Raw genomic sequence first — 57,671 nt, 5'->3', positions numbered from 1 at the left:
AGGTTGCGCTTCCGTAACCATTTCTGTCGAGCTAGATGCCGGCGTCGCATTTGCTTCTGGTTGAGCCGGTTTCTCAGCCGCTAAGCGAGCAGCCTCTTCTTGCTTCAATTTTGCTTCAAGCTGCTGTTTTTGCTCTGCAGAAAGCTGAGCTAATTTTTCTTGTGATTTTTGGCTATTGTCAGTTAACACTTCACGTGTTTCTAAATCACGAATATAGCTATATACCTCTTCCGGGCGACTCGGTAAGGCAGGGCCTTGAGGCTGCTGAACTGGTTGAGTCGGCTGTGGCACAGGCATTGCTTGTGTCGGTGCATTTTCTTTTAATACCCATAAACCAATCCCTCCCGCTAAAAGCAAGAAGATAATAATCCCTAAAATGAGAAATTTATTGGCGCCCTTTTTTTTGTTCGAGCGGGCTGCATAATCACGTTGTGGCACGATAACACCTTATCTTATTAGACCTAAAAAACTATAAAGGCTATAATCCTACTAAAAAAACAGTGCCTTGCCTAGAAGTTCATAGGACAAGCGGTCTGATTTTCACAAAAATTTACGCAGATTTTAAATGTGAAAGATAAACATCAAAGCGGTGATTTTTCGTGGTTTGAGAAAAATCAGGTTTTTGCTCCGCTAAAAAGGGCGCATAGTCCGGACGTTTTACCACCACTCTTTTACGGGCAAGAGCTTTTGCCGGTAAAATGAAATCATCCGAATCCAAGTCCGCACCAACTAAATGTTGAAACACTCGCATTTCTTTTTTCACTAATGCACTTTTTTGTTTATGCGGGTACATCGGATCTAAATAAACCACATCGGCGGCTTGCTGTTCTACATCTAGCAACGAAATATTACGCACATCGGCTAAAATCATTCGATCCTGCATAAAGCTACCGATTTCCGGATCGGCATAGGCTCTTGCCAAACCGTCTTCTAGAAGTGCAGCGACAATCGGATTACGTTCGACTAATAGCACTTTGCAACCGATAGCAGCTAACACAAAAGCATCTCTGCCCAGTCCAGCGGTAGCATCAATAATCGTAGGTAAATAATCCCCTTTAATTCCAACCGCTTTTGCGACCGCCTCACCTCGACCGCCCCCGAATTTACGGCGGTACGCCATGGTGCCATCGACAAAATTCACGGCAATCGCACCGAGTTTCGGCTCGTCCAGTTTACGCAGTTCTAAACCCTCGTCAGTCAGCACTAAAGCCAGTACAGCGGATCGAGCATGAGAAAGTTGCCATTTGTCACAAATTTGCTGAAATTTCTCGGTATTTGAAGATTCGTTGATGAGTTGAATTGTCATTATATTAATCGCAAAAGATTATTCGGTAATTCGCCACGGAAAACACGGAAGTACACAGAAGAAGAAAAATGATGTTCCATTTTCATGCTGTCAGTGTGTTTCCTGGTAAGAAATATCAGCCAAATAGCTGGTTAAAATGTTTAAGTAAGCAGGCTTTGCCTGCAAGCGGTTCGTTTTGCCAAGATTTTTGCAAAATCTCGTGATTGAACAACTTTTCATATTCGGCAGAAACCGGGCGGTAACTGATATGCCAAGGCTCATAGCCGACTTTCACATTATTCACACCATCGAAAGGAAAATAAAAACCGAAACGTTCAGCATTATGACGAAGCCATTCAGCTAATGGCTCAAAATAACCACCGTTTTGATATTCCCAAGGTTCAAGTTGTAAATGTTGCCCTTCCGGCAGTAAATCAGGATCAAAAATATCAATTTCCGTTCCCCAGTGATGACGACTGGAACCCGGTACCGCAGACCAATGCAGTATTGCCTGAATTTTTTCTAAATCATTCAATTTAGCCATATCAATCGCACAGCCGTTATCATCATGCACCTTGCGCTCGCCGTTAAATTTTGTATTCCAAATCAACATTTGGCGATCGAAATCACGATAAGTGCTGGCGGGTTGTAAATTAAAACCCGCTGTTTTTGCCGCTTGCTGCAATGTCAGAAAGGCATCAACCACCTCAGCTTGCAAAAAGTGTTTATCCGATAATGAATTCGGCAAAGGGACAAGGTGTTCGCGTGTTTTTCCGGTGAGAATATCGGTTAAATTTTGCATTATTGAAAAATCTCCTCTTTATTAAAGGAAAAGTTATGCGCCATTCAGTAAATTTTCCAGAATTTGATAATATACTTCGCCACATTTCCCAAGATCTTCGACACTGACACATTCATCCACTTTATGGATAGTGGCGTTTAACGGTCCGAACTCGACAACTTCAGCCCCCATTAATGCAATAAAACGTCCGTCGGATGTGCCGCCACTGGTGTCTAAACGAGGGGTAATTTTTGTGACATTTTTGACCGCTTGTACTGCTGCTTTGACTAATTCACCATTGCCGGCTAAAAACGGTTTACCGGATAAATTCCAACTAATACGGTGTCTTAACTGATGTTTAGCTAACATTTCCACCACTTTGTTTTTGATCATTTCATCGGTCACTTCAGTACAATAACGCAAATTAAATTGCACGTATAATCCGCTCGGAATCACATTATTGCTACCGGTTCCCGCCTTGATATTGGCAACCTGCAAACTTGTCGGTGGGAAAAATTCGTTACCGTTATCCCATTGATAAGTGGTTAATTCGGTTAAGAAATTCAATGCCATATGCACCGGATTTTCGGCTAAATGCGGATAAGCGACATGACCTTGTACGCCTTCAATATAAAGATCACCAGTGATTGAGCCTCGTCTGCCATTTTTAATCACATCCCCCAATACTTTACCGCTGGACGGCTCGCCCACTACACAATAGTGAATCGGTTCGCCTCTCGCTATTAGTGTTTCGACCACTTTTACCGTGCCGTCTTTTGCTACCGCCTCTTCATCGGAAGTAAGCAACAATGCAATCGTACCGGCGTGATTCGGGTTTGCTTTAACGAATTCTTCCGCTGCAACAACCAAAGCGGAAAGTGGACCTTTCATATCTGCTGCACCACGACCGTAAAGCATATTATCCACAATACGAGCTTCAAACGGAAGATAAGTCCATTGTGCTTCATCACCAACCGGCACCACATCGGTATGTCCGGCAAATGCAACCACAGGATTGCCGCTACCGTGCTTCGCCCATAAATTTAACGTATCACCAAACGGCAACCACTCGAGCGTAAAACCTAACAGCTGCAAACGATCTGCAATCACTTGTTGGCAGCCGTAATCAGCCGGACTAATGGAAGGACGACGAATTAAATCTTGTGCAAGATTGATGATGCTGTTTCTCATATTCTAATTTTCCCAAAATAAATTATTGACAGAACGCTTGTTCGTATTGTTTGACATCAAAGCCAATAAGCGCAATGCCGTCCTGTAGAAGAATCGGGCGTTTAATTAGGGTCGGTTGCTCTAATAACACTTTTAGTGCCATTGTACGATCCAGATTATTTTTAACCGTCTCATCTAAATTGCGCCAAGTGGTCGAGCGCTTATTCACTAACGCTTCCCAACCAAATTGACGTTCAATTTGTTCAAGCCATTTAGCATTTAACCCGTCTACACGGTAGTCATGCAAAATCGGTTGTAACTGATGTTCTTCAAGCCATTTAAGTGATTTTTTTACCGTATTACAATTTTTAATACCATACACACGAACTGTCATGATGAGCCTCTTTAAATTGGTTCGAAAAATTAAATACTCTAGTGCTTTTTGTTATGTGATACAAGGCTATTACAAAATATTCTTCAATAATTTATCGCGATTAATAAGTTAAAGCCAAGCTAATAAAGTTATTCAAATTATAAAATTTGTAATGAAAAATTGAAAATAGTCTGTATAATTTGCAAACTCTTCTAACAAGGTACTACCACTAATGAAAAAACTAACATTCAGGACGCTCACATTATTTATTGTGCTGCTGCTAACTGCTTGCGGAAGTTACACCAATTCGAATTTGTCTAACCCAAGAAAAGCAAAATATCAGATTTCGAATGAAGATGTAAAAAAATGGATCATTGAAAAAAACAAATACGAACAATGTCTCTATCCTAAGAAACAGAACTCTAAGAGTGATAAATTATCCGAAGGTAATCAGATGTTGTATCAAATGGCTGTTTATCAAACGACACTCAGTCAAGTGATTGGGGAAGATAATTATCTGACGCTTATACAAGATCCGGCCTCACAAAGATATTTAGCTAAAAAATTACAACAGTACGAACATTCGCAAAAAGCACAATTTAGCCAAGCTTGGTGTAATACACTAAAAGCGACTTATTTACAGCCGACAAAAGCCAAGAAGGATGTAACTAAGCCGGCTAATGTCAAAAAAGCGACTAACAAAAAATCTAGAAAGGCTAAATCGAGCAGAAAAGCGGCTCCGGTTGCTAAAACTGAACTTGATAATATCAATGATAATCAAGATCAGTTAGATATCGCCCAAGAAGAAGTGATTGAGCCGATTGCAATGCCAGTGCAGCAAGAAGAAAAAGAATCTTCTTTCCAAGAGCCACAAGCACCAAGTGACCGAATTAAAGTCAATTGGGAACCGGTGAAAAACGAAGTGTATTCTTACTAAATACTAAAAAAAGAGATGTGAATATTAAACTCACATCTCTTTTTTTATTTACAGTCAACTACCGCTTGCCATACTTTCAACATATCGGCGGTTTCCGCTACATCATGTACTCGAATAATTTTCGCTCCGCTTTGCACAGCAATTAATGCGCCGACAACCGAAGCCGTCACACGTTGCTCAACCGGTTTACCGGTTACCGCGCCGAGCATTGACTTACGAGACAAACCGGCAAGCACCGGAAAACCGGTATCCGAAAAAGCTTTTAAATTCTTAAGCAGTGTAAAGTTATGCTGTACACTTTTACCAAAACCAAAGCCGGGATCAAGGATAATATATTCTTTCGGAATCCCTGCCGTGATACATTCAAAAATACGTTGATTGAGGAAATCCGCCACCTCTTCCAGTACATCATCGTATTCAGGATTTTGTTGCATATTCTGCGGGTTACCTTGCATATGCATTAAACAAACCGGCAAGCTTAATTCTACAGCAGTATCTATTGCATTCGGTTCAGTTAAGGCTCTAATATCATTGAGAATATCGGCTCCTGCCACCGCTGACTGTTTAAATACTTCTGCTTTTGAACTATCAACGGAAATCAGACAATCGAAACGTTTACGTACCGCTTCCACTAACGGCACGACACGTTCCAACTCTTGCTCAAGTGTCACAAGTTCGGCATTAGGGCGGGTTGATTCGCCACCGATATCTATAATATCCGCTCCCTCATTCAACATTTTTTCCACTTGAAATAAGGCTTTATCCAAACTGAAAAACTTACCCGAATCGGAAAAAGAATCAGGGGTAAAATTTAAAATTCCCATAATTTTCGGCTGAGTTAAATCTAACAAGCGGTCTTTTTTTTGATAATTTTTGAAATGAATTTGCATTACCGTATTCCTTTCGCTTAGCACGGCTGTACCGTACTAGATGATGTATATAAATTAATCCCTAGGCTTGAGATGTTCTCAACTTTGCTAACACACCTTTTAAGGTTTTATCCAACGGAGCGGTAATCAGCATTTCTTCGCCGGTTTTCGGGTGTTCGAAACGGATTGAATACGCGTGTAAAAATAAACGCTGTAAACCGGCCGCTTTCATTTTACTGTCAAATTCCGCTTCGCCGTATTTGTCGTCTAACGCAATCGGATGTCCGGCATATTGAGTATGCACACGAATTTGGTGCGTTCGACCGGTTACCGGCGAGGCTTTTACCAAAGTCGCATTCGCATAACGCTCTTCAATGCTAAAGCGAGTTTCTGAAGGTTTGCCCTCTTCGCTCACTCGCACAATGCGCTCACCACTTGCCAATTCGTTTTTTAGCAACGGAGCTTTAATCACTTTGGTGTGAGCTTGCCACTGACCACGTACTAATGCCAAGTAATCTTTTTGCACCACTTTTTCCCGCAACTGTTCGTGTAGGCTACGCAACGCCGAGCGTTTTTTTGCCACCAATAAAATACCGGAAGTGTCGCGGTCAATACGGTGAACCAGCTCTAAAAAACGGGCTTGTGGACGTAACGCTCTTAACGCTTCAATCACACCAAAACTCAAGCCGCTTCCGCCGTGTACCGCAATGCCAGAGGGCTTGTTGATAACCAACATCACCTCATCTTCATACAGAATTTGATCTTCCAGCTCTGCCACTTTATTCAATTTGGTTGAAATTGGGGCTTCATTCTTCTCCGCTACACGCACCGGTGGTACACGCACCACGTCATCAGGCTGAAGTTTATATTCAGGCTTGATTCGCCCTTTATTTACCCGTACTTCGCCTTTACGCACAATACGGTAAATCAAACTTTTCGGCACACCTTTAAGTTTGGCTAATAAAAAATTATCTAAACGCTGCCCGGCCTCATCTTCACTGATGGTAAAAAATTGAACGCTGGCACTAATTACTTTTTCTGTTGTCATTTTTGCTTTCTTCATAAAAAAATCATACAAATTCTATCATACCCCTGCCAATTAGAAGACTACAAGCGGTTAAATTTCCCTAATAATTTGCAATATTTCATAGAAATTAAATTTCTTACCTATAACCCACTCAAATAACCATAAAAAAATTATTGAATTACTCTGCTTCCACTCTAAAATACCCACCACTAATCCATAATCAAAATAAGGCCTTTACAATGAAATTAACGAAAATATCTCTATCTATGGCTGCCTGCTTGGTCAACACACAACTCTACGCAACTGTCGAACTTGACACTGTTCACGTAAAAGGAAACACGAAATCAGTACTTTCCGGTAAATATGAATTTGATCAAAAAAATTTAACAACCAAATTACAGACTAACTCAAATGTGAGTGATGCCTTAGTTTCGTTACCTTCAGTTCGAGTATCTAATAACAAAAACGGCAATACATTAGGTGAAATTGCTCCGCAAAATATTTCTTTTCACGGTGAGCGTTATTACAACAATAATTTTATGCTCAATGGTATAGGAATTAATGATAATGTTAATCCTATCGGCTTGGGTGAAGATTCATTATTAAAATCTGATATGACTAAAACAATCGATCCTCAATATATGCCTGCAGGGCATCCTCAAGCATTTTGGTTGAGTACCGATCTAGTTGATACGTTAGAGGTTTATGACCGTAATGTGCCTAGCCAATATGGAAACTTTACCGGCGGTGTAGTGAATGCAAAATTAAAAGAACCTGATTTCAAACGTGCATCCGGTTCTGTATCTTACCGAACAACCCGAGATGCTTGGACTAAATTCCACTTGGAAGGGCAGTATAAAAATGAATTTTATCGTGCCAATTCACCTTTATTACAACCTAAATTTACTAAGCACGAATATACGATTCAGCTAAATCAGCCACTTACAGAACGTTCCGGATTGCTATTTGCTTATAGCCGTCAGCAAAGTTCTGTACCTCAGCATCAACAGTATTTGCACAAATGGACTAATCGCTATCGTCGTAACGAAACGTTACTTGCAAGCTATAAAAATGAATTAAATGAGAATAACCGTTTAACGATTAATGGAATTTATTCTACTCATCAAGCAGATGAATATCTGGAAAATGCGGTAGATGGTCGCTTTAGATTAAGTGGCGGTGGTTTTTTAACTAATATTAAATGGGAGAATTACAACGTTCTTGGCTTGCTAACTAGTGAGTTAGCTTATCGAAATAACCGAAATCAAACTAAATACGATTCGGATACGCTTTATCGTTATACCAAAACTAAAAGTATTGACTGGATTTCTGATCCAAATACAGGAGAAGCGACAAAAGGTGGTATCGGTAAACGTTATACTCAGCAACAAAGTTTGCAGCTAAAACAAAATCTGGATTTCAATAAATTTGAAATCGGCAGCACTATTCATGAAATGAGTGCCGGTTGGGAATGGCAACAAAATACATCAAGATTAAAGCAACCTAAACTTGCAAAGCAGTATGCTGGAGCTGCCGACTATTATAAAGGTGAAGTATTTAATATTGAAAATTGTACATATTGTATTCCCAAAGAACAATATTTCAAATATAGGGTTCATTACTTACCGATAGATGGGAAAGTTAAACATAATCGTTTTGCCTCCTATTTACAAGACAAAATCGTTTGGAATAACTTCACTTTTGTGCCGGGCGTACGTTTTGACTACACGCAATTTACCCGTAAATGGAACATTGCTCCAAGAAGTTATATTGATTATAACCTGTTAGGTAAAGACCAAACTCATCTTATCGCTGGTTTCAATCGCTACTACGCAGGAGATTTAGTTGATTATAAATTACGTTCTGCCTTCAATTTTGAAGACCATTATAACAGAGAGTCTTACAACAGTCCTTGGGAGCTAGACAGATCTATCTTACATATTGCCTATAAAGGAAGTAAACTTAAAACACCTTATAGCGATGAAATTAATGCCGGAATCAGTCAAAAAATTTCAAATAGCTTATGGACATTCAAATGGGTACAACGCAACAGCAAAGATCAGTTTATGACCCAAATTGATTCTGATGTAAAACCCCAACAACGTTGGCTATCTAATTCAGGACGAAGTAAACATAATACCTTTAGTTTAGAAATAGAAAGTATCGAACCTATCGATTTGTCTTTTATGGCTCTTAAATGGCAATTCGGTGTTGCTTTTAATAAGAGTAAAACTAATCAAACAAATGATTACACCCAGCGAGATTGGAAAGATTACGGCATAACTAAAATGCTTCATAAAGATAAATTACAATCAATTGAATATCTTCCTGCAAGAAACTTCAATACCCCTTGGAAAGGTTATTTACAGCTGGAAAGTTATTTTCCATCACTTAATTTAAACTGGGCACAGCGTATTAATTATGAATCATCTAGTAAAGATTATACCTTTAAAGGTTTTAGATGTACTTCTGAAAAATCGGTATGTAACAACTATGAGGGATTGGTTGCTCGTGTATATGAAACAGCAAAACCACGCCACATTACGCTTGACTGGTTCTTTAATTGGAAAAAAGAACTAGGGCAACATAAAGCATTTTCAGTTAATGTAAGTGTACTTAATGTGCTTAACCGTAAGTTACTGGCAAATAAAATCACCACCGATGATGAAAACTATTACCAAACATACCGTGCCGGTAGACAATTTTGGCTCGGTGCAAAATATGAGTGGTAATTACCATTCTTGCAAAGTTTTGTAATAAAAGATTTATTTTAGCGCCGTACTAATTATAATTCCATTGTATTAATTCATATTTAATACAATGGAATTATTTCTTTCCAGCCTCAGCTATTACGTTGAGAAAATATCAACTTTTTAAGGAAAATAAAATGTCAGCAGAAAAAGCTACTGAAACTACACCAAATATCAATGTTGTTGCGGAAACGGAAAAAGCGATTAATAAAGTCAGCAATATGGATTTCAACACTATGCTCAATGAGTGGATTATCCCTTACGGTACAAAAATTCTGCTTGCGATTGCGATTTTTGTGATTGGTAAGTTTCTTGCCCGAGTAATTAGCACCTTATTGGGTAAAGCAGCATTGAAATCAACCAAAGATGAAATGCTACAAAGTTTTATTTCCTCTATCAGCTACTTCTTATTGCTCTTAATTGTCGTCATTGCTGCCCTTTCACAACTCGGCATTAATACCAGCTCATTGGTTGCCTTAATCGGTGCGGCAGGTTTAGCCATTGGTCTATCACTGCAAAACTCATTACAAAACTTTGCGGCAGGCGTGATGTTATTAATCTTCAAACCGTTCCGTAAAGGCGATTTAATCGAAACCGGCGGTATGACCGGTACGGTTGAGCAAATGGGCTTATTAGTATTGGAACTGCGTACCGGCGATAACAAAACCGTATTGATTCCAAACGGCAAAGTGTTCTCAGACAGCATCGTTAACTACTCTGCAAACGATGTTCGCCGTATTGATTTTACTTTTGATATTTCGTACGAATCTAACTTAAAAGAGGCGAAAGAAATTGTATCTCACCTCTTAGAAAATAACGCTTTAGTATTAAAAGATCCGGCATTTGTCGTGGCAGTCGGTGCATTATCAGCACATAGCGTACAACTTGTGGTTCGTCCTTGGGTGAAAACAGCTGATTACTGGACAGCTTACTGGGGAATTACCGAAATGGTCAAACTTGAATTTGATAAAGCCGGTATTGAGATTCCATATAATCAAATGAATCTTCACCTTGCAGACAACAAAAGTATTGTGATTGAAAATAAATAATCAATTTTAACAGCTAAACAAACGGTCGGTTTTCTAGCAAATTTTGCAAAGAAACCGACCGCTTTTATTTTCTCTATATTCTCTCGGTTAGTTTCCTATCAGCATCCAAACTCATACTTCACTGATTATTTACTCAAATCAATAAAATGTGAAAATCATTACCCAAACACCTCAAAATCGCTTAGAATCCATACACATATAATATTTTTTAATAAAAATTTGTTTATTTTAGGAACGAAACATATGACAACACAACTCAACTTCGTAATGATTTCGCCACACTTTCCGACCAATTTTGAGACGTTTGCCGTCCGAATGAAGGAAAAAGGTATTAATACGTTAGGGATTGCAGATACGCCGTATGAGCAACTGAGCGATACCTTAAAAGCGCATTTAACCGAATATTATCGTGTGGATAATATGGAAGATTATGATCAAGTTTACCGTGCGGTCGGTTACTTTGCACATAAATATGGACGTATCCACCGCATTGAATCGCATAACGAATATTGGCTTGAATTGGATGCCAAATTACGTACCGATTTCAACGTTTTCGGTTATAAAAATGAGGATATGCTCACCATTAAAACCAAAGCGCAAATGAAAGAAATTTTTCGTAAAGCCGGTTTAAAGGTAGCGAAAGGTCGAGTGTTTAAAGACGAGCAGGACGCACATCAATTGACAAAAGAACTGAAATTCCCGGTAATCATTAAACCAAATTCAGGGGTTGGTGCTTCAGACACTTATAAAGTGCGCAACGAAACGCAGTTAAATGAATTCTTCGCCGTTCAAAATACGCAGGTTGAATATATTATGGAAGAATTTATTGACGGCGATATCGTGACCTTTGACGGTTTAACCGATCACGAAGGTAATATCGTATTCTATTCCAGCCTTGAATATTCCGAAGCGGTATTAGACACCGTAGAAAAAGACAGCGATATGTTCTATTACATACCACGCGAAATCTCACCGAAATTAGTCGAATTAGGCAAAATTTGTGTTGAAGCCTTTAAAGTGCGGGAACGTTTCTTCCACTTTGAGTTTTTCCGTGTAAAAAAAACTAGCGAATTGTTACCGCTTGAAATCAACTGCCGTCCACCGGGTGGTTTAACCATTGATATGTGGAACTATGCGAACGATTTTGACGTGTTCCGCGAATACGCCAATATCGTGACGGAAAACAAATTCTATGCAGACATTACCCACCCGTGGAATGTCGTATATATCTCACGTAAAGCGAACCAAAATTATACGAATAGTATTGAAGACATTTGTCATAAATTTGCTGACAATATTATTGGCGTACAAACCGTACCGGGTGTATTTGCCAAAATTATGGGCGAACACGGCATTTTAGTCCGTACCGAAACGATGGAACAGTTACGTGAAATTGTCCGTTTTGCACAACAAAAACAGTAAAGGAGCTAGCAATGCATTTTGAAAGAAGAAGTCATTGGAGCGGTGAATTAGGTCGTGAAATGCACTTTAATGTGTATGGTCATGCCGGTAAACCTGTTATCGTCTTTCCTTCCTCAGGAGGTAATCAAAACGAATACGGTAATTTCGGTATGATTGAAGCCTGCCGTGCGTTTATTGATCGCGGTTTAGTCAAGTTCTACACACCAGATTCTTACGATAGCGAATCGTGGTTGGTCTTACACAAATCCGGACACGATATGGCATTAGCGCATAATGCTTACGACCGTTATATCGTCCATGAATTAGTGCCGTTAATTCGTCACGAAGCAAATTGGAACGGCACGATGATTGCCACCGGCTGCAGTATGGGAGCATTCCATTCGGTCAATTTTGCACTGCGTCACCCTGATTTATTTGATACCACGATTGCGCTAAGTGGCGTTTATGATGCCCGTTTCTTTACTGGTGAATTTTATGGCGACCCGACCGTGTATTTCAATTCACCTATCGATTCGCTTTGGGGACAAAATGACGATTGGTTCTTAAATCGTTACCGCCAAAATCATTTTATTATTGCGGTCGGACAAGGTGCGTGGGAAGATCAGCACGTAGAAGACACTCGCCACTTACAAGAAGCGTTCAATGCGAAAGCGATTCCAGCATGGTTTGATTATTGGGGATACGATGTCGAACACGATTGGCCGTCATGGCGTAAAATGATGCCATATTTCTTAGGTAAATTGGCGGAGCAACATATTATCTAAACGCTCCTCTGTCCCAAAATACAAGCGGTTAGATTTTGCAAAAAAATTGCAGAATCTAACCGCTTGTTTGCTTTCTTTATCTCGCTTATTTTCCCATTAACGCAAAACTTAAAAATTCCACAAAATGATTTGCCCAATGAACTTCATGGTGGGTTTCATTCGCCATAATCTTTAAGCGAATATTATCAATTGGGTGGAAAGTGCGAAGTAGTGCTTGATAGTAATAAAGTGAACTATTGATATAAGCCTGATTCATATTTGAAATATATTGCGCATCCATCTCATCGCCCTCATTCGTGCCAACCTGAATAAACACTTTACTCGCTTTATTGAGCGGATGACGATGTACAAAATCTAAAAAAGCGGATTCGCTAAACCAAGACGCAGAAGAAAATACGCCCAAATGACCGAAAGTATCCGGATAAGCCGCCCCCATATAAGCGGTAATAATGCCACCCATCGAGCTACCGGCTAATAGCGTATGCTCACGTTGCGGTTTGGTTCGGTAGTGTGAATCAATAAATGGCTTTACCGTATTCACTACCCACTGCCCGTATTCCACGCCCATACCGCCGGCATTGCGTGCCTCGGGCGTATGTCCGACATCGGTACGCCACGGCGCATATTCGTCTAAACGGTGTACTGTAGCATTATCGATCCCGACAATAATCAGTTTTGGAAATTCTTGGTGATTTTTAATAGTCGGGATGATTTTCCACGAATAACCCGAATAGGATTCTTTACTATAAAACACATTTTGCCCGTCGTGCATATAAAGTACAGGATAGGTTTGCCAATTCTCGTTGTGATAATCTTTCGGCAATAGCACACGAATACGGCGGTGATGATTGTAGTAAGGCACATACAGAAAATGCTCTTCCATTTTCAGATAGTATTTATCTAAGCTCATTTGATATCCCAACTTTAATGATTTTTAAACAAGATCGTAGCCTTTTTTATTTCTGAAACACAAGCGGTTTTGTACAAAATTTAGCATGATTCGGAAGGGCTTTTTAGAAAAGAAACAAGCGGTCATTTTTTGGCAAAATTTTGCAGAAAAATAACCACTTGAAATCAGCTTAGATTGAGTAATCATCTTTCAATAAATGCTTATAGGCAAATAGATAAGAAGCACCAACGAACGCCGCTTCACCGGTCACATTACCTAAGAACACTGGAATCATATTAAAGAAGAATTGTCCCCAAGTAACGTTAGCCCCTGCCCAAATACCTGCCGGAATACCGCTAACAACTTTTAAATAAGTGATATAGCCTAAACTGACATAACCGCTACCAAGAAAGCTTAAAATAGCAAGCATTTTTAAGCTACTTTGTGACTTGTCGATAACATCTTGTAGGATTTCGTGTGAGTAAAGATCTGTTGTGCATAATGTAAATTAAAGAATAGTCAAAATGTAACAGATCGCTCAGCTTTAGAGAAAGAATCGGAGGTTATATATCGCGTATTTTAGTTATATGTTTAAAAATGTGAGCTATCTCGCAAAATAAGCGGTCGAAATCGCCAAAAATTTTGTAAATTCGCTATCTGGGGTTATACTCCAAAGCAATATATACTTTTAGAAACAGGAGCACCTCATGCGTATTGATACCTCAGCACTTTGTGATATTTATTCTGATCAAGTTGATGTCGTAGAACCCATTTTCTCAAGCTTTGGCGGCTCATCATCTTTTTATGGCAAGATCACCACAGTAAAATGCTTTGAAAACAATGGGTTAATTGCAGAAGTGCTGGAAGAGGAAGGTAACGGCCGTGTGTTGCTCGTAGACGGCGGCGGTGCAGTCCGCCGTGCGCTTATTGATGCTGAGCTAGCACAATTAGCGGTTGATAACGGCTGGGAAGGTATTATTGTGTACGGTGCAGTGCGCCAACTTGATGTATTAGAAACTTTAGATATCGGTATTCATGCGTTAGCACCAATTCCTGTTAGTGCTGATGATGCGGACATTGGTGAAGTCGATACGCCGGTTAACTTCGGCGGCGTAACATTCTTCCCTGAAGATTATGTTTATGCGGATCTCACTGGTATTATCCTTTCGCCGGAACTTTTAGATCTCACTGAATTAGTAGAATAACACAACGTAAATACATAAAAACCGACCAATTGGTCGGCTTTTTTGTCGATTACATATTTAGATAAAACGCCTTAGTCAGCTGTTTAAACGCTTCGGTATATTGATTATCCGAATTATAAATTACCAACTCTCGTACTTTAAGCGGGAGATTTCGGAGCGAAAAACTCACAATCATACGCTTAGGTTGTTGCCCTTGCTTAGTAATAATTTTGCAAATTTTTGTGCAAAACAGCCCGCTTGTTTGGCTTTGTTCTCGCAATTTTTCCGCCACATCACAGGGTAAAATAAAAGTAATTTCACCCTGTGCCGATAACCATTGTTTTGCTTGTAACAACCAAGCCAAATGACTTTGTGTCGCAGCCCGTGCCAAATCTCGAGCATGCGAGCGTGAAGCCAAACTATCGGTAAAATAAGGCGGATTAGAAACAATCAAATCGAATTTCTTAGCAAAATGATGCTGCAATACATCACCTTGGTAGACTTGTAAGCGGTCAGAAAATGCAGAATTTTGGCAATTTTCGACCGCTTGTTGATAAGCGTTCGGATCTAATTCAAGCGCTGTAATTTGCGTTGTTTCAGCCGTTCGTTGCGCTAACATCACCGCCACTAAACCGGTGCCGGTACCGAGGTCTAAGATCTGTTCAGCCTCGGCAACATCTGCAATTGCGCCCAATAAGACCCCGTCCGTATTCACTTTCATAGCACATTTATCATGTGCGATAAAAAATTGCTTAAATTGAAAACCTTGCGATTTGTTCATCTTGTGCTGTCTTCATCCAAAAATAAAATATCTACTATAATCGCATTGTTCGTTTGCTTCTACAACTGATCAGAACTAGAATAAGTATTGAATTTTTATTCATTATCAATGCCAAATATTTGGTTTCTTGAAGCATCATAAAAATACAAACCAGTAAGGAATGAAGATGAAATTAGTGAAGCAGCTTGGTTGTTCTGCATTTATACTGGCAACGATTGCCGCTTGTGTGAACACCCACCAAATGAATAGCAAAGCAGAACAAGGCTATATGCAAATGAAGCAAAAAAATGCGCAAGCAATCGATAGAACTTCTACGACCGCAAAACGTGTACAAACCATATTTAATCGCATGAAACCTCATGCCGAGCAAGCCAATACAACGGGTGTACCATTCAATTGGGAAATTACCGTATTCCGTTCAAAAGAATTAAATGCATGGGCAATGGCAGGTGGAAAAATGGGTTTTTACACCGGGCTTGTTGAGCGCTTAAATATGACGGATGATGAAATTGCAACCGTTATGGGACATGAAATGGCACACGCATTGCAAGAACATAGTAAATCAGCTTATAACGTCGAAATGACGACTGGTATTTTAGGTGCAGTAGCCGATGCCGCAATGTCTGTTGCACTTGGAGCGGATACCGGTGGCTTACTCAGTACCGGCACGGATTTAATCGTAAATAAACCGTTCTCTCGCAGTCAAGAAACTGAAGCGGATGAAATCGGTTTAATGCTAATGGCTCGTTCAGGTTATAACCCTTCCGCTGCACCCAATGTATGGGTAAAAATGAGTAAAGCGGCTGGTAATTCAGGCATTTCTATCTTCTCAACTCACCCATCTAATGAAGAACGCCAAGCAAACCTTGAGCGTCTTCTTCCAGAAGCAATGAAAGTATATAAAACCAGCAGAAAATAGTTCATTATATTCCTTATCACCAAAAGCAGATCATTAAAAACGATCTGCTTTTATTTTTGATTAAAAAACAACCGCCTTAATTACTCCTCTTTTTCACAGATGTGCATAACCATATAACCTATTGTTTTTATTAAAAAATTTATATTTTTCTTGCTAATCCTAAAAGTTATTCACGATCATTATTCCGATCTATCACAATTTTATCCACAGACAATGGGGATAAATAGATCTTCGATGTGAATAAAACCCAACAACCACGCGTAATCTGGAAAGTTATCCATATGCTTGCTGAATTATTCTCTAAAAACACTGATCCGCTTACAAAAAAAGATCGCATATTGATCTAAAATAAGCATCCACACTCCGACAAATAAAAACAAGAGGTTAATAAAGTTACTCCAGCAAAATACGCACTCATTTGACAACTTATCCACAGAGTTATCTACAAAATTGGCTTTAGAGGTTGTTCTAAGGCGTAAAGTGTGAAACAATCTCATCTATTTTCTCTATTACCTAAAAATAAATAAGGTGGTTCAGTGATTGATTTCAATGGCTACCGCCCAAATGTTGGTATCGTCATTTGTAATAAAGCAGGGCAAGTTCTCTGGGCAAAACGGTTTGGACAAAACTCTTGGCAATTTCCGCAAGGCGGAATTAATGAGGGCGAAAACATTGAAACAGCAATGTACCGTGAGCTCTATGAAGAAGTCGGCTTAACCAAAAAAGATGTGCGATTATTATGGGCGTCTAAATATTGGCTGAAATATAAACTACCGAAACGCTTAGTACGAAATGATGGTTCTCAGCCGGTGTGTATCGGGCAAAAACAACGTTGGTTTTTGCTCCAACTTCTCAGTGATGAAAATACAATTGATTTAAAAACAACTAAAAGTCCTGAATTTGACGGTTGGCGCTGGGTCAGCTTTTGGTATCCGGTACGTCAGGTGGTTTCATTTAAACGCGATGTGTATCGCAAAGTGATGAAAGAATTTGCTGGTGTGTTATTAAATAAATCGAAAAAAGTGGAAACGGTTGAAAAACCACGTATAGAACGTACGGAAAAACGAGAATTTCGCAAACCTACCCGTGCGTGGAACAATCAGCATCAGAAAGGAAAACCGCAATGATCGAAGTATTTTTGAGTTGTCTTGCATTAGGCACAGTTGTTGGCTTTTTAGCCGGATTATTCGGTATTGGTGGCGGTTTAATTATCGTACCAAGCTTAGTTTATTTATTACCGATGGCAGGTATAACACAGGAAAACCTGATGGCGGCCGCATTGGGCACCTCATTTTCAACCATTGTAATTACTGCCTTTTCTTCGGCTCAGCGTCATCACAAATTAGGTAATGTCGATTGGAATATTAGTAAAATTTTTATTCCGTCTATTATGATTTCGGTATTCCTCTCTGGTCTAATGATTAGCAGATTAAATGCGGCACTGATGTCGAAACTGTTTGCGGTGATAGTAATCTATTTAGCCGGTCGTATGATTTTCTCGTTGAAAAAAGAACCGAAAATTAAACCGCTTACCACGCAATCAACTATTATTGCCGGTGGTATTATCGGCGCACTATCCAGTATTGCTGGCATCGGCGGCGGTGCTTTTATCGTACCATTTCTAAATAGTCGCGGGCTTGAGATGAAACGTGCAATCGGTACTTCATCATTTTGCGGTGCATTTTTAGGCTTATCCGGTACATTTAGCTTTATTACAAGCGGTTGGAATGTTGAAATGCCGGATTATTCGCTTGGGTATGTTTATCTACCGGCATTATTCGGCATTACATTAACCTCTTATTTTACTTCCAAACTCGGGGCAAATGCAGCAAATGTTCTACCAGTTGAAACCTTGAAAAAAGCCTTTGCTGTGATGTTAGTTGCGATTGCGATTAATATGTTTTTTAAATAATTCGCTTTTATTTCTTACTCCCCTCTCACTCAGAGGGGAATTTTTTTAAAGGAACAATATGAACGAACAATTTATCCAATTTCCACAAATTGATCCGATTATTTTCAGCCTTGGCCCAATCTCCCTACGTTGGTACGGTTTAATGTATTTAATCGGCTTCGGTTTCGCTTACTGGCTAGGGATGCGCCGAGCAAAAAACTCGAACGGTGTTTGGAGTACCGAACAAGTAGATCAGCTTATTTATACCTGCTTTTGGGGCGTTGTATTAGGCGGACGTATCGGTGACGTATTTTTCTATAATTTTGACCGCTTGTTACAAGATCCGATGTTCTTATTCCGCATTTGGGAAGGAGGAATGTCATTCCACGGTGGTTTAATCGGTGTGATTGTCGCAATGATTTGGGTTTCGTTTCGCCAAAAACGCAGTTTCTGGCAAACATCGGATTTTATTGCACCGTTGATTCCGTTCGGACTTGGTATGGGGCGTATCGGCAACTTTATTAACGATGAACTTTGGGGACGCGTCACCGATGTACCGTGGGCAGTATTATTCCCAAGCGGCGGTTATTTACCTCGTCATCCTTCGCAGCTCTATGAGTTTTTCTTAGAAGGTGTAGTGTTGTTCTTTATTCTCAACGGGTTTATCAAAAAAACTCGTCCGGCAGGTTCAGTAGCAGGACTTTTCTTAATCGGTTATGGCGTGTTCCGCTTCTTAGTTGAATATGTACGTGATATAGACCCGAATGTGAACACTGTAGATGATTTGATTACGCGAGGCCAATTATTATCATTACCAATGATTATCGGCGGATTAGTGATTATGATTTGGGCATATTCTCGTAAAAAAGTATAATGACAAGCGGTTGAATTTGATGGAAATTTTGCAAGTTTTTAATGAAATTCAACCACTTTTTTGTTACCTCAATTCTGCGATCTTGATCGAAAATACACAAAATCGTAATTGAATCCACCGTGAGATTTTGTAGGCTATGCTTCAAAAAGGAGCGAATATGTGGAATCTATTTCAACAACCAGTCGAAAAAGAGTCGTTTGAATCTTGGGGTAAAATGTGTGATGATATTGCGAAAGTCGCATTATTGGCGTTGCCGGTAATCTTATATAGCAAAGAATCATTTGAATTCCGTAGCCTAAACATTTTATTCTTGTGTATTATCGCCTACGCTTGTTTAACTATCGGAAGAATTTTTCGTCGTGCGCTTAAGGAGAAATAAAATGGGTTTAACATTAGGATTGGCTATTCTCGCCATGCTATTCTCTTGCCGCATTAATTTTTGCAAATTATGCTGTAAAACATTCAAAATAACTAAAAAGCCGTAACTTCCCCGATTGTTACGGCTTTTTTATTTGCTAAAATTAGATTCGACTAAATTTAGATAAGGAAAAGTTATGACTAAAAAATATAAAGTAATTGGTTTCGATTTGGATGGGACATTGGTAAATACGCTGCCGGATTTAACCTTAGTAGTAAATTCGATGTTTGCCGAACACGGATTACCAACAACGACGCAAGAAAAAGTTTTAACTTGGATTGGTAAAGGTGCGGATATTTTCTTTCAAAATGCGATTGCCTATACAGGACAAGTATTTGATGCACAAAAATTAGTACAATTACGTACCAGCTTCGATAAATATTATGCCACTTATATTTGTGAAGAAAGCGTGCTATATCCGAATGTGAAATCAACCTTAGAGACGTTAAAAGCACAGGGTTATACGTTAGTCGTGATTACCAATAAACCGACTAAATTAGTTGAACCGGTCTTAAGTGCATTCGGTATTTTTGACTTATTCAGTGAATATTTAGGCGGGCAATCATTACCGAAAATCAAACCGCATCCGGATCCGATGTTACATATCTGTGAAAAATTTGCGATTCAACCAAGCGAAATGTTATTTGTCGGCGATTCGGAAAATGACGTGATTGCCGCCAAAACCGCCGGTTGTGATGTAGTCGGTTTAACTTACGGCTATAACTATAACGTACCAATCAAGCAATCAAACCCGACTTTCGTTACCGGCGAATTTGCTGATGTATTAAAGTTTGTAAATGGTTAATTAAGTAAAACAAGCGGTCAAATTCCTCCAACTTTTTACAAAAAATTTTTGGAATTTGACCGCTTGTGCTTTTATCGAATAGCAATAAAGGCTAAGATAAGCCCATTCGTTTCTAATTTAACAAGAGATTATAAAAAATGACCAAACCTATTGTATTTAGTGGTGTGCAGCCATCGGGTGAATTGACGATCGGAAACTATTTAGGCGCACTGCGTAACTGGGTGAAAATGCAAGACGATTACGATTGCCTTTTCTGTATTGTTGATTTACATGCGATTACCGTGCGTCAAGATCCGGCAGCATTGCGTAAAGCCTCTTTAGACGTATTAGCGCTTTATTTGGCTTGCGGTATCGATCCGAAAAAAAGCACGATTTTTATCCAATCACACGTGCCGGAGCATACTCAATTAGCGTGGGTGCTAAATTGCTACACTTACTTCGGCGAAATGAGCCGTATGACTCAGTTTAAAGATAAATCGGCACGTTATGAAGAAAACGTGAATGTCGGCTTATTTACTTATCCGGTGTTAATGGCAGCAGATATTTTGCTTTATCAAGCAAACCAAGTACCAGTGGGCGATGACCAAAAACAACACTTAGAAATTACTCGTGATATTGCCAACCGTTTTAATGCACTTTACGGAAAAAAAGATGCGGAAGGTAATGTGATTGAGCCGGTTTTCCAAGTACCAGAAGTGTTTATTGCAAAAGCGGGCGCACGTGTAATGTCATTACTTGAACCGACTAAAAAAATGTCGAAATCAGATGACAACCGTAATAATGTCATCAGTTTATTAGAAGACCCGAAAGTGGTCGCGAAGAAAATCAAACGTGCAATGACTGATGGCGATGAGCCGCCTGTAGTGCGTTACGACCGTGAACATAAAGCAGGTGTATCAAACTTATTAGATATTCTGTCTGCAGTAAACGGTAAAACCATTGCAGAATTAGAAGCGGAATTTGAAGGTAAAATGTATGGTCATTTAAAAACTGAAGTGGCGGAACAAGTTTCAGCACTTCTAACTGATCTTCAAGAACGTTATAACCACTTTCGTCAAGATGAAGCGTTACTCGAAAAAATCTTCCGTGAAGGTGCAGAAAAAGCTCAAGCTCGTGCGAGAAAAACACTTGAAAAAGTATATAAATTAGTCGGTTTTGTACAATAAAATATTCTTTAATATTTATTTAAGGCTAAATTGGAAACAATTTAGCCTTTTTATTTGCTCAAAATATGATTATTTTTATTTATCAAATTTAATTATATTCATAATAATGCTCATATTATATTGATTTTACTCTTCCTTTTTGTTTTAATCCTAGCCCCCTTATTTTTTAACTATTTATTAAAAGGATCCATAATAAATATTTAATTTCAGATAGGGGGGATATTTTCGAATGTATTAGAAGGAAACTAAAACATGAGAAGCAAGAGCTTAGTCGTTGCGATGGCAACAATGTTAGCCTTATCAACCGAGGCAGATGCAAGTAAGCTAGCCAGCGAACTTGCAACCACTGCGAGATATTATCCGAATGCAGCGAATAGTTATAATAAATATTCGTCTTGGTTTAATCCAACTCGCTATACGGGTACTATTACCCGAGCGGTAACGACAAAAATAAATGGTGTACTAATTACCAAAATTTACACAACTGTAAATGGTAGAACCGCTGTTCGAGTAATTATCTCAGCTGGAAAACCAATAGTTGTAAATAGACCAATAACACCACCAACAAGGCCTGTCGTAGATACTAAGCCGGCTCGTGAACCTGAACCACCTATCTCTGATACAGGTCCTATCATTATTCGTCCAAGTAAGCCTATCACAACACGATCTCCAATTGTTACATCTGATGTGCCTATTCGAGGCGAACAATGGAATGACCATTCACGCAGTTATAACTTACGCGATCCAAATAACAAGACCAATGTTACCTTGAACAGTAGTGGTGTAATCGTCGGTATCCTAGATAACGGCTTAAAAACTATATGATGGCAAACAATATCAAGAAAAATTCGGTGATCATGCTGAAATCATTGAAACAGGCCGTTCTGCGCCTTCATCGGCAACTCACGATATTATGGTAGCAGGGTACAAAGTGCTTCATTCTATAATGATTTATGGAATAGAAGCGCAAGAATCTTCAACCAGTCATATGGTATTCCAAGCCATTAACTTACTTTAACAATGATAGCCGTTCTATGTACTACTACAAACGCCAATTCTATAGTAGTATCTTGAACTTCTATAAAAATAAAAGACGGCGGTTTATTTATTTGGGCTGCGGGTAACAAAGATCCGAGCGTTCAAGCAGGTTTACCTCACTATATGCCTGAGTAACGTAGTATCAAGTGGTTCATCATTTGCCGTGCCAGCCGCAACTAGTACTGCAGTATTAGTGAAGCAAAAATATCCTTGGATGGATGGTAACTTGATCAAACAATCTATCTTACCCACAACAATCGATATTGGTGCGCTTGGCGTAGATGATGTATATGGTTGGGATTTACTCAATGTTGAAAAAGCTATCAATGGTCCTACACGTTTTGACAAAGGTCTTGTATTTGCAGATAACGTGACTGTTAATATCCCAAATGGACGTTATGAGTTCTCAAATGATATTGACTGTAACGCCGGCTTAGTTAAAAATGGTAGAGGTGAACTTGTCTTATCTGGTGCAAGTACTTTTGAAGGCGTAAATAACGAAGGTACGTTTTTTAACCAAGGTTATTCAACCATTAACAACAACTACACAACTTCAGCGCAAAATTGAGGAAAATAAAAGCACAACAACTGCAACAAACAACTCTTTTGCACAACAAGCGGCTGTTTTACAAAATAGTATTGCAAATGCTAATACGCAAAGCGTAGTCTTTAGATAGCCTATCTAGTCAAATTTATGCATCAGCGCAGGCGCTTACTTTTGAAAACGCGGAGACAGTAAACAAAGACTTATCTAACCGTTTAGTAATGCTTGGCGCATTAGATAATGTCGGTAACACCGCAGGTTTGTAGGCAACCGGTATTACGGAAACGGTACTTTAAAAGAAGCAGGATTCGGTGAAGGTAAAACAAATACCTATGCAGGCCAACTAGGTTTTGATAAACGATTCACTAACGATGTTATTTTAGGTGCAGCACTTAATTACTCAAAAGCGGATGGAATTGGTGCGTCTTTATATGCTCGTGTAGGTAACAAACACAAAACACCTTGGTATGTACGAGGTCGTGTAGGTTATGGCAGCGTTAATTCAGATGTCGAATGTAATATTATTTTGGCGGATAATAACGTAAGTACAGCAAAAATTAACCACCGTGATAAAGTGCTTTCTGCTTATGTTGGGTCAGGCGATGATCTCAAAATGGGTAATCTTGCATTTACACCGTTTGTCGGTTTAAATCACTATGTTGTCAGACGTGGCGCATTTAGTGAGGAAAACAATCAATTCGGTTTAATGCGGATAAAGCAACCTATAGACAAACTAGCGAACTCGTTAGTTTACGTACATCATTAGATGTAAATGTTGCAGGGATGAACATAACCCTTCAAGGTTATGTCAATCACCAAAAGGTGTTTAATGATGAAGATCTTAGCTTTAAAGCAAGCTATACCGGTTTATAAGATGCGAAATTTGATGTGAAAGGTATCAGTCCTACGAAAAGCAAAACGTGGGTTGGAGTTGGTGTAGGTGCATTAACGGAAGTGAATAAAAACACTTCATTATATGTTAACTACGATTTCAAACTGACGAAAAATAAAGGTCATAACAATGTTGTGACAGCTGGTGTGAGAGTAACTTTCTAAGCTAGCATTTACTGATAAGAACACTATGAGCGCTAAACGTAGCGCTCATATTTTTTGCAAAATTTCGGTGAAAAATGACCGCTTACTTCAACAAATCTTTAAGGCTGGACTTCATTTTTTCCATTTGATCCAAATAGATATGCTGATTTTCTAACTCATCAATCAAATGATTGATAGCTTCGGACAACGTCATCTTTCTTTCTTTCGAATACTTCGATAAACGTAACCAACTCGCATATTCTAAATCAATCGATTTTTTCTTTGTTGTGATTTTTTCCGCATTAAAAAAGCGCTTACGTTTAGCACGAATCGACTGGCGCATTTTTTTACGCTGCTCCGCCGTCATCTCCGCTTTAATCCATTGCTCGATTTCTTCCGGCGAATGTTGAAGCGTCGTTAAAAGTTGGACTTTCAACTCAATCAAACTGGTTTCCTCGTGCTTCGTGATATTTTCACCTTCTCGATGCTTTTTGAGCAAATACTTCCATTTCCAATTCGCTTCTTGAATCTCTAACTTTTGATAGCGCATTTTCTTCTCTTCACAGTGCTTAAACTTAGGCAAGTATAACGGAATTCTGTATAATAAACCAAATTTCTATTATGAGGCATTTTCGTGAATTTAACCCCATTAGACTGGCAATCTCTCACCTTACATCATTCATTTCAAGAAACGAGCAATGAAGTAGGGTTCTTTGATTTCCAACCCAATGCAAAACAAGCGATCGACCAATTCAAACGTGGGCAATTTGGCTCGCTATTAGTGATAAAGACGGAAACATTCCCTGAATTTATCCAAGAGATTAAAAATTATCTTGCCGAAAATCTTGCATATCCTCTGGTTACCAAAACCGAATTTAATCGCAACCACTTATTCGGTTATAGCATTTACCTTGAAAAAGAACATAAAGTAGAAAACGTAATGGGGGCGATTCAACAAGCAAACAATGGTATTTTGCTGCTGAATGTGAACTCATTATTATTGGATATCACGCAATGGGACAAATTAAAACAGGCGCTACTGTTCGGCTCATTTGAACAAAATGCAGTGAATAATATCCCTTACCTGCTCCCAACTGTTCAGTCAAATTTCAAACTGGTACTGATTGGTAGCCGGGAAGATATATCTCTATTGGCTGAATATGACGATAGTCTCTATCAAGTTGCACAATATACCGAAGTAGAATCCTATTTAACTCTTAATGACGAAAATCTTGAGCAATGGGGTAATTATATTCAATCAAGCGCTCAAAAATGGGTTAACAAATCGTTTACTAACCAAGCACTAAATCAGCTTTTACAAGCTTATGTGCGAGAAAGTGAAAGCCAAGAATTAGTCTCTATTTCACCGACGTTACTCAAAAAGCATTTGTTAGGTCTTGCAAATTTTTACCCAAATTCAACCACTTTAAGCCAAGTCACAGAATATTTTGATTATTTAGAACAGCAATCCTCCGTTTTAAATAAATATACAACGCAAGATATTCTTACGCACCAGCTATATATCAAGACTGAAGATGAAGAAATCGGACAAATTAATGGCTTATCCGTGATTGAGTTTGACGGCATTCCTCATTCATTCGGTGAGCCGTTACGTATTAGCTGTAACGTACAACACGGCGACGGCGAAATTACCGATATTGAACGTAAAGTTGAATTAGGCGGAAATATTCATTCTAAAGGTATAATTATTGCGCAATCTTGCTTAGCTAATTTATTAGAATTTCCGACACAACTCCCGTTCTCCGCATCACTCGCCTTTGAGCAGTCTTATGGCGAAGTAGATGGCGATAGTTCATCGCTGGCTATTTTCTGCGTATTAATCAGTGCGCTATCCAAACTGGCTTTACCACAATCGATTGCCGTTACCGGTTCAATTGACCAATTTGGTAACGTATTGAGTGTCGGCGGCGTAAATCAAAAAATCGAGGGATTCTTTAATATCTGCCAAGCCCGTGGTTTAACTGAAAAACAAGGTGTAATTATCCCCGCAACCTGTATTTCACATTTGAGTTTAAAAGCAGAAGTGATCGAAGCCGTAAAAGCCGGACAGTTCAAAATTTGGGCAATTGAACACGTTTTCGAAGCGATTCAAATTTTGTTAGATCGCCACTTTTACGATGATGAAAATGTCGCTTCAGCCGATAAACCTTCTGTATTTGGGCTGATTCATCAACATATTGAGCAAGGGCAAGAACGAGAAGAAAGCGGTTCCTTTTTTGCAAAGATTTGCCAATTCTTAGGTAAGCACTGATCCGACAAGCTCAGCTAACAGTTGTACGCCAAATTAAAAGCCTGTACTATCGCTCTCCATACAGAGCCCTGATTGTACGGGCTTTTCTTATATTTATTTTGGAAGAAAAAAATGAACAACTGTACACCAAACATTAAATCAAGCTATACCTATGAAGACTTATTAGCATCAGGTCGTGGTGAATTATTCGGCAAAGAAGGGCCACAGCTACCCGCGCCAACGATGTTAATGATGGATCGTATTAATTTAATGACTGAAAACGGTGGCTTATTCGATAAAGGTTATATCGAAGCCGAATTAGATATTCATCCGAACCTTCCATTCTTTGGCTGCCACTTCATTGGCGATCCAGTAATGCCGGGCTGCTTAGGGTTAGATGCAATGTGGCAATTAGTTGGTTTCTTCCTTGGCTGGGTTGGCGGCAAAGGTAAAGGTCGTGCGCTAGGTGTGGGTGAAGTTAAATTCACCGGTCAAATCCTACCGACAGCTAAAAAAGTAATTTATCGTATTAATATGAAACGTGTGATCAATCGTAAATTGGTCATGGGTTTAGCTGATGGTGAAGTAGAAGTTGACGGTCGCATCATCTATACCGCAACCGATTTAAAAGTAGGGCTTTTCCAAGACACTTCAGCTTTCTAATTTTGCGATCCAGATCGAAAAAATAGATAAACTTCATTTCATTCTCTAATCGAATTAAATAATATCCCTTGCCAGAGGGATATTATTTTATGTTTAAAGCATTTACACTCATCGAAATTCTTATTACCTTTACTATTCTGGTAATTTCAATTTATTTTATTTCTCCGATTGTATTCCATTTAAATGATTTAACCGCATTAAACAGTGAAATAGAATCCCTCCAATCATTTCTTTATCAATTACAAACAAAAGCACGTTACGATAAATCAAATTATACGCTTACCATTTCACAAAATAATAAAGAGAAGAAATGGTGTGTTATTGCAATTAAAAAAACAAATAACAATAAAAAACAAATTATTTGTGATTGTTTAAATACCAAACATTGCACCATAAATGATGAACATCATATTTATATTAATCATCATAAAGGCACCGCAATAAAAAATAAAAGCTTATATCCTCAAGCATTTATTAATATTGATGGTATGACCGGAAGATTAGAATCGAAATGCCTTTCCGTATCTCTGAATAATTCAAATGAAATATTACAATTAGATCAATGGGGAAGAATTTATGTTATGCCGAAGCATAAACGTAGCTATTGTAAAGACTAAATTATCCGCATCCAGTCTAATAGAACTTCTATTCTCACTTTCGTTAGCCGTATTTATCGTACTACTGGCAGCCAAGTCCTATAGTCAATTCACTCAAAATAGTCATAAACAAAAAGAAGATTTATTTCTACAGAAAGAGGCGCATCAGCTTGTTCATTATTTTCAACAACATCTCCAGCATTTAGGATTCCAAGGTGTTAATAGAGAAAACAGTAATTTTTCTTTATTTGAAAAAGATAAAAAACGTTATTCATTAACTAAAGAAAGTTGCTTTATATTTTTTTATGATTTGAATAATGACGGCTGTCTTGGCAAAAGAAAAACGAAAAATGCATCATGTATAAAAAATGATACAAATAATACTCACGATTTAGCAAAAGAGATTTTCGGTTTTAAACTCGAGAATCAAGAGATCTATATTTATGATAAAAATAATTTAACTGATTGTAAAAAAATAGAATGTGAGAAGTTACTAAATGCCTGTCAGGAAAAATGGAAAAAGCTTACTACCATTGATGATTATAAAGTAAATAAACTCTCATTTTCATGGAAAGTCCCCGAAAAACTTCTGCAAGTTAATTTAAAACTCTCATCCGTAAAATATAAAAATATTGAATACGGTACAACCAGTTATATCTATATCCTAAATTAAATATGAAAAAACATACGTTAAACAGTAGCATATTAATTGTTTCCTTACTCACAATATCCTTTGTGATGACAATAATACTATTAACTAAAGAAAAATTCATTCACTCCGAAATAAAAACTCAAAATTATCAAAACAATTATTTATCGGAAAAATTCTCCGTTTTAACCAAACTAAATAAGCAACCAATCAGTTGTAGCCAAATAAAACGCCCTATTATGACTAAAACAACTGAAGTGAAAATTGAAACCGGAAACCAAAAATATGCTATTTATTGTGCCAAAAAAAGCTTATTTGTTGAAAAAACACCTACTAAAGAAAAATATATTCATTTTAAACGGCTAGCTGATGTATTAGATATTACTAATACCGAAATAACTGAAATAGAACATCTAGACGAACTTCCCGCCAGCTCTGAACAAGATCCAAAAATTGTTTTAGCTAAAGGTGATATAGACGAAACGCTTAACCAAGATTTTTATGGCATAATTATTACTGATTATTACTTTGATATTAAAGGCAGTGCCAAATTTTACGGCATATTATATTCATCTTATGATAACAATAGAGAAGAAAGAAATATGACCTTCAAAAAGAAAGTTATATTAAATTTAGAAAATAAATATGCTCGTTGGCAAGAACTCCCCGCATCAAGGAATATGTTAAACAATGAATAAGTTAATTAAATCAGAATCATTTATTTCAATATTAATCGGCATCATGATATTTTCTTTTATATTTATTGTTACTTCACGTTGGGAAAGCTACCAAACAGAAAAAATCAATTATATTTATCAGCAACAACAAGCCCTACAAATTATTGAAAACCAACTCGCACTGAAGTATGCAAAAATACCCTGTGAACATAATATTCAGCAGAATCGCCTAAAATTCCATATTGAATGTAATGAAAATAAAATCAGTGTGAGCTTCCCATTAGGCAAAATAGATATTACTCCATAACTTTTGCAAAAAAACCGTAAAATCTGACCGCTTGTTTATCCGTAAAGTGTCAGCAAAAGTGATTGAATCTCTAAGCTAATTAGTAGAAAATCACCGCCTTACATGAGGTATCAATTATGTTCACGGTTTACCATTCACAAAAGCTATCATCATTAGCAGAAATGCTGATTCATCTACAAAAAGCCAATCCAAATCCAAATCCGTTTAGTACCGAGACCATACTTGTACAAAGTGTCGGTATGGCACAATGGCTACAAATGCAAATCGCCGATTCCATTGGCGTAGCGGGCAATTATGACTTTTTGTTTCCAACCAGCTTTTTATGGCAGCAATACCGCGTGCTATTTCCTTCACTACCGAAAGAAAATATTTTTGAACGTTCTTCCGTGACATGGCGATTAATGCGCCTGATTCCTGCCCATTTAGATATGGCAAAATTCAGTGCGCTAAAATCATATTTACAGCAAGATATTCGCCAGTATCAACTTAAGCTCTATCAGCTCTCAGCTAAAATTGCGGATCTATTTGACCAATATTTGGTTTATCGACCACATTGGTTAGTACATTGGGAAAACAACCAACTTGAAGCGGTACTTTCTGAAATCATGCATTCCAATGCATTTAAAGTTAAAAATGAACAAGAAATCCTAGCTAATCTACAATGGCAAGCTATCTTATGGAATGCGTTAATTAACGATATTAAATTAGATAGTGATGAAAGCCTATTCATCACCTCGCACCGAGCTTATTTACAAGATCAGTATTTCCAAAAATTAGATAATTTAACTGCTCAAGAGAAAGAACAACTTCCGCAGAGAATCTTTATTTTCGGTATTTCATCTCTACCAGCAACTCAGTTAGCAGTGTTAAAAAAACTGAGTATACATTGTGATATTCACTTATTTTTCTTAAACCCAAGCCAAGAATATTGGGGCGATAGTGTTGAAGATAGCGCACTGGAGAAATTAGCTTTGAAGCAGCAATTATCGGAAGCTGATTTAACTGATTTACTGGAAAAGCAAGGTAACCAACTACTTACCATGTGGGGAAAACAGGGGCGAGAATTTTTGGTGCAACTAGTAGAACAAGAGCTCGACTATACCCTAGATGTATTCGATCCGTATATCGGCGAAACCAATCTCATCAAGCTTAAAAATGCCATTCTAGCGTTTAATAATGCACAAACATTTGAATTAGATGAACAAGACCAATCATTGCAATTTCATTCGTGCCATAGCGTAATGCGTGAAGTAGAGGTGTTACATAACTATCTCTTACAGTTATTTGAGCAGAATCCGGCATTAACGCCTAAAGATATTATTGTGATGTCTGCAGATATTGATAAATACGCACCTTACATTAATGCGGTATTTTCTCGCTTTGATCATAAAGATCCGAGAAGAATTCCTTTTACACTTTCAGATCAAAAAGCGACTGCGGTAGATCCGATTATCAGCAGCTTTTTAAGTTTACTTAATTTAAAAGAAAGTAACTTTAACGCAGAAGCACTCTTAGATTTATTAGATGTAAATGCGATCCGAAGCCGTTTTCACATCCAATCTGATGATATTTATACTCTACGACATTGGATAAAAGGAGTAGGTATCCGCGCTGGATTAACTATCAAGCAAAACCAATGGCAAAATTATAACTCATGGCAAAACGGTTTAACTCGTTTGTTACTCGGTACAAGCCTCAAAGAAGAAAATGGTATTTGGCAAGAAGCTATTGGATTTAACGAAAGTTATGGTTTAGCTTCTGAGCTTGTCGGTTACTTATGCCATTATTTAGAAAAGCTTAGTACGTGGCAGCAATTTATCCAAACATCACACAGTATTGGTATTTGGCAACAAAAACTAACCGAATTAATCAGTGATTTTTATCAAGATGGTGGCGAGCATTTCGATTCACTTTCTCTGCTACAAACGACGTTGCAGGCTGTATTGGAAAAAATTGAACAAGCACGCTTTGAGGATGAAATTTCTATTGAAATTCTCGCCTTATTACTTCAGGAGAGCCTCAATACACAACAAAATAGCCTGCAGTTCTTAACTGGAAAAGTGAATTTCTGTACGTTATTACCAATGCGAGCTATTCCATTTAAAGTGGTTTGTTTGCTCGGTATGAATGAAGCTGATTTTCCTCGACAACATTCGATAAATAGCTTCGATTTAATGCAATACGCACCGAAAAAAGGCGATCGCGCACGCAGAGACGATGACCGTTATCTATTTTTAGAGGCTTTACTTTCAGCCCAAGAGATTTTCTACGTGAGCTATGTCGGACAATCGGTAACGGATAATAAAGTTCGCTTACCTTCCGTTTTAGTTGCTCAATTATTAGATTATATCGGAGAACATTTATCTGAATCGGCTCAACAAATTTTAGCTGACAAAGATGCTGCCAATTTTATCGTGAAACGCCATCCTATGACGGTCTTTAGCCCAAGCAACTTTAGTTACCCTCATATTTCTTATGATAAAGAGTGGCTCAAACTATTTGAACAGAATGCAATTCAATCAAATTTCTTAAACGGGCAGCTTACAGCGGATAGCCCAACAGAAATTAATTTAAATGAATTAATTAGTTATATCACAAACCCAATTAAATATTTCTTTAACCGCCAATTAGGTATTTATTTTAATTACGATGAAGAAAGTATTGAAGAATCGGAAAAGTTTACTTTGAATGCGTTGGATAATTACCAGTTAAGAACCAAACTATTAACGATTGATGAGGAACAAAGTCGGAGTTTATTCTATCAAGAACAGTTAAAAGGTAATTTACCTTCATCAAATTTTGCTAAGTTGTACGAAACCGAACTGGAAAACTCAATAAAAGCCATGAGAAATGAAATATCACCCTACTTAAGGCAGAGTGAAATTTTAACGATTGAGCAATATTTTCCGATTAGTTCGAATAAAATAAAACTCTATGGGAATATCCAACAATTATTTGATGATGAAATCGTATTCTGGAAAGTAAGTTCATTAAAAGATAAAGATATTATCCGTTTTTGGATTTATTATTTAGTTACGCTATTACAAAATAATACTATTCGTTTGAAATATATTGTGCGTAATGGTGAAGAAACGCAAATATTTCAATTTAATCCGATTAGTCAACAACAGGCATTTGAACAATTAGCTATTTATATAGAAGATTACCTTAATAGCTTTCAAGCGCTACGCTGGGGGATTTCTGCCGGTTTAGACGATTATTTTGCCAAAATAGAAGACGTTGAAAATATTGAAGAATATTGCTCTCAGAAAATTTTTAAATTATTAGAAGACAATTCGTTTGAAGCCAGTTACCTACAGCGAGTTTTAGTACAAAGTTCCGAATTGGATTACAGTATTATTCATCATACAACGAAACAATGGTTTGCTTTAATGCAAGACAGTAAACCGAATAAGAATAAAAAGGAGAACGAGTGAAAAAAACCGTAATAAGTCGCATGATTCGTCATACGCTTTACTCTGCGATTGCGCTCAGTGTCAGCGCCACAACCATATTTGCAAATATTCCGCAAAATTCGACCGCTAGTACATCCCTATCGGCTGTACAAACGCAAGGTTTTGAGTTTATCAATCAGCAGATCAACAAAAGCCCGAATGATAACGCCATTTATCAGGCTATTCGCTTAAAAAACGGCATGACGGTACTGCTGATTTCGGACAACAAAGCGAATAAATCGTTAATGTCATTAGCACTACCTATCGGTTCTATGGAAGATCCCATTCAGCAACAAGGCTTGGCTCATTACTTGGAACACATGATCTTAATGGGTTCTAAACAGTTTCCGGAGACTAATAGTCTAGATCGCTTTTTAACGGAAAATGGCGGCTATAACAATGCCTCTACCACAGCTGATCGCACAGCTTATTATTTAGAAGTGAATAATAATGCGTTTGATGGAGCGGTCGCTCGTTTAGCAGATGCTTTTGCACAACCGCTCCTGTCAGAAAGTAATGCGAAACGAGAAGTGAATGCCGTAAATGCCGAAATGGTTCGTGCTAAATCAAGCGATGGCCATTTATTGAACAGTGTAAATTTAGCAACTGCTAACCCTGCACACCCTATTACCAAATTTGCGGTTGGCAATAAGGAAACACTTTCGGATAAACCGAACAGTAAATTACAAACGGAGTTAGAACGATTTTACCAACGCTACTATTCGGCAAATTTAGTCAAAGCGGTTTTATATTCGAATCAACCTATTGAGCAACTTGCTGCATTAGCTGATCGTACATTAGGTAAAATGCCAAATAAAAATATTGCTGCCCCTAGTGTAGATGTGCCGTTTTTCCGTGCGGAAGATAAAGGTGTCATGATTCATTATAAACCAGTACAACCGACCAAAATGCTGGCAGTTTCATTTGATGTACCGAATGATGAAGCACAATTTGCCCACAAAACCAGCGATTATTTAGCTTATATTCTTAACAATAATACCAACGGCACTTTATCTGACTACTTAATCAAACAAGGGTTATCAGATAGTGGTATTGCTGCACAAGCAACACCAAATGTCAGTCGTAATCGTGGTAATTTCACCATTTATATTGCTTTAACCGACAAGGGGTTGACCGAAAAAGATAAGATCATTTCCTTGATTTTCCAGCAAATCGAACAAGTGAAACAAATCGGTATTCAAGAAAGTTACTTCAATGAAGTTCGAGAAAGCTTAAAGCAGGATTTTCAACATTTACAGGTGGAAAAAAATGGTACTTACATCGAATCATTAGCTGAACAAATGCTACATTATCCATTGGAACATATTTTAGATGCAGACTTTATTGTTGATACGATGGATAAACAAGCAATCAAAGCCAAACTGGCTGAGATGACATTAGACAATGCCCGTATTTTGCTGGTTGATGAAAAAGCGCATACCGATAAAAAATCACCTTACTTTGAGGCCAATTATTCGATTGCAAAAATCAGTGACGAACAACGGAAAAAATGGTTGGATTTCAGCCATAATCCGGCTTTAAAGCTACCCGAACTGAATCCTTATTTCGCGACTGATTTTTCTCTGATTCAACCAATCAGCGATCGAAAAGTACCTAAGGCGTTAATCAATACGGCAGGCAAAGCGATTTATGCAATGCCGAGCCAATACTTTGCTAATGATCCGAAAGCGATTGTATCGATGAGTTTCTCGATCATGCCGAAAACAGATGATTTAAAAGAAGCGGTAAGTGCGACGCTGTTAGGTTATATGAATAGCCTTGCACAAACGAAATTAGCGTTCCAAACTGCAGTTGCTGGTATGCAAGCAGCAATTACTACTTATCCGAATGGACTTTCACTTGAAGCAGCCGGCTACACACAGCATTTAGCGAAATTAATCCAAGATTCGCTGAATCAATTCAAAACTTTTGAATTAACTGAAGACTTCTTAGTGCAAGCCAAACAACGGGCTTTCGAAGCGCTAGACGGCCAACGCAAAGAAAGTAGCTTAACACAAGCAAATCAGGCTATCGCGAACTTTGCCAGCTATCCTTATTTTGAAGAAGATAAACAACGCAAAGTACTAACCGACACCACTTTGGCAGATGTAAAAGCGATGCGAGATAGATTGTTAACAAAATCAACTGGATTAGGCGTACTGTCAGTGGGTAACCTCAACGATAAACAGGTTGAAGATTTAGTCAGTGACATAAAAAACATTGTTAAAAGCAGTGAAGTAGAGCGAGGAAAGGCACGTTATTTAGATCTTAACGACAGCAACCGCAAACTCAACTATGTACAAACTGTACCGCATGAGGACAATGCACTAAGCATCGCTTATCTTGCAAAAGGCTATGGCGAATTAGAAGGCTCGGCTCGAGCTAATTTATTGCGTGATATTATCGGACGCTGGTATTTCGATGATTTGCGCACCCGAAAACAATTGGGCTACGTAGTCTATGCAACCAATGCTAAAATGGGTAAAACTGCTGGTATGCGTTTTATGGTTCAAAGTCCAAATACGACACCGGCAGACATTATGCAGCATAACCAACGCTTTTTTGCAGAAAGTTTAACAAAATTGACCGCTTTATCGGAGCAGGAATTTGTAAAATATCGTGATAGTTTAATTGAGAAATTACAACGTAAACCGGAATCGTTAAACCAAGAATTTTCACAGTTCGCGTTTGACTTTAATCGCCGCAATGACCAGTTCAACCAACGTGCGAAAATGATCGAAGCGGTAAAACGACTTACTCAACAAGATATTGTGGATTTTTATAAACACACGGTGATTGAGCAGCAAGGCTTTTCATTTATCAGCCAAGCGCTAGGCACGAAAGCGAAAGCCGAAGATGAAGTGAAACTAGCGGGCTACGAGAAAGTGAAGAGTATTGAACAAATCCAAAAACAATTCTCGGTTAAATACTACTAAATTATCATCTACAAACGGTCAAAAAAGTTCTAAATTTTACCATTGTAGAAAAACAAAAGGCTTAGCAAATTCGCTAAGCCTTTTTTAATATTTAGTTTTTACCTAAGTTCGAGAAGAAGTTTTTCACACTATCTAAAAAACCTTCTTGCTGCGGACGATGCTGACTTTTACCCTCTAAACTTTCTTCCAGTTTATGTAATAAGTCTTTTTGCTTGTCATTTAACGCAACCGGTGTCTCTACCACCACTTTGCAAATTAAATCACCTGCATAACCGCCGCGTGGACTTGTTACGCCCTTACCTCTCACACGGAATAATTTGCCGGTTTGGGTTTCCGCCGGAATTTTCAGTTTTAATTTACCGTCAAGTGTCGGTACTTCAATCTCACCGCCTAATGCCGCCATCGTAAAGCTGATTGGCACTTCGCAGTAAAGATTTGAACCGTCACGCTCAAAAATATCGTGTTCACGAACGTGAATCACGACGTATAAATCACCTGCTGGCGCACCATTTTCGCCTGCTGCGCCCTCTCCAGATAAACGAAGTTGGTTACCGGTATCTACACCTGCTGGAATGGTAACAGATAAGTTTTTCGTTTTTTGAACACGTCCATCGCCGTGGCAAGATTTGCAAGGTTTTTCGATTTTCTTACCGCTTCCATGACAGCTAGGACATACGGCTTCCGTCACAAAGAAACCTTGCTGACGGCGGATTCTGCCTGAACCGTGGCAGTGCGAACAGGTTTCCACTTTCGAACCTTTTTCCGCACCCGAACCGTGGCAGGTATCACATTCTGCTAATGTTGAAATGCGAATATCTTTTTTACAGCCTTTAACCGCTTCTTCCAGTGAGATTTCAATGTCGTAACGTAAGTCGTCACCACGAACGACACGGTTACGGCGACCACCGCCGCCAAATCCGCCACCGAACATTTCGCTAAAGATGTCTTCAAAGCCACCGAAACCGCCTCCGCCGAAGCCACCGCCAAATCCGCCAGCACCACCGCCTTGTTCAAAAGCAGCGTGCCCATATTGATCGTATGCGGCACGTTTTTCAGCATCGCCTAACACTTCATAGGCTTCGTTGATTTCTTTAAATTTTTCTTCTGCATTTTTACTGCCTTGGTTTTTGTCTGGATGGTGTTTTGATGCTAAACGTTTATAAGCACGTTTAATATCGTTCTCACTCGCCCCTTTCTGTAAACCAAGGACTTCGTAGTAATCTTTTTTTGCCATAGTGTTTCATTTGTAATCGTACAAAATTGTAATTGATTACCCTCGCCCCTTGTGGGAGAGGGAAAAATTTTCTTCGTTTAGAAGAAAATCAGGGACAGGGGAAAGCGGATGTATTTTGTAAAAAATTTGCGAAATATAACCGCCTGTTTCCCCTCTCTCTGCAAGAAATTGTCTTTCACAATTTCTTGCAGTCTCTCTCCCTCGGGGGGAGAGTGAGTTTTTATATACACCAAAAGGGCGTGTCACCACGCCCTTTGATTTTACGATTTGAGCGTAAAAGATTATTTATTATCTTTCACTTCCTCAAACTCAGCATCCACTACGCCGTCATCTTTTGCAGATTGTTGCGATTGTTCACCTGCTTGCGCTTTAGCTTGAGCCGCTTGCATTAAAGGTTCAGATGCTTTGATTAATGCTTCGGTTTTTGCATCGATTTCAGCTTTATCATCGCCTTTAGCCGCTTTTTCTAAATCAGCGATAGCGGCTTCAATTTTCGCTTTATCGTCTGCATTTAACGCCGAACCCGCTTCTTCGATTTGTTTGCGAGTTGCGTGTGCGATACCGTCTGCTTGGTTACGTGCTTGAACTAACTCTTCGAATTTTTTATCCGCTTCTGCGTTTGCTTCCGCATCACGAACCATTTGTTCGATTTCTTCGTCAGATAAACCTGAAGACGCTTGGATACGAATTTGTTGCTCTTTACCTGTGTTTTTATCTTTCGCAGATACATTAATTACACCGTTCGCATCAATATCGAACGTTACTTCGATTTGCGGCATACCACGTGGTGCCGGGTTAATACCTTCAAGGTTGAATTGACCTAAAGATTTGTTCGAAGACGCTTGTTTACGCTCACCTTGTAATACGTGGATCGTTACTGCTGATTGATTGTCTTCCGCTGTTGAGAACACTTGTGATTTCTTCGTTGGAATCGTAGTGTTTTTCTCGATTAACACAGTCATCACGCCGCCCATGGTTTCGATACCTAAAGATAATGGTGTAACGTCTAATAAAAGAACGTCTTTTACATCACCTTTTAATACACCGCCTTGAACCGCAGCACCGATTGCTACCGCTTCATCCGGGTTCACGTCTTTACGTGCTTCTTTACCGAAGAATTCAGCCACTTTTTGTTGTACTAACGGCATACGTGTTTGACCACCAACGAGGATAATATCGTTGATTTCATTCACTGATTTACCTGCGTCTTTTAATACGGTTTTAAGTGACTCAATTGAGCTTGCGACTAAATCTTCTACTAACGCTTCTAATTTCGCACGAGTTACGTTGATCGCTAAGTGTTTAGGACCTGTTGCATCTGCTGTGATATACGGAAGATTTACTTCGGTAGATTGTGCTGAAGAAAGTTCGATTTTCGCTTTTTCCGCCGCTTCTTTCACACGTTGTAATGCCATTGGGTCGTTGCGTAAATCAACGCCTTGTTCTTTTTTGAACTCGTCAATGATGTAGTCGATTACACGGTTATCGAAGTCTTCACCACCTAAGTGAGTGTTACCACCGGTTGCTAATACTTCGAATGTTTGTTCGCCGTCGAAGTTATCAATTTCGATGATTGAGATATCGAATGTACCGCCACCTAAGTCGTAAACTGCGATCACTTGGTTTTCTTTAGTTGAACCTAAACCGAACGCTAACGCTGCCGCTGTCGGTTCGTTGATGATACGTTTAACATCTAAACCTGCGATACGACCTGCATCGATTGTCGCTTGACGTTGCGCATCGTTAAAGTATGCCGGTACAGTGATAACTGCTTCAGTTACCGCTTCACCAAGGAAATCTTCCGCTGTTTTTTTCATTTTTTTCAACACTTCTGCTGAAATTTGCGGTGGTGCTAATTTGTCACCTTTTACGTTTACCCACGCATCACCGTTGTCAGCACGTGTGATTTCGAAAGGCATGATTTTAATATCACGTTGTACTTCTTCACTTTCAAAACGGCGACCGATTAAACGTTTGATTGCAAATAATGTATTTTTCGGGTTTGTAATCGCCTGACGTTTTGCCGGTTGACCAACTAACGTTTCGTTATCTGTATAAGCAATGATTGACGGAGTTGTACGTGCGCCTTCCGCATTCTCGATTACACGTGCTTTGTCACCGTCCATTACCGCTACACAAGAGTTTGTTGTACCTAAGTCAATACCAATGATTTTACCCATTTTAAAATTCCTCTGAATATAAATTTGTTTAATTACGTTTTCGTAACGTTACCCACAAGATGGTGTTCTTTCACAACTTTTCAAGGCTAAATTTGAAATTTTCTTGCAAGTATTTTTGAAAAAAGAAACGGGAAGTTCAACGTTCCCGTTCAGACGAAACAATAAATAGGGATGAAAATGAAATGATCAAGGGCGTAAAATAAATTTTTGTAAGATTTTTGAATAAAACAGACAAAAAAGCCCGTCTATACTGAACGGGCTGGCTTTCCGAGCATTAAAGACCTTTTAATCTTTGGTAAATTTCAGCAAATTTTGACCGCTTGTCTTGGTACTCGGCAAACTTGCTGCAATTCGGTTGGTAAACCGCTTCAAGCGGTAACGGCTGACAGAAATTGGCAATATCTTCATTCGGATTTAACGCAATTTGAGCAAGTTTTGCTGCGCCTAATGCAGGTCCTACATCACCACCAGTGCGGTATTCGAATGTTTTTCCAGTAATATTGGCGAGAAGCTGTCGCCAATATTCACTTTTCGCTCCTCCTCCGATTAAGGTAATGGTCTGAGCATTGATCCCCGTTTCGTGTAATGCATCAATACTTTCTCCCATTGCAAAACTGATACCTTCAATCACTGCTTTTGCCATTGTAATCGGATTATCGTTATGATTTAATCCCCAAAAAACGCCTTTGGCATAAGGATCATTGTGTGGTGTTCGTTCCCCAGATAAGTAAGGAAGAAAGATCACTTCTGATGTGGTTGGGGTCGCTTCAACTTGTTTAAAGAGCGTTTGAACATCTTTAAATCCTAATACTTTTACAGCCCAATCAATGGCGGATGCGGCACTTAATATGACAGACATTAAGTGCCAACGATTTGGTAAAGCATGACAAAAACTGTGTACGGCTTTTTGAGGGTTCGCGTGGAATTTGTCTGTGACCACAAAGTAAACGCCCGAAGTGCCTAGCGATAACATGGCTTGTCCTGCTTTATGTAAGCCAATACCGATTGCTCCTGCTGCATTATCTCCTCCTCCAGCGACAATCGGCACTTGGCGGATTTGCCATTGTTGTGCAACAGATTGACGCAGGTAGCCTGTGATTTGGTTACCCTCAAATAATTGGGGCATATGATTCAAATCTAGTCCACACGCATTAAGTAAAGATTGATTCCAGTCACGTCTGCCGACATCAAGCCACATTGTGCCAGAAGCATCAGACATATCGGAGGCGTATTCTCCAGTTAGGATTAACCGTAAATAATCTTTTGGCAGTAGTATTTTCTTCGCTTTTTCTATGATTTCAGGGCGATATTTTTTTAGCCAACGTAATTTCGGTGCGGTAAAACCCGGCATGATTAAGTTACCGGTAATTTCACGGCTATTCGGCACTAATGATTCTAATTCGGCACATTCAGCAAAACTACGTCCGTCATTCCATAAAATTGCTGGGGTTAACACCTTATCGTTTTTATCCAGCAAGGTGGCACCGTGCATTTGTCCTGTTAGTCCGATCGCTTTCACTTCAGTTAAATTGTGTTGGCTGGAAAGTTCAAGCATAGCCTGATGAGTTGCATCCCACCAGTCTTGAGGATTTTGTTCAGACCATAAGGGTTGAGGACGAGAAATGGGGAGAGATTTTTGGGTAATTGCAACAATGTGTTGGGCTTCATCAAATAGAACGACTTTAACCCCAGAAGTGCCAAGATCAATTCCAATGTACATAAATACTCCTTAATCTAAAAAACAAGCGGTCATTTTATTCAGGAAATTTGCAAACCATTGATAAAAAACGACCGCTTGTTAGCATTAACGATAAATATAGCTATTTACCAAGTTTTCCAAATATTCTTGCTGACCTGAAACCGGTTTAGGATCTAACGCTTGGTTTTCCACCATTTTGGCTAAATCTTCTAAACTTGCTTTGCCGTTTAGAATTTGCTGACCTAAATCTTTATCCCAACCTGCATAGCGATTATTTACTACTTTCTGCAATGCCTGATCTTCAATCATTTTCGCCGCACGTTTTAGCGAAAGGGCTAATACATCAATCGCCCCGATGTGTGCGTGGAATAGATCATAAGGGTCAGTACTTTGGCGGCGGATTTTCGCATCGAAGTTGAACCCACCTGTGGTGAAACCACCTGCTTTTAAGATTTCATACATCACAAGCGTGTTTTCTTCTACACTGTTCGGGAATTGGTCTGTATCCCAGCCTAATTGTGGATCGCCACGGTTTGCATCAATTGATCCGAAAATATCTAATGCCGTGGCAGTGGCAATTTCGTGTTGGAAAGTGTGTCCTGCAAGTGTTGCGTGGTTCGCTTCAATATTTAGTTTGATCTCTTTTTCTAAACCAAACTGTTTTAAGAAACCGTAAACCGTTGCTACATCATAGTCATATTGATGTTTGATTGGCTCTTGTGGTTTTGGCTCAATAAGTAATGTGCCTTCAAAGCCGATTTTGTGTTTGTGCTCCACGACTAACTGCATAAAGCGACCAATTTGTTCACGTTCTCGTCTTAAGTCTGTATTGAGTAAGGTTTCATAGCCTTCACGACCGCCCCATAACACATAGTTTTCACCAGCTAAACGTTTAGTTGCATTCATTGCAGCACAGACTTGTGCGGCAGCCCACGCAAAAACTTCAGGATTTGGATTCGTAGCGGCTCCAGACATATAACGAGGATTGGTAAAACAGTTTGCTGTTCCCCACAACAATTTCACGCCTGTTTCCGCTTGTTTTTGCTCCAAAATATCAACAATAGTTTGTAAATTGTGTAGATATTCTTTGAAGTTATTACCCTCAGGGGCAATATCCACATCGTGAAAACAATAATAAGGTACGCCTAATTTTTGAAAAAATTCAAAAGCAATTTCTGCTTTCTGTTTTGCTCCTTCAAGCAAATCACCTGTTTTTTGCCAACTTCGATCTAACGAACCCACACCAAACATATCGTTACCCGTCCAGCAAAAAGTATGCCAATAGCACACGGCTAAACGTAGATGCTCTGCCATTGTCTTGCCCAAAATCATTTCATTTGGATTGTAATGTTTAAACGCAAAAGGGTTGGTTGAGTTAGTTCCCTCGTAGGGTACTTTCACGATTTTCTCGAAATAGTTAGACATCATCAATTCTCCTCTGAATTAAATAAAAATAAATACAAAAGGGATCATCGGAAAATTTAGACATAGGTTCAATTATGATATTTCGTTTTGGGATTTCGATTATTCGTTAATGTGCACTAGATCACAAAAATAAAAAAACGTAATAGGAATAACATATTTAGTAATTTTAATTACCTTTCTTGTCAATTATAGTTTTAAAAACGTTGTGGTTGGGAAAGTTATGGCTGAGAATATTTTTGATGCTTTTATTAATAGAGAAAACACGAATAGTGCTAAATGGGAAAATGTTCGACAGTTTGGGGAGAATATAATTCCCATGTCTGTCGCTGATATGGACTTACCCGCCCCCAAAAAAATGATTGAATATCTAGCGCATCAAAATCGTCTTGGTATATACGGTTATACAGTATTACCCGAAGATTATTATGATATTGTTAGAAAATATATATTTCGTCATTATCATTATAAAATAGATAATGAATCTATTTTATTTTGTCCAAGGATAGTTCAGGCTATATCTATTTATATTAAAGAATTTACATCTCCCAATGATAGTATATGTGTGTTGACACCTTCATACATGCCGATTATAGATGCGATTACATTAAATAAACGTAAATTAAGATCATGTGAACTTGTTTATCATAATGGGAATTATTCTATTGATTTTGATGCGTTGGAAAAGTGCTTTAAGGTTGCAAAGGTATTTATTTTAGTTTCTCCACATAATCCTACAGGAATGGTTTGGTCATATAAGGTTTTAAAACAAATAGCAGAATTAGCTCAAAAATATAAAGTGTTTATTATATCTGATGATGTTCATGCGGATTTTGATTTTTCAAATAATAATCATATTATTATTTCTACATTAAATAAATATGTTGAAGAACATTCTATTATCTGCACTTCACCAGCTAAAACTTTTAATATCCCTGGCTTGGAGATATCTAATTTGATTATCTTTAATAAGAGTGTTAGAGAGAAATTTAAAGAATGTATGCAGGCATTAGGTATGCATAATCCAAATTTCTTTTCTGTTCTTGCAATTAATATTGTTTACCAAGACTGCGATGAATGGATTGATGAATTAAAAGATTATATCTACCAGAATAAATTACTTGTGAAAGATTTTTTTCATAAAAATATTCCACAATTAGAAATAGTAAATGGTGAAGGCACTTATCTTATTTGGATTAACTACAGTCGGTTGCACATCAATGAGAAAAAGTTAAAACATTGGTTTCTTGATTTATCGCATATAGAAGTATCGTGGGGAAGTTGTTTTGGTTCAAAAGAACTTCCTTTTTTCAGGATGAACATAGCGATGCCAAGACCGTTATTAAGAGAATGCTTAAGAAAAATTAAAGATGGGTTAAGTTTATTACTACAAGAGGAGGCTTGCTATGAAGCTAAATAATAAAATAAAAACCCCTACGTTACCACAGGCATTATTTCCTATATTAGCTATGCTCATTTTATTAGGCTTAGGGTATGCATTTTTTGATTTATCGCCAGAACCTTTGATGATCATATCTTGTATATTGGCAGGTTTTTTAGTTAAGTATTTAGGCTATAGTTATAGCGATATGTTGAATTCAATTGCGGCTAAAATTGCTAAAACAATGCCAGCACTTTTAATTTTAATTACCGTAGGGTTGTTAATTGGTACTTGGATCGCAGGGGGCACAATTCCAATGATGATCTTCTATGGTTTAAAAATTATTAATCCGCAGTTTTTATATATTACCGCACTTCTTTTGACATCTATTGTTTCTGTTTGCACAGGAACATCTTGGGGGGCTGCTGGAACTGTTGGCGTTGCATTTATGGGGGTTGCGATAGGATTAGATGCCAATTTAGCTGCCACCGCAGGAGCTGTTGTTGCAGGGGCTTATTTTGGCGATAAATTATCTCCGCTATCGGATACCACTAATATCGCTTCTGCTGCAACAGGGGTAGATCTCTACGAGCATATCGCTCATCTACTCTATACAACGGTTCCATCTTTTATTCTTGCTGCTATGGTGTATATCATTTATGGAATGACTGGAGATTTTTATGATGTTGCAACACCAGAAAAAGTATTGACAATGATTTCAGGTTTAGAGCAAGCCTATCATTTTGATGTGATTTTATTACTTATCCCTATTTTCATTATTTTATGGGGATCTATCACAAAAAAGCCAACAATTCCTGTGATGCTACTTTCTGCTTTTGTTGCAGCATTGAATGCCTTGTTTATTCAAGGGTTCTCTTTACAGGATGTTATTAATAGTGCAGTTAATGGATTTAACGTATCAATGTTCCCAAGTAATATTATAGTGAATGCTGATTTAGCTCGCCTTTTAAATAGAGGAGGAATGAATTCAATGATGGGGACATTGTTAATTTGTTTTTGTGCACTCTCTTTTGCGGGTATCTTATCACTCAGTGGGGCCTTGGATGTTATTATCAAGCATTTATTAAGATTAGTAAGATCCACGGCATCCTTAATATTTACGACAATAGTTTGTGGATTAACAATGATAGGAGTTACTTGTAACGGGCAAATCTCGGTTTTAATTCCTGGTGAAATGCTGAAAGAAGCCTATATTGAACGAGGATTACATCCGAAAAACCTAAGTCGAACAGTTGAAGATTCAGCAACAATCATTGAACCCATTTTGCCTTGGACGGCAGCAGGAGCTTATATGGCCGGTACATTAGGTGTTGCGACTATTTCGTATTTACCTTGGGCGATTCTATGCTGGAGTGGCATCGTGTTTGCTATGTTATGGGGAATGACTGGATTTGGTATCGCAAAATTAAAATAAAGCTTTCCAATAATTATTAATATTATAGGTGATTGCAATAAGTAATTTAAAAAATAGAAATCATTTAGCATATTTAAATGCCTATAGCGAAGAGATTACAGAGACATTCTGTAATCTCTTTTATTTTTACTTTAGTATGATTTTAATTTTATTCAATGAAGTTGCACTTACCCATCTTCGATAAACACAATGAGCTGTTAATCGCATTTATTTATGTGCTGTAGATCACAAAAATGAAAAAACATAATCCCATTAATAAATCTGGTAATTGAAGTTAGGGCAAAATCTTCGCACACTCTATCCGGAGCAACTTAGCTCATCTATCATTTCTATGACTAACAAGTGAGGTGCTTTATGAAAATGAAATTTAAGTTATTCACCGTTGTAGCTGCAGCATTGATGGCTTTTGGTTACCCGGCAATAGCCAAAGATCTTAAGATTGGTCTGTCGATTGATGATTTACGTTTGGAAAGATGGCAAAAAGATAGAGATATTTTTGTCAATAAAGCGGAAAGTCTAGGGGCAAAAGTATTTGTTCAGTCAGCAAATGGCGATGCTGCTGCTCAAATTTCTCAAATTGAGAATATGCTAAATAAAGATATCGATGTGTTAGTGATTATCCCGTTTAACGGCGAAGTGTTATCAAACGTGATTGCTGAAGCAAAAAAAGAGGGCGTAAAAGTGCTTGCTTATGACCGTTTAATCAACAATGCCGATATTGATTTCTATGTGTCGTTCGATAATGAAAAAGTCGGTGAATTACAAGCACAAAGTATTATTGAGAAAAAACCGGAAGGGAATTATTTTTTAATGGGCGGTTCGCCGGTGGATAACAATGCGAAGTTATTCCGTCAGGGACAGATGAAAATATTACAACCGCATATTGATAGCGGCAAAATTAAAGTGGTGGGCGATCAATGGGTAGATTCTTGGTTAGCCGAGAAAGCATTACAAATTATGGAAAATGCTTTAACTGCTAATAAAAACAACATTGATGCCGTTGTTGCTTCAAACGATGCTACTGCAGGCGGTGCGATTCAAGCGTTAAGTGCACAAGGTTTATCAGGCAAAGTGGCAATTTCAGGCCAAGATGCGGACTTAGCAGCAATCAAACGTATTATTGCCGGTACACAAACAATGACTGTGTATAAACCAATTACTAACCTTGCAGATAAAGCCGCTGAAATTGCAGTAGCACTGGGTAAAGAAGAAAAAATTGAAAGCAATGCGAAATTAAATAATGGTAGCAAAGATGTTGAAGCTTACTTATTAGAGCCAGTGGTAGTGACCAAAGAAAATATTGATGACACCGTGATTAAAGACGGCTTCCATACCCAAGATGCAGTATATAAATAAATCACTTTAATTTATCGAGATGGCGAGGCTTCCTCGCCATTTTTGAAAATAAGGGGCTAAGTATGGCGAAATTATTAGAAATGAAGAACATCACTAAAAAATTTGGTGAAGTTGTGGCATTAAATAATATTTCAATTTCCCTTGAAACCGGTGAAATACTTTCTTTGTGTGGCGAAAATGGCTCAGGAAAATCAACCTTAATGAAAGTATTGTGTGGCATTTATCCTGCTGGTGAGTATGAAGGGGAAATCTATTTTTCCGGCGAAAAATTGATTGCCAAAAATATTAAAGATACCGAAGAAAAAGGCATTTCCATTATTCACCAAGAATTGACCCTAGTAAAAAATATGTCGATTTTGGAGAATATGTTTTTAGGTAATGAAATTACCAAATCTGGCATTACAGATGACAATGAAATGTATCTTAAGTGCAAAACTTTGCTAGGACAAGTGCAACTGGATATTGACCCCAATACCAAAGTAGGCGAGTTAGGCTTAGGGCAACAACAATTGGTTGAAATTGCTAAAGCCCTAAATAAACAGGTGCGTTTATTAATTTTAGACGAACCAACCGCTTCTCTCACTGAAAAAGAAACGGACGTTTTGCTTAATTTAATTAAAGACTTACAAGCTCATAATATTGCTTGTGTTTATATTTCCCATAAATTAAATGAAGTTAAAGCCATTTCTGACAATATTTGCGTGATTCGGGATGGCGAGCATATTGGCACTCGTTCGGCACTTGGTATGAGCGAAGACGACATTATTACGATGATGGTCGGGCGTGAAATTACCTCGCTTTATCCACACGAACCGCATGAGATTGGTGAAGAAATTCTGCGTGTTGAAAATATTACCGCTTGGCACCCGACTAATACGCATATCAAGCGGGTAGATAATGCCAATTTTGTGTTACATAAAGGCGAGATTTTAGGAATAGCAGGCTTAGTCGGTTCAGGACGAACTGAAATGGCACAATGTATTTTCGGCTCTTATCAAGGCAAATATCAGGCAGATATTTATCTCAATCATCAAAAAACAAACATCAAAAATTGTGCCCAAGCGATTGAAAATCATATTGTTATGGTGCCGGAAGATCGCAAAAAACACGGCATTATTCCGATTATGGGCGTGGGAAAAAATATCACGCTTTCTGCATTGCCTCAATTCTGCTTTGCAAAAAAAGTAATAAATGAACCGCTTGAAGAAACAATTATCAACCAATCCATTACCAAATTAAAAGTGAAAACCTCTTCGCCTGACTTAGCTATTGGGCGGTTAAGTGGCGGTAATCAACAAAAGGCGATATTAGCAAAATGCTTACTACTCAATCCGAAAATCTTAATTTTAGATGAGCCGACACGTGGAATTGACGTTGGAGCAAAATATGAAATTTATAAACTTATTAATCAACTAGCCCAAGAAGGAATGGCAATCATTGTGATCTCTTCCGAATTGCCAGAAGTATTAGGGATTAGCGACCGTGTGTTAGTGATGCACGAAGGAAAAATTAAAGCGGATCTCATCAACCAGAATCTAACCCAAGAAGAAGTAATGGAAGCGGCACTTAAGGAGTAATTTATGAACAAGTTAAAATCCATTAATTTGCAAGTTTATATTATGCTGATTGCAATCATTGTAATTATGAGCTTTTTCTCTATTGCGACTGATGGTGCTTATTTAAGTGCCAGAAACATTTCGAATCTTTTACGCCAAACCTCCATTACGGGTATTCTTGCTATTGGTATGGTATTTGTGATTATTTCGGCAGAAATTGATCTCTCTGTTGGCTCATTAATGGGCTTGCTTGGCGGATTTGCCGCAATCAGTAATGTTTGGTGGGGCTGGCCTTTACCTCTAACCATTGCAGTTACACTGATTTTAGGTTTAATGATTGGAGCTTGGAACGGCTGGTGGGTGGCTTATCAGAAAGTGCCATCTTTTATTGTCACGCTTGCTGGTATGCTGGCGTTTCGTGGAATCTTGGTGGGTATCACTAATGGCACAACTGTTTCGCCTATCAGCGAAGAGATGACCACTATTGGTCAAGGTTACTTGCCTGATATGGTGGGTATGATTTTAGGCACAATCGGTATTTTCTGCTTTATCGTTTGGGACAGTTACCAACGTAAAGCTAGACAAAAACTCAATTTAACCGTGCCGTCTATGCCGAAAGATACAATCAAATATAGCATTGTAGCAATGATTGTATTAGGGGCAATTTACCTACTCAACGATTACCGTGGCGTACCATTCCCAGTATTGGTATTAGTAGTATTAGCAATTGCAGGCACATTTCTCGCTCGCAAAACTGCCTTTGGTCGCCACGTTTATGCGATTGGTGGCAATATTGATGCCGCCCGCCTTTCTGGAATTGCGGTTGAAAAAGTGAAACTCTCCATCTTCGCACTAAACGGATTATTAGTTGCCATTGCAGGTTTGATTTTAAGCTCCCGACTGGGTGCCGGAGCTCCGTCAGCCGGTCAAAATGCTGAGCTTGATGCGATTGCAGCTTGCGTGATTGGTGGTGCAAGTTTAGCCGGTGGTATAGGCACAATTTATGGTGTCGTTATAGGGGCATTTATTATCGCCTTACTGGATAACGGAATGAGTATGCTTGATGTGCCAACCTTCTGGCAATATATCGTAAAAGGTGCAATTTTACTGCTTGCGGTTTGGGTGGATACAATAAGTAAGAAAAAAGCATAATTATAAACAAGCGGTATCTTTTTTGAATATTTTGCAAAAAAGGATGAGAATGTGACCGCTTGTCTGCTTTTGATAAAAATATCATTTTCTTTTATAGTTAGACTTCAAATGGTTTTGGAGGCTAAATGGTAGAAAAATACTACAAAATCGCCTTACTTTTTAATGCTAACAAAATTTATGATCGTGGTGTAATGAAAGGGATTGGGCAATTTATCCAAGCATCACAATGTTCGTGGGATATTTTTGTAGAGGACGATTTTGTGTATCACAAAGATACCATTGAAAGCCTCTCCATTGATGGGATTATCGCAGATTTTGATGATCCTGAAACCGTAGAGTTACTCAAAGATATTGATGTGCCGATTGTTGCGGTAGGGGGCTCATATCAGAACCCTGACTATTATCCAAAACTACCTTATGTTGCTACCGATAATTATGCTTTAGTTGAAGCCGCTTTTCTTCATTTAAAGCAAAAAGGCATTAATCAGTTTGCTTTTTATGGTTATCCTGCCGAAACAGAAAAGCATTGGTCTATTGAACGCCAAAAAGCTTTTATCCAATTGATGGAAAAATATGAACATCAACCCAATTGCTATGTTGGTGATAAAGCTCATTCCGATAATTGGGCTGAGTTGCAAACAAAGTTAGGGGAATGGCTTCAAACTTTACCTTCTCATACAGGGATTATTGCGGTCACGGATGCCAGAGCAAGACACCTTTTACAAACCTGCGAGCATCTCAAAATTGCTGTGCCAGAGCAACTGTGCGTGATTGGTATTGATAATGAAGAACTTATTCAATACCTCTCTCGTGTATCGCTTTCCTCCGTTACGCAAGGCACAACGCAAATTGGCTACCACGCAGCAAAGTTACTCTATCGCAAACTAAACCATCTACCAGTTTCATTAAAACCGATTCTAATCCCTCCGCTAAAAATAGAAGAAAGACGTTCGACGGATTACCGCTCTTTACAAGATCCATCGGTTATTCAGGCTATGCATTTTATCCGACATCGAGCTTGCCAAGGTATTAAAGTAGAACAAGTGCTGGATCATTTAAGAATTTCTCGCTCTAATCTAGAACAACGTTTTAAAGATGAAATAAATAAAACTATCCATCAAGTAATCCATGAAGAGAAATTAGCTCGTGCAAAATATATGCTACAATTTACCGATATTTCGATCCAAGAAATTTCAGAAATTTGCGGTTATCCTTCTTTACCCTATTTCTATTCGGTATTTAAAAAAGAATATGCGGATACTCCGAAAGCATTTAGAGAATCCCACTACAAAATTTTAGTTGAGTAAAACTATGACAAAAAAATTTTTATTGAGTCTGGCAACCCTTTCACTTGGGTTAGCCGGTTGTACAACTTATCAATCTACCCTAACGGAAGGCGTGGATAATACTGTTGCCCCGCAACAAGATTTTTATCGTTTTGTAAACGGCAAATGGCTTGCAGCAGCGCAAATTCCGGCAGACAGAACCTCATGGGGCACGTTAGCGGAGTTAAACGAATTGAATGAACAACGTTCGATTAAATTCTTACAAGCGGTCATTTCCGAGCCGAAATTTGCAAATGATGCAAAAGCCCAACGTTTAAAAGCAGTGTATGAAACCTATACCGATTTAAATGCACGTGAGCAAGCAGGGCTTACCCCGATTGCAAAAGATATTGAGAAAATCAAACAGATCAACACTTTTGCCGATTTAAAACGCTATTTGATTGAAGAAACCAAAACCGGTAACGAAGTGTTATTCGGTTGGTCAGTATTCGCTCACTTAAAAAACTCCCGCCAAAACGGTGTCTATTTAAGCAATGTGGATTTAGGTTTAAGCAACGATTACTTCCAAAAAGATACACCAGAAAATCGTGCCACCTTAAAATCGTATCAAGACTACATTGAGCAGATTTTAGGCTATGCCAAAGTCACCAATCCAGCAGCAAAAGCGAAAGCGATTGTCGCTTACGAAAAAGCGATTGCGAAAACATTGTTTACCAATGAGGAAGATCGTGACGTCCAAAAACGCTACAACCCAACCAATATAGCACAGCTGAAAAAACTGAGTAAAAACATTGATTTAGCTCAGTATTTGCAAGCGGTTGGCGTGGAAACCGATGAGGTAATTTTATATGAGCCTCGTTATTTCCAAGCGTTGGATCAACTTATCAATCCGCAAAACTTAGCGGTAATTAAAGACTACTTATTATTCCGTACCTTATCGGATAACGCCCCTTACTTAAACAAAGAAATGGATGATGTTCGTTTTGAGTTTTACGGCAAAAAATTAGTAGGTCAGAAACAGCAACGCCCGTTAGAAAAACGTGCTTTAGCCACGATAAATAGCTGGCTCGGACAAGAATTTGCACAGTTTTATGTGGCGGAATTCTTCCCGCAATCGGCAAAAAACAATGTGCTTGAAATGGCGCAATATTTAGTCAAAGCCTATCATCATCGTATTGATAACTTAGCCTGGATGTCGACGGAAACCAAACAAAAAGCGAAAGCTAAATTAGATAAATTTATTGTCGAGGTCGGTTATCCGAACAAATGGCGCGACTACAGTAACTTAACCCTCAAAACCGTGGCACAAGGCGGTACGCTCTACGCCAATATGCAACAAATTGCCAAATGGAGTTACGACTATAATCTTGCTAAAGTCGGCAAACCGGTTGATTTAAATGAATGGGGAATGCTGCCGCAAGTGGTCAATGCTTCCTATAGCCCGTTAATGAACCGTATTGTGTTCCCAGCTGGCATTTTACAAGCGCCGCTTTATAGCCAACAGGCGGATCCGGCGGTCAATTTCGGCGCAATCGGGGCGATTATCGGCCATGAAATCACCCACGGCTTTGATGATAGCGGTTCAAAATTTGACGGCGAAGGCAATCTAAAAGATTGGTGGACGGCAGACGATCGCAAAAAATTTGAAGCCTTGGCAGATAAATTAGTCGCACAATTCGATCAGTTTGAAGTCACACCAAAAGTGCATGTAAATGGGCGTTTTACCTTGGGTGAAAATATTGCCGATTTAGGTGGTTTAAGTATCGCTTACGATGCACTGAAACTATACGAACAAGATCACGGCATCAGCCCGACGATTGAAAACTTTACTAGCGATCAACGCTTCTTTATGAGCTGGACGCGTTCATGGCGCCATAAAGCGACCGTGCAAGCGCTTACTCATCAAGTGAAAAGCGATCCGCACGCACCGGGGCAGTTCCGCGCTTATGCACCGGTACTGAATATCAGCGGTTTCCACCGTGCATTCGGTACCAAAGCCGGTGATAAAATGTATCGCAATGAGGCGGAACGTATTCGTATTTGGTAATCGCAAGCGGTCGGATTTTGGCAAAATTTTGCAAAAAATCAACCAAATCCGACCGCTTGTTTTAAGGAACTGTTATGGCATTACAACGTTGCCCAGAGTGTCGGCACAAAATTAGCGAGAGTGTTATCGCTTGTCCGCATTGCGGTTTTTCATTTAAAGAAGCAGACTTAGCCGTTTATCGTGAGAAATTGGAACAACGCCGCTTACACAATCAAGCGCTCAACCGCAAAAATGTAAAAGTACAGCTATTTTGGCTATGTATCTTTGCGGTTGTTATCACGGTAGCTTGGCTAATTAACTAAGTATAGGGCGTAAATTCCGCCCTATTGTTCTTCTTTAATGTCTTCACGCTAACAAATAGCAAAATCTTTGCTAATATTCCGAAAACGCATAAAAACATACCGTTTTCTCTCCTCTCGTCACAAATTCATTTATAAACTTTGATCTAAGCCCACATTTTAAATTCTATATTCCATTCTGCTCTAAACTATGCCCTGTTAGTATTTTTAAGAATAACAAAATCACTCTATAAATACGCCATTGAAGTATTTTTAAACGTGGGAATTTTATATGAGCGTTGAGACGAAAGGCGAATTACCTTTATCCGCTGAAACTGTACAAGTTTTAGCAAATTTAGATCATTTGCAACTGGCATGGCTATCCGGCTACGCTTGGGCGAAGGCACAAGGCACAAATAGCATTAGTGAAAATTTTGCAAAAAATCCGTCAAATTTGACCGCTTTGGTGGCGACGGAACCACTTAAAGTGACGGTGCTTTCCGCTTCACAAACCGGCAATGCGAAATCCGTTGCTGATAAACTCGCCGAACGCTTAACCGCTGAAGGGGTAAATGTGGCTCGCATTTCATTAAAAGACTATAAGGCGAAAAATATTGCCGATGAGAAGCTCGTATTATTAGTCACATCAACACAGGGCGAAGGCGAAACGCCGGAAGAAGGCGTGGTGTTGTTAAAGCTGCTCAATGGTAAAAAAGCACCGAAATTAGACCGCTTGCAATTTGCCGTATTAGGCCTAGGCGATTCTTCTTACCCAAATTTCTGCCAAGCCGCCAAAGACTTTGATCAACGTTTTTATGACTTAGGTGCAACACGCTTATTCGATCGTGTGGATGCCGATTTAGACTTCCAAACGACCGCCGATCAGTGGATCAATGAAATTGTCGAAATCATTAAAGCCAAAAATAACGAAAGCACTGCGGTTAATTTAGCACCAACTGCGTCCCGAGCTCCCACCGTAACTAGTCAATCAAAATACAATAAAGCGAATCCATTTCCGGCAACGCTTATCACCAACCAACGTATCACAGCAAAAGATGCAGAAAAAGATGTACGTCATTTAGAATTTGATTTAAGCGGATCCGATTTGAGCTACCAATCCGGCGATGTTTTGGGTGTTTACTTTGAAAATGATCCGGCATTAGTCAATGAAATCCTAGCCACTCTCGGCTTAGCTGCAGAAGAACAGATAACACTACAGGATAAAATACTGCCGCTAGCCACCGCTTTACAAACACAATTTGAGCTTACGCAAAACACAACGGCTTTCGTAAAGAATTATGCCGCCCTTGCTAATCATACAGAACTCAATGCGATTATAGCGGACAGTGAACAATTGCAAAATTTTGTGCAAAACACACCGCTTGTTGATGTTATCAATCTATATCCAGCAAGCCTCTCTGCCGAGCAATTTATTGCTTTACTGCGCCCGTTAACTCCTCGTTTATATTCGATTTCCTCTGCACAAGCTGAGGTGGGTGAAGAAGTACATCTCAGTGTTGGCGTTGTCCGTTACAACTATAACGGCAAAGCACGTGCCGGCGGTGCTTCCAGCTATTTAGCTGATCGTGTTGAAGAAGATGGACAAGTACGGATCTTTGTTGAACACAATGACAACTTCAAATTGCCGCAAGATTCCTCAAAACCGATCATTATGATTGGCTCCGGTACCGGTATCGCGCCGTTCAGATCCTTTGTACAACAACGTGCCGCCGATGAAGCAGAAGGTAAAAACTGGCTGATTTTTGGTAACCAACACTTTGCGTCTGATTTCTTATACCAAACTGAATGGCAACAATTTGCTAAAGACGGCTTCCTGCATAAATACAGTTTTGCATGGTCACGAGATCAGGAGCAAAAAATTTATGTACAAGACAAAATCCGTGAAGAAGCCGAGGCACTATGGCAATGGCTACAACAAGGGGCTTATCTCTATGTGTGCGGCGATGCAAGCCGTATGGCGAAGGACGTAAATCAAGCGTTATTAGACGTTATCGCCCAGCAAGGCAATCTAAATGCGGATGAAGCAGAAGAATATTTAGATAATTTACGTGAAGAAAAACGTTATCAACGTGATGTTTATTAAAAATCAGTGGAATTTAGGAGTGAGAAAATGAGTGATAAAAAAACCAAAGGCTTAGAGTGGCAAGAAAAACCGTTGTCTGACAACGAGCGTTTAAAAACCGACAGTAATTTCTTACGCGGCACGATTTTAGAGGATTTAAAAGACGGTTTAACCGGCGGTTTTAAAGGCGATAATTTCCAACTGATTCGCTTTCACGGTATGTATGAACAAGACGACCGTGATATTCGTGCCGAGCGTTTAGAAGAAAAACTTGAGCCGTTAAAATTTATGTTACTTCGCTGCCGTTTACCCGGCGGTATTATCAAACCTTATCAATGGATTGAGATTGATAAATTCGCCCGTGAACATACCCGCTATCAATCGATTCGTTTAACTAATCGCCAAACGTTCCAATATCACGGCGTACCAAAAGGCAAATTACAACCGATGCACCGTTTGTTACATAGCATCGGGTTGGATTCAATTGCGACCGCTGCCGATATGAATCGTAACGTACTTTGTACTTCAAACCCAATTGAAAGCGAATTACACCAACAAGCTTATGAGTTTGCGAAAAAGATTTCAGAACATCTCTTGCCTCGTTCTCGTGGTTATTTAGATGTTTGGATCGATGGTAAAAAAGTCGAAAGCTCGGACGATTTACTCAAAATCGAAGATGAACCGATTCTCGGTAAAACCTTCCTACCGCGTAAATTCAAAACCGCTGTTGCTATTCCACCGCTTAACGATGTAGATGTGTATGCGAACGATTTAAACTTTATTGCGATTCAAGATGAGAACAGGCAGCTATGCGGCTTTAACGTATTAGTCGGCGGAGGATTATCCTTTGAACACGGTAACACCAAAACTTACCCAAATGTCGCTTATTCACTCGGCTTTGTACCATTGGAACATACGCTTGCCGCCGCCGAAGGCGTAGTCAAAACCCAGCGAGACTTCGGTAACCGTTCCGACCGTAAAAATGCACGTGTGCGTTATACCGTACAAAATATGACACTAGACGGCTTTAGAGCGGAAGTGGAACGTTGTATGAATATCAAATTCGAACCGACACGTCCGTATGAATTCACCGAACGAGGCGATCGTATCGGCTGGGTTAAAGGCATTGATAATAACTGGCACTTAACCTTATTCATTGAAAGTGGTCGTATTACCGATAAACCTGAAAAACCTTTAATGACAGGCGTGCTAGAACTCGCTAAAGTACATAAAGGCGATTTTCGTATCACTGCCAATCAAAATCTGATCGTAGCGAATGTTGCGGAACAAGATAAAGCACAGATTGAAGCAATTGCTCGCCAATACGGATTAATCCAAGAAATTTCAAAATTGCGTGAGAATGCGATGTCTTGCGTATCCTTGCCGACTTGTCCATTGGCAATGGCGGAAGCAGAACGGGTATTACCGGACTTTATTAGCGAACTCGATAAAGTCTTGAGTAAGCACAATGTTGCAGATGAAAGCATTATTACCCGTATCACCGGCTGCCCAAATGGCTGCGGACGAGCAATGTTGGCGGAAATTGGTTTAGTTGGTAAAGCGATTGGACGTTATAACCTACATATCGGCGGCGATCGTGCAGGTTTGCGTATTCCTCGCTTGTATAAAGAAAATATTACTTTACCGGAAATCGTGAATGAACTTGACCAATTAGTCGCCCGTTGGGCAACTGAGCGCCAAGACAACGAAGCTTTCGGTGACTTTGTTATTCGCGCTAATATTATTGCCCCAGTTGTCAATGCTCACATTGATTTCTGGGACGCAACGAAAATTATTCCAACAACTATAATCTAAACCTAGTGGTATACACACCACCTTGCGGTTAATCTGTAAAGTAGGGCAGATTGACCGCTTTTTTATGCCCCACGATATTGAATTAATTCGGCCCACTCTAAACGATGGAAGAACCAATAGCGTTGTTCTATATCCAATTGATTTTCACAGCCGGCAACCCATGGTTTATAAGCACAATTATAGTGAATAACTAACGGCTGCTGCCCATTAATATCCATAATCTCCGAGTACAATTCAAAATGATTTAATTGCTGTAAGTAATAGTAATTACCAAACTGATAATTATACTTTCGATGCAAAGGTAACCAAGTATGCATAAATAGCATATTTAAAATATCTTGATCACCTAAATCACCACCTTGACGATTATATTGTGCAATGGTTTCCATCAACTTTTGTTGTAAATTCGGAATTTCGCGCCATCTTTTATTATTGAGTAATAACACGCCCGAGTTAAAGTAAGGATAGCAGTCTAATATCGAATGCTTAAAATAACGGCTGCTCAGAATATAATCTTCAACAGCGCCCAGCATGTAATCGCTAATATCGTGATCATACAGTTCTCTTAAGGAACCGTTTACAATAATATCACTATCTAAATACAGCACCTTATCCGCATGAATAACTTGTGGAATCAAACAACGATAGAAGCTGATCTCACTCACATGTGCTGTAGTTTTCAACTGTTGAAAAACATCAGCCTGAACCGATACATTATTAATGTCACTTTGAAAATAAGCTAAATATTGGTTTAAAGATTTAAACCATTCATTAGAATGGTCTTTATTAATTAAATAGAAATGGACATTTGTGTCATAAAAACAAATCGACTTAATTAATGTGATTACTTGTTCTGCATATTTGCGATCAGCTGATAGAACAACATGCATCGGCTCATAAGACATAATATTCCCGTTAATAAAATAAATACTAAACAATATGATAGCATGAAATCGCTTTTCCCGAACAAGCGGTCAAATTCCCTTGCTATTTTGCAAATGCGCTAATGGAGGTTGTTTGAATAAGCAAAAAAAGAAAGGAGAAGATGAATAAAGATAAAAATGAAGCTGGAGCTGGAGCTAAAAACAAATTCACCCCAAAAACAAAAACCCTGTGATTATCACTAACCACAGGGTTCCCTTTAATTCAATCTGGCGATGCCCTACTCTCACATGGGGAAACCCCACACTACCATCGGCGTTACAGCATTTTACTTCTGAGTTCGGGATGGATTCAGGTAGA

50 protein-coding genes, 1 rRNA gene and 1 pseudogene (1 of these 52 running past the window's edge) are annotated in these 57,671 nt (G+C 38.8%); 35 read left to right on the top strand and 17 right to left on the bottom strand.

The features are described from left to right. The 5 genes from C228_RS0100250 to C228_RS0100230 all read right to left on the bottom strand — a co-directional run. A protein-coding gene (locus tag C228_RS0100250) for an SPOR domain-containing protein (RefSeq protein WP_018650726.1) crosses the window boundary here: on the bottom strand, positions 1-438 show its 5' portion. The gene continues 501 nt to the left of window position 1, outside the view; 438 of the gene's 939 nt are visible here — the first part of the coding sequence; it begins with the start codon at positions 436-438; the stop codon falls past the left edge of the window. 112 nt (positions 439-550) lie between these two features. Next, positions 551-1,306, bottom strand: a complete 756-nt coding sequence (locus tag C228_RS0100245) for a class I SAM-dependent methyltransferase (protein WP_018650725.1) — start codon at positions 1,304-1,306, stop codon at positions 551-553. A gap of 115 nt (positions 1,307-1,421) precedes the next feature. Beyond that, positions 1,422-2,087 (bottom strand): M15 family metallopeptidase, encoded by a 666-nt coding sequence (locus C228_RS0100240; RefSeq protein ID WP_018650724.1) that lies wholly within the window; start codon positions 2,085-2,087, stop codon positions 1,422-1,424. 33 nt (positions 2,088-2,120) lie between these two features. Further along, positions 2,121-3,257, bottom strand: a complete 1,137-nt coding sequence (gene dapE / locus C228_RS0100235) for a succinyl-diaminopimelate desuccinylase (protein ID WP_018650723.1) — start codon at positions 3,255-3,257, stop codon at positions 2,121-2,123. A 22-nt stretch (positions 3,258-3,279) separates the two neighbouring features. Further along, on the bottom strand, positions 3,280-3,630 hold the full coding sequence (locus tag C228_RS0100230; RefSeq protein WP_018650722.1) for an ArsC family reductase: 351 nt from the start codon (positions 3,628-3,630) through the stop codon (positions 3,280-3,282). A 211-nt stretch (positions 3,631-3,841) separates the two neighbouring features. Between C228_RS0100230 and C228_RS0100225 the strand changes: the two genes are divergently transcribed. Next, on the top strand, positions 3,842-4,546 hold the full coding sequence (locus tag C228_RS0100225; protein WP_018650721.1) for a DUF5358 family protein: 705 nt from the start codon (positions 3,842-3,844) through the stop codon (positions 4,544-4,546). Positions 4,547-4,590: 44 nt separating this feature from the next. On the opposite strand, the gene folP is transcribed toward C228_RS0100225, so the two are convergent. Further along, positions 4,591-5,436 (bottom strand): dihydropteroate synthase, encoded by an 846-nt coding sequence (gene folP / locus C228_RS0100220; RefSeq protein WP_018650720.1) that lies wholly within the window; start codon positions 5,434-5,436, stop codon positions 4,591-4,593. Between the two features lie 61 nt (positions 5,437-5,497). Continuing rightward, positions 5,498-6,463: a 23S rRNA pseudouridine(955/2504/2580) synthase RluC gene (gene rluC / locus C228_RS0100215; RefSeq protein ID WP_005620011.1), complete on the bottom strand. Its 966-nt coding sequence runs from the start codon at positions 6,461-6,463 to the stop codon at positions 5,498-5,500. Between the two features lie 392 nt (positions 6,464-6,855). Here rluC and C228_RS0100210 point away from each other — a divergent pair, with 392 nt between their 5' ends. From C228_RS0100210 to C228_RS0100195, 4 genes are all read left to right on the top strand, one after another. After that, positions 6,856-9,174, top strand: a complete 2,319-nt coding sequence (locus C228_RS0100210) for a TonB-dependent receptor (protein WP_026313115.1) — start codon at positions 6,856-6,858, stop codon at positions 9,172-9,174. A gap of 155 nt (positions 9,175-9,329) precedes the next feature. Beyond that, the gene (locus C228_RS0100205; RefSeq protein ID WP_018650718.1) at positions 9,330-10,241 is read left to right on the top strand and encodes a mechanosensitive ion channel family protein; all 912 of its coding nucleotides are present in this window, start codon (positions 9,330-9,332) and stop codon (positions 10,239-10,241) included. A gap of 243 nt (positions 10,242-10,484) precedes the next feature. Beyond that, entirely contained in the window at positions 10,485-11,663 is a 1,179-nt protein-coding gene (locus tag C228_RS0100200) for an ATP-grasp domain-containing protein (protein ID WP_018650717.1), read from the top strand. A gap of 11 nt (positions 11,664-11,674) precedes the next feature. Then, positions 11,675-12,427, top strand: a complete 753-nt coding sequence (locus tag C228_RS0100195) for an esterase family protein (RefSeq protein WP_018650716.1) — start codon at positions 11,675-11,677, stop codon at positions 12,425-12,427. Between the two features lie 85 nt (positions 12,428-12,512). Here the strand turns inward: C228_RS0100195 and C228_RS0100190 are convergent, their stop codons facing one another. Further along, entirely contained in the window at positions 12,513-13,337 is an 825-nt protein-coding gene (locus C228_RS0100190) for an alpha/beta hydrolase (RefSeq protein ID WP_018650715.1), read from the bottom strand. A gap of 169 nt (positions 13,338-13,506) precedes the next feature. Beyond that, positions 13,507-13,746, bottom strand: a complete 240-nt coding sequence (locus C228_RS0100185) for a hypothetical protein (RefSeq protein WP_018650714.1) — start codon at positions 13,744-13,746, stop codon at positions 13,507-13,509. A gap of 277 nt (positions 13,747-14,023) precedes the next feature. Between C228_RS0100185 and rraA the strand changes: the two genes are divergently transcribed. Next, positions 14,024-14,521, top strand: coding sequence for a ribonuclease E activity regulator RraA (rraA, locus tag C228_RS0100180; protein WP_018650713.1), 498 nt, complete (start codon positions 14,024-14,026; stop codon positions 14,519-14,521). 49 nt (positions 14,522-14,570) lie between these two features. Here the strand turns inward: rraA and C228_RS0100175 are convergent, their stop codons facing one another. Then, entirely contained in the window at positions 14,571-15,281 is a 711-nt protein-coding gene (locus C228_RS0100175; RefSeq protein WP_018650712.1) for a tRNA1(Val) (adenine(37)-N6)-methyltransferase, read from the bottom strand. A gap of 166 nt (positions 15,282-15,447) precedes the next feature. On the opposite strand from C228_RS0100175, the gene C228_RS0100170 reads away from it, so the two are divergent. The 11 genes and pseudogenes from C228_RS0100170 to C228_RS14675 all read left to right on the top strand — a co-directional run bounded on the left by C228_RS0100170 (position 15,448) and on the right by C228_RS14675 (position 23,992). Next, complete coding sequence (locus tag C228_RS0100170; RefSeq protein ID WP_018650711.1) at positions 15,448-16,200, top strand: M48 family metallopeptidase; 753 nt, start codon at positions 15,448-15,450, stop codon at positions 16,198-16,200. Between the two features lie 536 nt (positions 16,201-16,736). Then, complete coding sequence (rppH, locus tag C228_RS0100165; RefSeq protein WP_018650710.1) at positions 16,737-17,327, top strand: RNA pyrophosphohydrolase; 591 nt, start codon at positions 16,737-16,739, stop codon at positions 17,325-17,327. Beyond that, positions 17,324-18,112 (top strand): sulfite exporter TauE/SafE family protein, encoded by a 789-nt coding sequence (locus C228_RS0100160; RefSeq protein WP_018650709.1) that lies wholly within the window; start codon positions 17,324-17,326, stop codon positions 18,110-18,112. The genes rppH and C228_RS0100160 overlap by 4 nt, the downstream gene beginning before the upstream one ends. A gap of 58 nt (positions 18,113-18,170) precedes the next feature. Next, positions 18,171-18,965, top strand: coding sequence for a prolipoprotein diacylglyceryl transferase (lgt, locus tag C228_RS0100155; protein ID WP_018650708.1), 795 nt, complete (start codon positions 18,171-18,173; stop codon positions 18,963-18,965). Positions 18,966-19,122: 157 nt separating this feature from the next. Then, the gene (locus C228_RS0100150) at positions 19,123-19,344 is read left to right on the top strand and encodes a hypothetical protein (protein ID WP_018650707.1); all 222 of its coding nucleotides are present in this window, start codon (positions 19,123-19,125) and stop codon (positions 19,342-19,344) included. 175 nt (positions 19,345-19,519) lie between these two features. Then, positions 19,520-20,188, top strand: coding sequence for a phosphoglycolate phosphatase (locus C228_RS0100145; RefSeq protein WP_018650706.1), 669 nt, complete (start codon positions 19,520-19,522; stop codon positions 20,186-20,188). A gap of 137 nt (positions 20,189-20,325) precedes the next feature. Further along, complete coding sequence (gene trpS, locus C228_RS0100140) at positions 20,326-21,354, top strand: tryptophan--tRNA ligase (RefSeq protein ID WP_018650705.1); 1,029 nt, start codon at positions 20,326-20,328, stop codon at positions 21,352-21,354. Between the two features lie 252 nt (positions 21,355-21,606). Next, complete coding sequence (locus C228_RS14690; RefSeq protein ID WP_026313114.1) at positions 21,607-22,179, top strand: hypothetical protein; 573 nt, start codon at positions 21,607-21,609, stop codon at positions 22,177-22,179. Between the two features lie 376 nt (positions 22,180-22,555). Beyond that, positions 22,556-22,960 (top strand): hypothetical protein, encoded by a 405-nt coding sequence (locus C228_RS14685; protein WP_050560364.1) that lies wholly within the window; start codon positions 22,556-22,558, stop codon positions 22,958-22,960. 310 nt (positions 22,961-23,270) lie between these two features. Next, positions 23,271-23,702 (top strand): annotated as a pseudogene (locus C228_RS14680) (autotransporter outer membrane beta-barrel domain-containing protein); the annotation flags it as partial. A gap of 122 nt (positions 23,703-23,824) precedes the next feature. Then, entirely contained in the window at positions 23,825-23,992 is a 168-nt protein-coding gene (locus C228_RS14675; RefSeq protein WP_245552733.1) for an autotransporter outer membrane beta-barrel domain-containing protein, read from the top strand. A gap of 82 nt (positions 23,993-24,074) precedes the next feature. Here the strand turns inward: C228_RS14675 and matP are convergent, their stop codons facing one another. Then, positions 24,075-24,521, bottom strand: coding sequence for a macrodomain Ter protein MatP (gene matP / locus C228_RS0100125; protein WP_018650704.1), 447 nt, complete (start codon positions 24,519-24,521; stop codon positions 24,075-24,077). An 84-nt stretch (positions 24,522-24,605) separates the two neighbouring features. Here matP and C228_RS0100120 point away from each other — a divergent pair, with 84 nt between their 5' ends. From C228_RS0100120 to ptrA, 8 genes are all read left to right on the top strand, one after another. Continuing rightward, positions 24,606-26,243, top strand: a complete 1,638-nt coding sequence (locus C228_RS0100120) for an AAA family ATPase (RefSeq protein WP_018650703.1) — start codon at positions 24,606-24,608, stop codon at positions 26,241-26,243. Between the two features lie 111 nt (positions 26,244-26,354). Beyond that, a complete protein-coding gene (gene fabA / locus C228_RS0100115; protein ID WP_018650702.1) occupies positions 26,355-26,885 on the top strand; it encodes a bifunctional 3-hydroxydecanoyl-ACP dehydratase/trans-2-decenoyl-ACP isomerase in 531 nt (176 codons plus the stop codon). A gap of 89 nt (positions 26,886-26,974) precedes the next feature. Next, positions 26,975-27,502 (top strand): pilus assembly FimT family protein, encoded by a 528-nt coding sequence (locus tag C228_RS0100110; protein WP_018650701.1) that lies wholly within the window; start codon positions 26,975-26,977, stop codon positions 27,500-27,502. Further along, the gene (locus tag C228_RS0100105) at positions 27,462-28,154 is read left to right on the top strand and encodes a hypothetical protein (protein ID WP_018650700.1); all 693 of its coding nucleotides are present in this window, start codon (positions 27,462-27,464) and stop codon (positions 28,152-28,154) included. Before C228_RS0100110 ends, C228_RS0100105 begins: the two co-directional genes overlap by 41 nt. Positions 28,155-28,156: 2 nt before the next feature. Next, a complete protein-coding gene (locus tag C228_RS0100100) occupies positions 28,157-28,828 on the top strand; it encodes a DUF2572 family protein (protein ID WP_026313112.1) in 672 nt (223 codons plus the stop codon). Further along, a complete protein-coding gene (locus C228_RS0100095; RefSeq protein WP_018650698.1) occupies positions 28,821-29,114 on the top strand; it encodes a DUF5374 domain-containing protein in 294 nt (97 codons plus the stop codon). Before C228_RS0100100 ends, C228_RS0100095 begins: the two co-directional genes overlap by 8 nt. Before the next feature lie 116 nt (positions 29,115-29,230). Then, positions 29,231-32,551 carry an exodeoxyribonuclease V subunit gamma gene (gene recC, locus C228_RS0100090; RefSeq protein WP_018650697.1) on the top strand — a complete coding sequence of 1,107 codons (3,321 nt, stop codon included), beginning with the start codon at positions 29,231-29,233 and terminating at the stop codon, positions 32,549-32,551. Next, positions 32,548-35,505, top strand: a complete 2,958-nt coding sequence (ptrA, locus tag C228_RS0100085) for a pitrilysin (RefSeq protein ID WP_018650696.1) — start codon at positions 32,548-32,550, stop codon at positions 35,503-35,505. Before recC ends, ptrA begins: the two co-directional genes overlap by 4 nt. A gap of 91 nt (positions 35,506-35,596) precedes the next feature. On the opposite strand, the gene dnaJ is transcribed toward ptrA, so the two are convergent. The 4 genes from dnaJ to xylA all read right to left on the bottom strand — a co-directional run bounded on the left by dnaJ (position 35,597) and on the right by xylA (position 42,043). Beyond that, positions 35,597-36,739: a molecular chaperone DnaJ gene (dnaJ, locus tag C228_RS0100080; RefSeq protein WP_018650695.1), complete on the bottom strand. Its 1,143-nt coding sequence runs from the start codon at positions 36,737-36,739 to the stop codon at positions 35,597-35,599. A gap of 281 nt (positions 36,740-37,020) precedes the next feature. Next, the gene (gene dnaK, locus C228_RS0100075) at positions 37,021-38,919 is read right to left on the bottom strand and encodes a molecular chaperone DnaK (protein ID WP_018650694.1); all 1,899 of its coding nucleotides are present in this window, start codon (positions 38,917-38,919) and stop codon (positions 37,021-37,023) included. Between the two features lie 274 nt (positions 38,920-39,193). Beyond that, complete coding sequence (gene xylB / locus C228_RS0100070) at positions 39,194-40,639, bottom strand: xylulokinase (RefSeq protein ID WP_018650693.1); 1,446 nt, start codon at positions 40,637-40,639, stop codon at positions 39,194-39,196. A gap of 84 nt (positions 40,640-40,723) precedes the next feature. After that, complete coding sequence (xylA, locus tag C228_RS0100065) at positions 40,724-42,043, bottom strand: xylose isomerase (protein WP_026313111.1); 1,320 nt, start codon at positions 42,041-42,043, stop codon at positions 40,724-40,726. A 220-nt stretch (positions 42,044-42,263) separates the two neighbouring features. On the opposite strand from xylA, the gene C228_RS0100060 reads away from it, so the two are divergent. The 10 genes from C228_RS0100060 to cysI all read left to right on the top strand — a co-directional run bounded on the left by C228_RS0100060 (position 42,264) and on the right by cysI (position 56,429). Next, positions 42,264-43,460, top strand: coding sequence for a MalY/PatB family protein (locus C228_RS0100060; RefSeq protein ID WP_018650691.1), 1,197 nt, complete (start codon positions 42,264-42,266; stop codon positions 43,458-43,460). A 49-nt stretch (positions 43,461-43,509) separates the two neighbouring features. After that, complete coding sequence (gene nhaC, locus C228_RS0100055; RefSeq protein WP_425393282.1) at positions 43,510-44,856, top strand: Na+/H+ antiporter NhaC; 1,347 nt, start codon at positions 43,510-43,512, stop codon at positions 44,854-44,856. A 354-nt stretch (positions 44,857-45,210) separates the two neighbouring features. After that, the gene (gene xylF, locus C228_RS0100050; RefSeq protein WP_018650689.1) at positions 45,211-46,212 is read left to right on the top strand and encodes a D-xylose ABC transporter substrate-binding protein; all 1,002 of its coding nucleotides are present in this window, start codon (positions 45,211-45,213) and stop codon (positions 46,210-46,212) included. A gap of 62 nt (positions 46,213-46,274) precedes the next feature. Then, positions 46,275-47,789 carry a D-xylose ABC transporter ATP-binding protein gene (gene xylG / locus C228_RS0100045; protein ID WP_018650688.1) on the top strand — a complete coding sequence of 505 codons (1,515 nt, stop codon included), beginning with the start codon at positions 46,275-46,277 and terminating at the stop codon, positions 47,787-47,789. Between the two features lie 3 nt (positions 47,790-47,792). Continuing rightward, complete coding sequence (locus C228_RS0100040) at positions 47,793-48,920, top strand: sugar ABC transporter permease (RefSeq protein ID WP_018650687.1); 1,128 nt, start codon at positions 47,793-47,795, stop codon at positions 48,918-48,920. Positions 48,921-49,045: 125 nt separating this feature from the next. Beyond that, entirely contained in the window at positions 49,046-50,227 is a 1,182-nt protein-coding gene (locus C228_RS0100035; protein ID WP_018650686.1) for a XylR family transcriptional regulator, read from the top strand. Positions 50,228-50,231: 4 nt separating this feature from the next. Further along, positions 50,232-52,253 carry a M13 family metallopeptidase gene (locus tag C228_RS0100030; protein WP_018650685.1) on the top strand — a complete coding sequence of 674 codons (2,022 nt, stop codon included), beginning with the start codon at positions 50,232-50,234 and terminating at the stop codon, positions 52,251-52,253. Between the two features lie 74 nt (positions 52,254-52,327). Further along, positions 52,328-52,555 (top strand): zinc ribbon domain-containing protein, encoded by a 228-nt coding sequence (locus C228_RS0100025; RefSeq protein WP_018650684.1) that lies wholly within the window; start codon positions 52,328-52,330, stop codon positions 52,553-52,555. Between the two features lie 268 nt (positions 52,556-52,823). Further along, positions 52,824-54,635, top strand: a complete 1,812-nt coding sequence (locus tag C228_RS0100020) for an assimilatory sulfite reductase (NADPH) flavoprotein subunit (protein WP_018650683.1) — start codon at positions 52,824-52,826, stop codon at positions 54,633-54,635. 27 nt (positions 54,636-54,662) lie between these two features. Then, positions 54,663-56,429: an assimilatory sulfite reductase (NADPH) hemoprotein subunit gene (gene cysI, locus C228_RS0100015; RefSeq protein WP_018650682.1), complete on the top strand. Its 1,767-nt coding sequence runs from the start codon at positions 54,663-54,665 to the stop codon at positions 56,427-56,429. A 62-nt stretch (positions 56,430-56,491) separates the two neighbouring features. Here cysI and C228_RS0100010 read toward each other — a convergent pair whose 3' ends face one another. Together C228_RS0100010 and rrf are read right to left on the bottom strand one after the other, a co-directional pair. Beyond that, a complete protein-coding gene (locus C228_RS0100010; RefSeq protein WP_245552732.1) occupies positions 56,492-57,319 on the bottom strand; it encodes a glycosyltransferase family 8 protein in 828 nt (275 codons plus the stop codon). 259 nt (positions 57,320-57,578) lie between these two features. Continuing rightward, positions 57,579-57,671: ribosomal RNA gene (gene rrf, locus C228_RS13825) — 5S ribosomal RNA — on the bottom strand; the annotation flags it as partial.

This window comes from Actinobacillus capsulatus DSM 19761 (genome assembly GCF_000374285.1).
Taxonomy (GTDB): domain Bacteria; phylum Pseudomonadota; class Gammaproteobacteria; order Enterobacterales; family Pasteurellaceae; genus Actinobacillus; species Actinobacillus capsulatus.
This window is presented reverse-complemented; position numbering and strand designations above follow the sequence as displayed.

What these genes read in the sequence shown, in the direction of transcription:
- C228_RS0100245 (WP_018650725.1), bottom strand. Translation starts at nt 1,306, where the DNA reads ATGACAATTCAACTCATCAACGAATCTTCAAATACCGAGAAATTTCAG.
- C228_RS0100240 (WP_018650724.1), bottom strand. Translation starts at nt 2,087, where the DNA reads ATGCAAAATTTAACCGATATTCTCACCGGAAAAACACGCGAACACCTT.
- dapE (WP_018650723.1), bottom strand. Translation starts at nt 3,257, where the DNA reads ATGAGAAACAGCATCATCAATCTTGCACAAGATTTAATTCGTCGTCCT.
- C228_RS0100230 (WP_018650722.1), bottom strand. Translation starts at nt 3,630, where the DNA reads ATGACAGTTCGTGTGTATGGTATTAAAAATTGTAATACGGTAAAAAAA.
- C228_RS0100225 (WP_018650721.1), top strand. Translation starts at nt 3,842, where the DNA reads ATGAAAAAACTAACATTCAGGACGCTCACATTATTTATTGTGCTGCTG.
- folP (WP_018650720.1), bottom strand. Translation starts at nt 5,436, where the DNA reads ATGCAAATTCATTTCAAAAATTATCAAAAAAAAGACCGCTTGTTAGAT.
- rluC (WP_005620011.1), bottom strand. Translation starts at nt 6,463, where the DNA reads ATGACAACAGAAAAAGTAATTAGTGCCAGCGTTCAATTTTTTACCATC.
- C228_RS0100205 (WP_018650718.1), top strand. Translation starts at nt 9,330, where the DNA reads ATGTCAGCAGAAAAAGCTACTGAAACTACACCAAATATCAATGTTGTT.
- C228_RS0100200 (WP_018650717.1), top strand. Translation starts at nt 10,485, where the DNA reads ATGACAACACAACTCAACTTCGTAATGATTTCGCCACACTTTCCGACC.
- C228_RS0100195 (WP_018650716.1), top strand. Translation starts at nt 11,675, where the DNA reads ATGCATTTTGAAAGAAGAAGTCATTGGAGCGGTGAATTAGGTCGTGAA.
- C228_RS0100190 (WP_018650715.1), bottom strand. Translation starts at nt 13,337, where the DNA reads ATGAGCTTAGATAAATACTATCTGAAAATGGAAGAGCATTTTCTGTAT.
- C228_RS0100185 (WP_018650714.1), bottom strand. Translation starts at nt 13,746, where the DNA reads ATGCTTGCTATTTTAAGCTTTCTTGGTAGCGGTTATGTCAGTTTAGGC.
- rraA (WP_018650713.1), top strand. Translation starts at nt 14,024, where the DNA reads ATGCGTATTGATACCTCAGCACTTTGTGATATTTATTCTGATCAAGTT.
- C228_RS0100175 (WP_018650712.1), bottom strand. Translation starts at nt 15,281, where the DNA reads ATGAACAAATCGCAAGGTTTTCAATTTAAGCAATTTTTTATCGCACAT.
- C228_RS0100170 (WP_018650711.1), top strand. Translation starts at nt 15,448, where the DNA reads ATGAAATTAGTGAAGCAGCTTGGTTGTTCTGCATTTATACTGGCAACG.
- C228_RS0100160 (WP_018650709.1), top strand. Translation starts at nt 17,324, where the DNA reads ATGATCGAAGTATTTTTGAGTTGTCTTGCATTAGGCACAGTTGTTGGC.
- lgt (WP_018650708.1), top strand. Translation starts at nt 18,171, where the DNA reads ATGAACGAACAATTTATCCAATTTCCACAAATTGATCCGATTATTTTC.
- C228_RS0100150 (WP_018650707.1), top strand. Translation starts at nt 19,123, where the DNA reads ATGTGGAATCTATTTCAACAACCAGTCGAAAAAGAGTCGTTTGAATCT.
- C228_RS0100145 (WP_018650706.1), top strand. Translation starts at nt 19,520, where the DNA reads ATGACTAAAAAATATAAAGTAATTGGTTTCGATTTGGATGGGACATTG.
- trpS (WP_018650705.1), top strand. Translation starts at nt 20,326, where the DNA reads ATGACCAAACCTATTGTATTTAGTGGTGTGCAGCCATCGGGTGAATTG.
- C228_RS14690 (WP_026313114.1), top strand. Translation starts at nt 21,607, where the DNA reads ATGAGAAGCAAGAGCTTAGTCGTTGCGATGGCAACAATGTTAGCCTTA.
- matP (WP_018650704.1), bottom strand. Translation starts at nt 24,521, where the DNA reads ATGCGCTATCAAAAGTTAGAGATTCAAGAAGCGAATTGGAAATGGAAG.
- fabA (WP_018650702.1), top strand. Translation starts at nt 26,355, where the DNA reads ATGAACAACTGTACACCAAACATTAAATCAAGCTATACCTATGAAGAC.
- C228_RS0100110 (WP_018650701.1), top strand. Translation starts at nt 26,975, where the DNA reads ATGTTTAAAGCATTTACACTCATCGAAATTCTTATTACCTTTACTATT.
- C228_RS0100105 (WP_018650700.1), top strand. Translation starts at nt 27,462, where the DNA reads ATGTTATGCCGAAGCATAAACGTAGCTATTGTAAAGACTAAATTATCC.
- C228_RS0100100 (WP_026313112.1), top strand. Translation starts at nt 28,157, where the DNA reads ATGAAAAAACATACGTTAAACAGTAGCATATTAATTGTTTCCTTACTC.
- C228_RS0100095 (WP_018650698.1), top strand. Translation starts at nt 28,821, where the DNA reads ATGAATAAGTTAATTAAATCAGAATCATTTATTTCAATATTAATCGGC.
- recC (WP_018650697.1), top strand. Translation starts at nt 29,231, where the DNA reads ATGTTCACGGTTTACCATTCACAAAAGCTATCATCATTAGCAGAAATG.
- dnaJ (WP_018650695.1), bottom strand. Translation starts at nt 36,739, where the DNA reads ATGGCAAAAAAAGATTACTACGAAGTCCTTGGTTTACAGAAAGGGGCG.
- dnaK (WP_018650694.1), bottom strand. Translation starts at nt 38,919, where the DNA reads ATGGGTAAAATCATTGGTATTGACTTAGGTACAACAAACTCTTGTGTA.
- xylB (WP_018650693.1), bottom strand. Translation starts at nt 40,639, where the DNA reads ATGTACATTGGAATTGATCTTGGCACTTCTGGGGTTAAAGTCGTTCTA.
- xylA (WP_026313111.1), bottom strand. Translation starts at nt 42,043, where the DNA reads ATGTCTAACTATTTCGAGAAAATCGTGAAAGTACCCTACGAGGGAACT.
- C228_RS0100060 (WP_018650691.1), top strand. Translation starts at nt 42,264, where the DNA reads ATGGCTGAGAATATTTTTGATGCTTTTATTAATAGAGAAAACACGAAT.
- nhaC (WP_425393282.1), top strand. Translation starts at nt 43,510, where the DNA reads ATGCTCATTTTATTAGGCTTAGGGTATGCATTTTTTGATTTATCGCCA.
- xylF (WP_018650689.1), top strand. Translation starts at nt 45,211, where the DNA reads ATGAAAATGAAATTTAAGTTATTCACCGTTGTAGCTGCAGCATTGATG.
- xylG (WP_018650688.1), top strand. Translation starts at nt 46,275, where the DNA reads ATGGCGAAATTATTAGAAATGAAGAACATCACTAAAAAATTTGGTGAA.
- C228_RS0100040 (WP_018650687.1), top strand. Translation starts at nt 47,793, where the DNA reads ATGAACAAGTTAAAATCCATTAATTTGCAAGTTTATATTATGCTGATT.
- C228_RS0100035 (WP_018650686.1), top strand. Translation starts at nt 49,046, where the DNA reads ATGGTAGAAAAATACTACAAAATCGCCTTACTTTTTAATGCTAACAAA.
- C228_RS0100030 (WP_018650685.1), top strand. Translation starts at nt 50,232, where the DNA reads ATGACAAAAAAATTTTTATTGAGTCTGGCAACCCTTTCACTTGGGTTA.
- C228_RS0100025 (WP_018650684.1), top strand. Translation starts at nt 52,328, where the DNA reads ATGGCATTACAACGTTGCCCAGAGTGTCGGCACAAAATTAGCGAGAGT.
- C228_RS0100020 (WP_018650683.1), top strand. Translation starts at nt 52,824, where the DNA reads ATGAGCGTTGAGACGAAAGGCGAATTACCTTTATCCGCTGAAACTGTA.
- cysI (WP_018650682.1), top strand. Translation starts at nt 54,663, where the DNA reads ATGAGTGATAAAAAAACCAAAGGCTTAGAGTGGCAAGAAAAACCGTTG.
- C228_RS0100010 (WP_245552732.1), bottom strand. Translation starts at nt 57,319, where the DNA reads ATGCATGTTGTTCTATCAGCTGATCGCAAATATGCAGAACAAGTAATC.